The organism is Nocardia sp. NPDC055321 (assembly GCF_053645575.1).
On the sequence record NZ_JBSHMS010000010.1, the window covers coordinates 184229 to 241899 of the forward strand.

A 57671-nucleotide genomic window follows, 5' to 3' on the forward strand; every position below is an offset into this window, starting at 1 on the left:
GACCCAGTGGCCGGCGGCGTCGATGACCCGGCCGCACCCGGTCTCGTCCAGGCCGCTGCCGATATCGGCGACCCGGCCGTCACGGATGCCGATATCTCGCACGGCCGACGGCGCGCCGGTGCCGTCGAACCAGCGCCCGCCCTTGATGAGGATGTCGTACACGGTCTTTCACTCCCCCACCGACAGCTCGCGGCGCAGCACCTTGCCGGTCGCGTTGCGCGGCAACGCGTCCGAGGTGACCAGCCAGCGCGCGGGCACCTTGAAATAGGCCAGGCGCTGGGCCACGTGGTCCCGGAGTTCGTCCACGGTCACCGCGTCCGGATCGGCCACCACCACGACGGCGGCCACCTCCTGCCCGAGATCCTCGTGCGGGATGCCGATCACGGCGGATTCCTGAACCAGCGGATGCTCGTCCAGGGCGTTCTCGATCTCGGTGGGATAGACGTTCTCGCCGCCGCGCAGGATCAGATCCGAACGCCGCCCGGCCATTTGCAGCCTGCCCTCGGACAGGAAGCCGAAGTCGCCCGTGCGCAGCCAGCGGTTCTCGTCGATGCTCGCGCCGGTGGCGACGTCGTCGTTCCAGTAGCCGAGCATGACGTACGCGCTGCGGATGCAGATCTCGCCCTCGACACCGTCGGGAACCACCCTGCCCTCGGGATCGCGAATCTCCACCGCCACACCGATGATGGGCCGGCCGACCGTCTCCGGCCGCGCCGCCAGCTCGGGCGGCGTGGCCACCGTCGCGGCGGTGCCGCTCTCGGTGCAGCCGTAGCTGGTGGTCAGGGCCACCTGCGCCACGGGCAGGCGCTCGCGCAGGCGGGCCTGCAGGGCGGGCGAGGACGGCGCGGCGTTGAGCGAGAACGCCGCGAGCGAGGTGAGGTCGTACCGCTCCAGGTCCGCGTCCAGCAGGCGGCTGGCCATGGTGGGCACCGCGCCCCAGTTGGTGATGCGCTCGGATTCGATGAGCCCGAGCACCCGATCGGCCTCGAAGGACCCGGTCTGGAAGATGACGGCGTCGCCCGTGCGCAGGCGCGGGATCACCAGGTTGTGCAGGCTCGCGATGTGGAACAGCGGCGAGGTGGTCAGGAAACGGCGGCTGGTGGGCGAACCGTCCCACGGCAGGCCGCGGAAACCGGCCGCCAGGGCGTCGGTGAAACGGTGATAGTCGCTGACCGCCACCATGTTCCGGTGCGAGTGCACCACGCCCTTGGGACGTCCGGTGGTGCCGCTGGTGTACAGGATGCAGGCCGGATCGTCCTCGCCCACGGCGATTTCCGGCAGTGCGCCGGCGAATTCGGCGACCAGCGCGGGCAGATCGGTCTCCATGGTGAGCACCGGGATGCTCGCACCGCTCTCGGCGAGCAGCGCGGCCCGCTTGGCGTCGGCGATCACCACCTTCGGCTCGGTGTGCGCGAGGCCGTAGGTGATCTCCTGCGGCGCCCACCAGGCGTTGTAGCCGACCGGGATCGCGCCCAGGCGCTGTGCGGCCCAGAAGGTCAGCACCCATTCGGGGGTGTTGGCCGCCAGAATGCCGATCCGATCACCCCTGCCGACGCTGTAGCGATCGGCCAGGGCGGCGGCCAGCGCGCCCGCCGCCGCGTGATGCTCGGCGAAGGTCACCCGGGTGTCTCCGGAGACCAGGTAGTCACGGTCGCCCAGCGCCCGCGAATCGTCGAGCACCTCGAGCAGGGAGCGGCGGCGATTCCGGAACACCGGGATGGTCGCGCCGAGCACCGGCTCGGCGGTCATCTCGAACGGCCCGCCCGGTCCGGTGAGCTTCGCGGCGATCTGGGCCGCGAGTGCTTGGAGGTCAACGGCTTGCGTCATGGATCAATCCTCGGGTGGTAAGGGCGGAACTCAGCGGAAGGTGGCGTTCAGGTAGGCGTCGGCGCGGTCGGAGCCGATCAGGCCGGTGGCCATGCGATTCATGGCGTAGGCGAAGGTGATCCGGCGATCGAGGTCGTTGACGACCATCGCCCCGCCCAGACCGCCCCACCAGCACACGCGGCCGTCGGGCACCGTCGGCGCGGTCTGCGCCTGCGGCAGGCCGTAACCGATGCCGAACCGCAGCGGCAGCATGATCGCCAGGTCGATCCCGTCGGACTGCTGCTCGAAGATCAGGTCGATCGTCTTGGGCGACAGGAACTTACGCCCGCTCAGCTCGCCGCCGTTGCTGATGATCGACTGCACCCGGGCGATCGAGCGCGCGTTGCCGTGGCCGTTGACCGCGGTCTCCGCGGCCCGCCAGGCCGGGGTCCCGCATTCGGCGAAGTCGAGCAGGGGCTGGAACAGCGTCTTGAACATGACGCTGTCCTGCGGCAGCAGCGACTGATCGAACTCCGGCAGGTCCGGCGGGATCAGGGTGGCGATGCGGTCGAAATGCTCGGGGCCGGTGCCGATGTGGAAGTCCGCGCCGAGCGGTCCGGCCAATTCCTCGGCGAAGAACCTGCCGAAGCTGCGTCCGGTGATGCGCTGGATCAGCGCGCCGATCAGGTGCCCGTAGTTCATGGCGTGGTAGCCCGAGGCCGTGCCCGGCTCCCACCACGGTTCCTGGGCTGCCAGCCGGTCGGCGGCGGCCTCGTGGTCGTAGATGTCGGCGAGCTCGATCGGCGCCTCCCAGCCGGACACCCCGGAGGTGTGCGCGAGCAGCTGCCGTACTTCGATGTCGCCCTTGCCCTTGGCCGCGAACTCCGGCCAGTAGTGCGCCACCTTCTGGTACACGTCCAGCTCACCGCGATCCACCAGCACCAGCGCGCACAGCGCCGCCATGGTCTTGGTGATGGAGAAGGAGTTCACCAGCGTGTCCGCGCCCCAGCGCACGGTCCGCTCCGGATCCGCCCAGCCGCCCCACAGATCCACGACCGGTTCGCCGTCGGCCACCACGCACACCGAGGCGCCCAGCTCCGCGCCGGACTCCACCTGTTCGGCGAAAGCCTCTCGCAGAGCAGCGAATTCGTCGGAGCAATAACCCGAGATGTTGGTCATTTCCGTACCCTCTCAGACCTGCGCCGCGGCGCGCGCCGGAACCGGCAGGGCGAATCCCGTCGCGGCGGCGCGCTTGGCGCCGCGCGCCATCTCGCGCTCCAATTCCCGGACGTAGGGCTCGAATTCGGTCTGGATGGTGTGGCGCGGCGAATCGTAGTAGCGCCCGCTGCGGGCCTGCTCGTTCATGCGGATGGCCTCGTGCATCTCCACGTCCGAGGGCAGGTGGTAGTTGCCCGTGAGGTAGGCGGCGATGAGTTTGGACTGCTGCTCGGCGAAGTTCACCAGCGTCGGCATCGGCTGCGCCAGACCGAGATAGAACAGATTGTCGACCCCGGGCTTGATCATGTGCCGGTACAGCGGGATCCGGTTGCGGGAGTCGGGCACCAGGTCCGGGTCGGCGAAGAACGGGAAGGAGATGTGATAGCCGGTGGCGCAGACGATCACGTCCACCTCCTCCACGCTGCCGTCCGCGAAGTGCACGCGGTCGCCGTCCAGGCGGGTGATGGCGGGCTTGAAGTCGATGTCACCGCAGCCGGCCCGGTGCAGGAATTCCTCACTGGCGGACGGATGCGCCTCGAACGGCAGGTGATCGGGCTTGGGCAGGCCGTAATCCTCCATGTTGCCGCGGTTCTTGACCACGAACCGCTGCTTGAGCTTGAGGCCCAGCTTGGGCGGCATCCACGACGGCATCGACGACTTGTCGCCCACCTTGCCGTTCACGTACTTGGGCAGCACCCACACCCCGCGCCGGGCGGACAGGAAGAACTTCGAGGCGATGAACCGCTGCGACAGTTCGCTGGCGATGTCGAGCCCCGAGTTGCCCATGCCGACCACGACGATGCGCTTGCCGCGCATGTCGACCGGATCGAACGGGTCGTTGTAGGCGTGCGAGTGCATCAGGACGCCGTCGAATTCGCCCGGATACTCCGGCAGCCGGGGATCCCAGTGGTGACCGTTGCAGACCAGCAGCACGTCGTAGGTCTCGGTGCGGCCGGTGTCGGTGGTGATCACCCACAGGCCCGCGGCATCACGCTTGGCGCCGATCACCTTGGTGCCGAAGATGATTCGGTCCCGGATGCCGAAGTGGTCGACGTAGTCCCGGAAGTACCGGTGCAGCTGGGAATGATGCGGGAAGTCCGGCCATTCCTCGGGCGCCGGGTAGTCCTCGAAGGCCAGCCGGAACTTCGAGGTGTCGATGTGCAGGCTCTGGTAGCAGGCCGACATGCCGTTCGGATTCTTGAAGTACCAGTTCCCGCCGACCTCGTCGGAGGCCTCGTAGCAATCGAACGGGATGCCGTACTCGGCGAGACGCTTGGCGGCGGTGATGCCGGACGGGCCCGCGCCGATCACGCAGACCCTGGGCAACTCTCGGGAAATCAATGAACTCTCCTGCTTCGGCTTTTCCGGAATTGGGTCACAATCCCCTGCCGGACGTGATGTGACACACACGCTAGCAGTCACTAGACATAGTGTCTAGTGAATCAACAAACGTCTACTATCAGGGGCGTGACCCGGACAGACGTAGACTCGAGCAGCGGAAAGAGCCATCGCACCGACGGCTTTCGCTCCCCCTACCAAGGCGGCCAAGCACCCATGCAGACCGAACCGGCGACCGGCGAGATGACCACCACCCGGCGGACCTCGCTGCGCGACGAGCAGAAGCGGCTCACCCGCACCCGGCTCATCGAAGCCGCGAAGGGGTTGTTCACGACCCAGGGGTACGCGCCGATCCGGGTGGACGACATCGCCGCGGCGGTCGGCTGCAGCCGGGCCACCTTCTATCTGCACTTCACCGGGAAGTCCGATGTGCTGCGCGCGATCGCCGAACAGGGCGCGCTGCCGAGCGTGCAGTACTTCTACGAGGACCTCGACCACGTGCTGGAATCGGGCTCGCGCACCGAGTTCGCGGCCTGGATGCGGCGCTCCATCGACTGGTTCCAGGAGTACAAGGACCTGCTGCCCGCCTGGGACGAGGCCACGGCCCTGGAGCCGGAGTTCCGGGAGGTGGCGCGCGAGGGCATTCTCGCGGTGCCCAACGTCATGACCGCGTATCTCTCACGCTGGCCGCAGGATCGCCAGGACGAGGCGCGGCTGCGGATCGAACTGCTGGTGGCTCAGCTCGAACGGTTCTTCACGCGCTGGGCCATGCAGGGCACCATCGACGTCTCCGCGGACGAGGCGGCGACCGTGCTCACCGACATCTGGTACCCGGCACTGCAGACCCCGGAGCTTCCGCAGGGTCCGGCAAATTCGCAGCGAGACTAGTTCGGCAAGAATGTGATTCGGGCTTGTTTCAATTCCCAGAATGCGCGGAGGGCCACGATGAGGCCGGCCGAATTCACGCGATAGGTGAACACGCCGTCCACCTCCACGGCCCGGCCGTCGCGCTCGCTGCGAATGACGCCCACGAAAGCGACCTCGTCGCCGCAGGCATAGGAATCGACCATGCGGAAGTCGATCACACTGCGCGCGATGGCCATGTCCCAGAAGGCCGCGATGGCCTCGGGCCCGGCGTGGCCCTCACCCACCGGATCGTAGGGCGAGACCCCGATCGGATCCTCGACCCGCGCCTCGGGCGCGAACAGCGCCAGCCACGCGGCCCGGTCACGGACGCGCACCGCGGCCTGGGAAGCGAGTCCGGCACGGCGGGCAGGGTGTTCGACCGACATACGGCCATCCTGGCCGGACCGGGGCGGATGCGGGCGCACCCGGCCCGCTCAGCGAGACCGTACGGGCCCGCGACACGACTCGGGCCGGTCACCACGAATGGTGACCGGCCCGAATACGCGAGCGCCGAACGCGACCGAGATCAGTGGGTGTACGCGGCCGAACCGGAGTAGCCGAAGCCGGCCATCGGGCTGTTCGCGGTCGCCGGATCATTGGCCAGGGTCTGACCGCTGCAATCCGCGTCGGTGAGACCGGTGATCTTGCAGGCGGCCAGCGGATCGAAGGGATCCACGGCGGGAGCGGCCGCGGCGGGGGCGAAGGACCCCGCGGCACAACCGACGATCAAACCTGCTGTCACAACGAGCTTTTTCACCAGGGAGCCTCCGAGCGTTATCGAATTTACCTTTCGCACAGTGCCACGGCACCGCGGAAAGCACCAAACACTCGGAGCTTCCGGTGATTCGCTCAGGCCGCGCGAACGGTGGTCAACTGATCCGCACCGGCAAGGTAGCGATCGATCAGCAAACGGACGATGGCGGGATGGACACCGATGGGTTCGGCGACCCCGTCCGCGCCGGCCTGATGCAGCCGCTCGTGGAACAGTCCGTGCGCGAGCAGGTACGAGGCGATGAAGACCCGCCGCGCGCCCGCGGCGCGCAACTCGGCCACCACCTCGGGCACCCGGGGCTCGCCGGTGGCGATGTACGCCAGCCGGACCGGCGCCCCGATCTGCTCGGCGAGCAGCCCCGCCGCGCGCCGGACATCCTGGCGCGCACGGGCATCGGAGGATCCGGCGGCGGCCAGCACCACCGCGTCACCGGGCCGCCAGCCCGCCGCGCGCAGGCGCATGCGCATGACCGCGGCCAGCGCCGGGTCCGGGCCCATCGCCGGGGTGACCGCGACCGCGTCGTGCTCGCTCGCCGCCACCTCGCGCGGAACATCCTGGTAGACGTGGTATCCCGAGGCCAAGAAGGCCGGAACCACCACGGCGGGAACCGATCCCAGATCGCCGAGCACCTCGGCCGGCGAAGGCCCGAGCACGTCGACGAAGGCCGTGCGCACCAGCGACTCGCGCGCCGGCGCCGATGCCGCCCCGAATGCGGCACCGGACGCCTGCGCGCCGAGTTCGAGCGCGACCGCCTCGGCGAGCGCGGCGATCATCTGCACACCCCGGGTGCTCCTGGTGCCGTGTGCGACCAGCACCAGGGCCGGGGCGGTCACCACGCCCCCGCAACCGGAGCGGGCCGCGTGGCCCGCACCGGAACGCCGGAACCGCTCACCGGCGGGGCCGGGTGCACCGGGCGCGCGGCGCCGGTCACCGGGGGCTCGGCCGGGCGCGCGGGAACACCGCGGGCGGGCAGATCCTGCCGGGCGAAATTCGAGGTGCGCGGCGGAAACGGCTGTCGCGCCGCGGAAGTCGCGGGCGGAGCCGGAGCCACCGGGCGCGTGTTGTCGATGCATTCGGCCGGATCGAGCGCGAGCCGGTAGCCGCGCTTGACCACGGTCTGAATGGCCTTGGGCGTACCGAGACCGGCACGCAGCCGGGCGATGGCGGTCTCCACCGCGTGGGTGTCGTCCCCGCCGCCGGGCAGCGCCGCCAGCAGATCCTCACGCGAGACCACGCGGCCGGGCTGGCGGGCCAGCGAGCGCATGAGGGCCATGGGCGCGGGCGCGAGCTGGCGGACCTGCCCGTCCACCACCACGCACGCGCCGCGCACGCTCAGAATGTGTCCCGCGGCCTGAATACGGTTGGCGCGCCGGGGCAGTTCCTCGGCCACGTGCCGGGCGAGCGCGCCCAGCCGGGCCCGGCCCGGCATGGAGGTCGAAACGCCCAGCTCCTCCAGCGGCGCCGCGGTGATCGGGCCGACGCAGGCCGCCAGCACCCGCCCGCGCAGCGCGTGCAGCACCGGCTCGAGCAGCCCGGTTTCCTTGGCGCGCATCAGCAGTGAGGCCACCGCGGGCGCGCTGGTGAAGGTCACGCAGTCGATGCCCGCGGTGACGATGGCCTCGATGAGGCGGTCCATGGGGGTGCGATCCTGCGGCGGTGTCCAGCGGTAGACCGGCACCGGCACGACATCGGCTCCGGCACAGCGCAATACCTCGCAGAAGTCCGGAACCGGCTCCCATTCGGTGGTCGCGCCGTGCAGCTGCACCGCGATCCGCACGCCCTCGACGCCCTGGGCCAGCAGGTGATCGAGCACCTCGGCGGAGGACTCCGAGGCGGGTGACCATTCCTCGCGCAGTTCGGCGGCGCGGATCGCGCCCTTGGCCTTGGGGCCGCGGGCGAGCATGCGGGTCGAGGCGAGGGTCGTGCGCAGTTCTTCGGCCAGGCCCCAGCCCTCGGCGGCCTCCATCCAGCCGCGGAAGCCGATGCCGGTGGTGGCGACGGTGATCTGCGGCGGATCGGCCACCAGCTGACGCGTGACGCGTTCGAGTTCGGTGTCGTCGGCCAGGGGAATGATGCGAATGGCCGGCGCGGTCACGATGGTGGCGCCGCGGCGAGCGAGCAGGGTGCCGAGCTCATCGGCCCGGCGCGCCGCGGTGATCCCGATCGTGAAACCGGCCAGCGGGGTACCCGCGTCGAGCTCGGTCATGCCGTACCCCCGGTGGTGTCCGGGGCGCCGGGAAACTCCAACGGCGAATTCGACAGTGCGACAACACCGTCCACCACGCGGACGCCGTATACCGGCAGTGCCACGCCGTCATCGTCCAGGCAGCGCCCGTCGATCAGCGAGAACGCCTGCTTGAGCAGCGGGGACGCCACGACGGGCACCCCGCCACGATCACCGACGATGCCGCGCGACATCACCGCAGCCCGCCCGAACGGATCGATATTGCCCACGGCGTACAGGGTTCCGTCCGCCAGCAGGAACAGGGCGGCTTGCTGGCCGCCCTTCAGCAACACCGCCACGCCGCGGCCGGGAATGAGGTAATCCAATCGGCAAGCCGGGGTCCAGCCGGTAACGCTGGTCGCGGTGCCTGGTGTGTCGATCACGGTCATCGGTAACTCTCCTCCGAACGTCCTGACCTATTGGTACCGACGTCCTGTTTCCATGCGGTTAAGCGGTCATTTCCCCGACGTGGCGACCCGAACGGCTTCGTCACAGTTCCCGGCCGGGACCGACGTGGTCCACGGCCGGGGCACTTGCGCACGCGGTGCCGGGCGGGTCGCCCGGCTGCGTCAGGGAGCCGGCGTAACCGGTACGGCGGGCAGGCCCAGCAGCACCGGGACCTTGCGCTCGCCGCTGTCGTCGAAGCCGATGGTCGGGTCGGACTCCTGCGGGGCGTTGACGAAGGACACGAAGCGCGAGAGCTTGCCCTCGTCCTCGAGCACGGCCGCCCACTCGTCCCGGTAGCCCGCCACGTGGCGTTCCATGGCCTCTTCCAGATCCGCGGCGATACCCAGGCTGTCGTCGCAGACCACGGCCTTGAGGTAGTCCATGCCGCCCTCGAGGGCCTCCTGCCAGGGTGCGGTGCGCTGCAGGCGGTCGGCGGTGCGGATGTAGAACATGAGGTAGCGGTCGATGTAGCTGATCAGGGTCTCGTCGTCGAGGTCACCGGCCAGCAGCACCGCGTGCTTGGGGGTCAGGCCGCCGTTGCCGCCCACGTACAGGTTCCAGCCGTGCTCGGTGGCGATGACGCCGACATCCTTGCCGCGGGCCTCGGCGCATTCGCGCGCGCAGCCCGAGACTGCCAGCTTGATCTTGTGCGGGGAACGCAAACCGCGGTAACGCTTTTCGAGCAGCACGGCCATGCCGACCGAATCCTGCTGACCGTAGCGGCACCAGGTGGAACCGACGCAGGACTTCACCGTGCGCAGCGACTTGCCGTACGCGTGACCCGATTCCATGCCCACGTCGACCAGGCGCTGCCAGATCTGCGGCAGCTGCTCCACGCGGGCGCCGAACAGGTCGATGCGCTGACCGCCGGTGACCTTGACGTACAGGTCGAAGTCCTTGGCGATCTGGCCGATGGTGATCAGCTGATCGGCGGTCACCTCACCGCCGGGCATGCGCGGCACCACCGAGTAGGTGCCGTTCTTCTGCAGGTTCGCCAGGAAGTGATCGTTGGTGTCCTGCAGCGCCGCCTGCTCGCCGTCGAGGATGTGCTCGCTCGAGGTCGAGGCCAGGATGGAGGCCACGGTCGGCTTGCAGATGTCGCAGCCGGATCCGGTGCCGTGCTTGGCGATCAGACCCGAGAAGGTGCGGATGCCGGTGGACTGCACGATGTGGAACAGCTCGGCGCGCGACTGCGAGAAGTGCTCGCACAGCGCCTTGGACTGCTCCACGCCCGACTGCTCGAGGAGCTTCTTGAGCATGGGAACGCAACCGCCGCAGGAGGTTCCGGCGTTGGTGCAGCTCTTGAGCGCCGGCACGTCGCAGGCGCCCTCGGCGATCGCGCCGCAGATCGAGCCCTTGGAGACGTTGTTGCAGGAGCAGATCTGCGCGTCGTCCGGCAGCGCGTCCGCGCCCAGTTCCGCGCCGGCGGGCGAGATCAGCGCCGCGGGCTCGGCCGGCAGCGGGCGGCCGACCAGCGGGCGCAGCGCCGAGTACTGGGTCGCGTCGCCGACCAGGATGCCGCCGAGCAGGGTCTTGGCGTCATCGGAGACGACGAGCTTGGCGTAGGTGCCCTTGGCGGCGTCGTGCAGCACCACCGAGAGCGCGCCCTCGGTCTTGGCGTGCGCGTCACCGAAGCTGGCCACGTCCACGCCGAGCAGCTTGAGCTTGGTGGACAGATCCGCGCCCGGGAACTCGCCCGCGCCGCCGAGCAGGCGGTCCGCGACCACCTCGGCGGTGCTGTAGCCCGGGGCGACCAGGCCGTAGCAGACACCCTCGATGGCCGCGACCTCGCCGATGGCGTAGATGTTCGGGTCCGAGGTACGCAGCCCCAGGTCGGTGATGATGCCGCCGCGCGGCCCGACCTCGATATCGGCGGTGCGGGCGATCTCGTCACGGGGACGGATGCCCGCGGCGAACACCACCATGGCGGCGCTGAGCTTCGACTCGTCCGAGAAGGTGACCTCGAGTCGCTCGGACAGCGGTGCGTCCGGGCGGGATTCGATGGCCGAGGTGCCGACGCCGGTGTGCACGACCAGGCCCAGCTCGGTGACCAGCTGCTCCAGGATCGCGCCGCCGCCCTCGTCCACCTGGGCGGGCATCAGCCAGTTGTTGTACTCGACCACGTGCGGGGTCATGCCGAGCAGGCGCAGCGCGTTGGCCGCCTCCAGGCCCAGCAGACCGCCGCCGACGACCACGCCGACCGCGCCCGGGCCGGCCGCCTCGGCGGTGGCGCGGATGCCGTCCAGATCCTCGAGGGTGCGGTAGACGAAGCACTGCTCGGCCTCGTGGCCCGGCACCGGCGGCACCCAGGCGTACGAACCGGTGGCCAGCACCAGGGCGTCGTAGCCGATGATGTCCCCGGCCGAGGTGGTGACCTTGCGGGCGGCCTTGTCGATGGTGTCGGCCTTGCAGCCCAGACGCACCTCGACCAGGTCGTCACCCGGGTAGTCGTTGCCGGCCAGCGCCAGCGCCGAGCTCTCCCACACCCCGACGTAGGAGGACAGGCCCACCCGGTCGTAGGCGGCGAGCGGCTCTTCGCTCAGCACGATGACCTGCCAGGCGTTCGCCTCGTCGCGGGAGCGCAGCGCCTCCACGAACCGGTGTCCCACCATTCCGTGGCCGACGACAACCGCGGTCTTACGTTCGACTGTGTTCGTCATGACAGTCCTTTCGAGATGGGGAACGGGTCAGGCCCGGGCCGAGGAGGTGGACGGTGCGGATTCGGCCTCGAGCACGAAGGCTTCGGCCTCGACCACGACATCGGGGTCGGAAGACGGTGCGCGCAGGCTCGGACGGCGGACGAAGACCGTCCAGCAGACCGCGGCGCAGACCACGTAGAAGGCCATGAACACCCAGAAGGCGGTGGTGGCCGAGGCGGTGGCGGAGTACGAGGAGCGCAGCACCAGGTTGATGCCCACGCCGCCGAGCGCGCCGATGGCGCCGACGAAGCCGATGAGCGCGCCCGAGCAGTTCTGCGCCCACGCCGCGCGATCCGCCGAATCACCTTGCATGCTGCGGGATTTCGCCTCGAACACGGAAGGGATGATCTTGGTGACCGCGCCGTTGGCGAGGCCGGAGATGACGAACAGCGCGACGAAGCCGATGATCATGGCGGTCAGCACGCCGCCGGTCGGGCGGCCCGCGTTGTCCCCGATGGTGCTGGCCGTCGCGACCAGGACGGTCGCCGCGGTCATGCAGCCGAACATGTACAGCGCCACCCGGCTGCCGCCGATGCGGTCGGCCCACTTGCCGCCGTACGGGCGGGCCAGCGAACCCAGCAGCGGGCCGATGAAGGCGATCGAGGCGGCGTGCAGCACGGCGTCGGCGGCAGTGGCGCCACCGGCCTTGAAGTTGATCTGCAGCACCTGGCCGAAGGCGAAGCTGTAACCGATGAACGAACCGAAGGTGCCGATGTACAGGAAGGCGATGGCCCAGGACTGCGGCACCTTGAGCGCGGTGATCATGAAGGACAGATCGGCCTTCTGATTCTTGACGTTGTCCATGTTCAGCGCCGCGCCCAGCGCCGCGATGATGATGAGCACCAGGTAGATGCCGCACACGATCGAGGCGTGGCCGTAGGCGTTGCCCATGGTGGCGATGACCGCGAGGCCGATCAGCTGGATCACCGGGACGCCGATGTTGCCGCCGCCAGCGTTCATGCCCAGCGCCCAGCCCTTGAGCCGCTGCGGGAAAAAGACGTTGATGTTGGACATCGACGAGGAGAAGTTGCCGCCACCCAGGCCCGCGAAGGCCGCGATGATCAGGAACGTCGTGTACGAGGTGTCCGGGCGGTTGATGAAGAACAGCGTCAGCAACACCGGGATCAGCAGCGCCAGCGCGCTGACGATGGTCCAGTTGCGGCCGCCGAACTTGGCGGTCGCCACGGTGTACGGAATCCGCATGACGCCGCCGACCAGGGTCGGCACCGCGGCCAGGAAGAACTTGCCCGGGGTGTCGATGTGGAACACGTCGGCGGGCATGAACAGCACCATGACCGACCAGATGGTCCAGACCGAGAAACCGATGTGCTCGGCGAAGACCGACCAGATCAGATTGCGGCGCGCGATGTCCTTACCACCGGCTTCCCAGGCGTCGATGTCCTCGGCGTCCCAGTGCTCGATGTCGCGATTACGCGTCAGCGTCTTCAAAGCGGCCCTCCTGAAATCTGGATGACTTCAAGGTAGGAAACCGGTATTGCCGCAATGCTGCGCGAAATGACCGTTAAATCAACGGTTGCTCACGATTACCCGGATATCGGCGTGAGAAGAATGGGTTTGTTTCCACCGTGTGACACAAGGGTTTCCGGGTGTCACCAAACGCCCAACTACGTCACCACGACCCGTGAGGTGTAAGCGCCGCCACATAGCATGCGCGCTACCTCACGGGTCGGCAACTCGAAACGTGAAATCAGTGCCAGGTGTCCTCGAGCAGGCTCGGCTTGCACGCCACCCAGGCGCCGCCCAGCAACACCAGCACCGCCACCGCCAGGAAGGCGAACGGGACCAGCCAACCGTGAGTCATCGAATGCAGGACGCCGAAAACCAGCGGTCCCAGGCATGCCACGGTGTAGCCGACGCCCTGGGTGAAGCCCGAGAGCGCGGCCGAACCGGCCGAGGTGCGGGTGCGCAAGTTGATCAGCGTCAGCGCCATGGGGAAGGTCGAGGGACCCAGGCCCAGCAGCACCACCCAGACCAGCGGCGCCGCCATGGGCGCGATCAGCAGACCCGCGAAACCGGCGAAAAAGCTGATGGCGCAGCCGATCACGACCGGGAACGGATTGCGCATCCGGCCGACCACGATCGGCGCGGTGAGCGCGGCGACCAGGCCGATCAGCGCGAAGACGCCGACCATGCTGCCGCCGAAGGAGGCGCTGGCCCCGGCGTCGGAGAAGATCGTCGGCATCCAGGTGAACATGGAATAGGTGATGAGCGAGGTCATGCCGAACATGAGCGCCATGCCCCACGCGAGCGGCGAGCGCCACACCTTGCCGGTGCTCTCGAAGGGCTCCGGCGGCAGTTCGGTGCTGTCCGCGCGCGCGTGATCGCGGCGGATGCGCAGGACGCCCAGCCACGGCAGCACCGCGGCGAAGGCCAGAATCGACCACAGCCCCAACGAGATTCGCCAGCCGTGCGCCTGGGCCACGGGCACCGCGATCAGCGCGGGCACGACGGTGCCCAACTGGACCATGACGATGTAGAGGGAGCTGAGCAGCGCCAGCCGGTCGGAGAAGTAGCGCTTCACCAGCGGCGGGATCACCACGTTGCCGATGCCCATACCGGTCAGCGCGAGCGCGGAGAAGGCCAGCAGCTCCCAGGTCGCGGGCACGATCGCGCGGATCAGACTGCCCAGGCCGGTCATGACCATGGCGAGCAGGACCGTGCGCTCGAGCCCGAAGCGGCGGGTCAGCAGCGGGGTCAGCAGGCCCGCGAGCGCGAACATCGCGGTCGGGAGCATGCCGAAGACGCCGACGACGGCGGTCGAGTACCCCATGGAGTCGCCGATTTGCGCGGCCAGCGGGGTGAAGGCGGTGACCGCGACGCGCAGGGTGAGCGCGGACATGATGATCGCGGCGAGTACCAGCAGCCTGCCCTCGAGCAGCGAACGCTTGCGCGCGGCGGGCGCCGGGGCGCGGCCCGACGGGTCGACGAGCGCCCGCTGCGGATCGGCAGCGGCGGGAGCCCGGTCGCGGGACGTCGAGGTATTCAGCGTCGCAGTCACCACGAAATCATAGGATGACCCGATGATGTGATGCAAAGAATGTGAGGCACGGTACGCTGTCCCACGTGCAACCAGTCCGGCGCACGAGCCTCATCGCCCAGGTGACAGAGCAGCTTCGTGCCGAAATCCGTTCCGGCCGTTGGCCCGTCGGCTCGCGTATCCCCACCGAGCCCGAGCTCACCGAGCTCACCGGGACCGGCCGCAACACCGTGCGCGAGGCCGTCCAGGCGCTCGTGCACGCCGGCATGGTCGAGCGCCGCCAGGGCTCGGGCACCTACGTGATCTCCACCTCCACCCTCGGCGGGGCGCTCACCGAGTACTTCGCCGATGCCCAGCAGCGCGACATCCTCGAACTGCGCCAGGCCCTGGACACCACCGCCGCCGCCCTGGCCGCGCGCCGCCGCGACGCCGGCGACATCGCCAATCTGCAACAGCTGCTGGAAGAACGCCGGATCGCCTGGGACGACGATCTCGAGACCGCCATCGAGGCGGACGTGCAACTGCACCGCGCGATCGTGGTCGCCAGCCACAACGCGGTGTACCTCGAGTTCTACGACTCGCTGCTGCCGGTGATCGAGGCCGGGATCCGCTCCCGCTCGGAGAAGGCGGGCGAGGCGTACCACGCCGAGCACATCGAACTGGTGGAAGCCGTCATCGCGGGCGACCCGGAACGCGCGGCCCGCGCCGCGGACTGCTTCCTGGGCTCCCTCATCGCCGAATATCCGGACGCGCGCTGAATCGCACGGGTAACCGAAAGGTCACCACCGTGATTCTCCGGACGTGAGCCGGAATTGCCCTCGACGTCACCGAAAGCGACGTCGTCGTAATCGACGCTTCGTACGGTTGTTGCGACCGCAGGGACCGCTCCCGGAAACACATTCCACTCCGGGAGATCACGATGAGGGCGGTCGTCGGTGCGAGAGGAACGCAGCTCATGACAACCGTAGAGGCTCCGGAAAAGACCTTCGTGCATCAGCAGCGCGGACGGTGGATCGACCATTGGGAACCCGACAATAAGGATTTTTGGGAAAACGGGGGAAAACAGACCGCTCGTAAAAATCTGATCTTCTCGGTTTTCGCGGAAAATCTCGGATTCAGCATTTGGGTCATCTGGGGCAGCATTGTCACCGCCATGGGAGCGGCCGGCTTCGCCTTCCTGGAAGGGCTCGGCAAGGGCAACCCCACCGCGGTGGCCAACGCCCTGCTGCTGACCTCCACACCCACCCTGGTGGGCGCGGCCCTGCGCATTCCGTACACCTTCGCCATCCCGAAATTCGGCGGCCGGGCCTTCTCCGCCTTCAGCGCGGCCATGCTGCTGGTGCCCGCGCTGGGCATCATCTACTTCATCAATCAGCCGAGCACGCCCATGTGGGTGTTCATGGTGCTCGCGGCGATCGCCGGTGTCGGCGGCGGTAACTTCTCCTCGTCGATGGCGAACATCAACTTCTTCTTCCCCGAAGGGAAAAAGGGTGCGGCCCTGGGCATCAACGCCGCGGGCGGCAATCTCGGCGTGGCCCAGACCCAGCTGATCGTGCCGCTGATCATCACCCTCGGCACGCACATCATGGCCAAGGACGCCGCGGGCTACCGGTTCGGCATCACCCTCGCAGTTCTGGTCTGGATCCCGTTCATCCTGTTCGCCATCTTCGGCGCGCTGCGCTACATGGACTCCCTCACCGGCGCCAAGGCCGACGGCAAGTCCTACCGGGCGGCGCTGACCAACCGGCACACCTGGGTCATGTCGGTGCTCTACATCGGCACCTTCGGCTCCTTCATCGGCTTCTCCTTCGCCTTCCCCACCCTGCTCAAGGCCAACTTCCCGGATCTGGCCAAGATCGGCTGGATGAGCACCATCGGCAACCTCGCCTTCCTGGGCGCACTGGTCGGCTCGATGAGCCGCCCGTTCGGCGGCTGGATCTCGGACAAGGTCGGCGGCGCGAAGATGACCCTGTACGTCTTCCTCGGCATGTCCGCGGCCACGCTGCTCATCATGGCGGCGCTGGCGGCCAAGAGCTTCCCGCTGTACCTGATCGCATTCCTGCTGCTGTTCGTGCTCACCGGCATCGGCAACGGCTCCACCTACCGCATGATCCCGTCCATCTTCAGCGCCGAGGCCAAGCGCTACGCCTCCGAGCACGGCCAGGACGCCGCCGAGGCCCTCATCTCGGCCAAGCGGCAGGCCGGCGCGGCCATCGGCGTCATCGGCGCGGTGGGCGCCTCGGGCGGCTGGATCGTGCAGCAGGCGCTGCGCCTGTCGAACATCAACTTCGGCAGCATGAACCCGGCCTTCTCGCTCTACGCCGTCGTCTTCCTCGCCATGGCCGCGGGCACCTGGTGGTTCTACCTGCGCTCCAGCTTCGCGGTGGATCGCGTGCCCTCGCTCGCCTACGCCAACGTGTAGGCCCCCGACCCCGGCCGCAGGGAACTCCCGCCCGCTGCGCGCCCGGATCCGATGTCCTCCGGCGATCCCGGAGGACATCGACAACGACTGTCGCGCCGAGCTTCTCACTCGGCGCGACAGTTCTTTTGTTGTCGCCCTTAGAGAATCAAGCGGATCATGTCCGCGGTACGGGCCAGGCCCGGGAACGCCTCCGGGGTGGAACGCGGGTGCAGCGCGTGCACCGCGAGCCGGAACATCACCGCGCGCACCAGCATCTGCGGCCACTCCGGCAATCCGGCCCAGCGCTCGAGCAAGCCGTCGTCCGCCCCGCCCCAGGACAGCGCGTCCACCACGATCACCGCCGCCGCCCACGGCGCGGGCCGCCAGTACGGGGTGATGTCGGTGAGCCCGGGCGCGAAACCGCCGGAGAACAGGACGGTGCCGAACAGATCGCCGTGCACCAGCTGCGGCGGCGTGGACACCGGCTTGCGCAGGGTCGACAGCTGGGTGATGACGTGCAGGCTGCGGTCACCGTCCGGTGACGTGGCCGGCAGCAGCCCGCCGAGTTTGAGGGTCCGCAACGGAACCGTTTCCCAGGCGGCGCGATCGGCCGCCGCGAACACATCGACATCCACCCACGGCGCCACCGGGGCCACGGCCAGAAAGCGCGGGCGCTCCAGGCGTTCGGTGACCTGATGTAATCGGAGCGAGAGCGAGACCACCTCGTCGTGACGGGGTTCGGGCACACCCTCGAGATAGGTGTCCGCGCGCCAGCCGGACACCACGTAGCGCCCGTCCGTCGCCCGCACCGGGCGCGCCAGGCGCAACCCGTCCACCCGCAACGTCTCGCGCACCTTGGCCGACCACGCGGCCCGCGCGTGATCGGTCACCGGGCTCAGCACCACATCCCCGCAGCGCCAGCCGCCGTCCCAGTTCCCCAGCGGAACCGGGCCGACTTCGCGCAACCCGAAGGTGGCGCGCACGTGCTCCGGAGGTTCCACAGCAGTCATGGTCACGGGCGTAACTTACCGCTCCGGCGGCGTTGCGCGTCTTAAGCGACGGGCGCAGGTATCACAGAGTGTCGCCGCAGACGCGCCGTCAGAACCGGACATCGGAGTGTTGGGGACAACCGATTCGGCCACCCGCGACCACGATTCGCGGGTGACCGGAACGAATCAGTAGACCGGCAGGCTGGGATCGATCTGGTTGGCCCAGGCGATGATTCCGCCCTGCAGATGCGTGGCGTCGGCGAAACCGGCCTGCTTGAGCGCCGCGAGCGCCTCGGCCGAGCGGATACCGGTCTTGCAGTGCAGCACGATCGGGCGATTCTGCGGCAACTCGGCCAGCGCCTCACCGGTCAGGATGCGGTCCTTGGGAATCAGGGTCGCGCCGTCGATGCGCACGATGTCCCATTCCACCGGCTCGCGGACGTCGATGAGGGCCACGTCCTTGCCCGCGTCCAGCATGTCCTTGAGCTCGCGCGCGGTGATGGTCGAGCCGATGGCCGCGGCCTGCCCCTCCTCGGACACCACGCCGCAGAACGCGTCGTAGTCGATGAGCTCGGTGATGGGCTGCCGCTGCGGGTCCCGGCGCAGCTTGATGGTCCGGTAGGTCATGTCCAGTGCGTCGTACACCATGAGCCGGCCCAGCAAGGGATCACCGATGCCGGTGAGCAGCTTGATCGCCTCGGTCACCATGATCGAGCCGATGGAGGCGCACAGCACGCCCAGCACGCCGCCCTCGGCGCAGGAGGGGACCATGCCCGGCGGCGGGGCCTCGGGGTACAGATCGCGGTAGTTGATGCCGCGACCATCGGGGGCGTCCTCCCAGAAGACCGAGACCTGACCCTCGAAACGGTAGATCGAACCCCAGACGTACGGCTTGTGCGCCAGCACCGCGGCGTCGTTGACCAGATAGCGGGTCGCGAAATTATCGGTGCCGTCCACGATCAGGTCGTAGCGCGAGAACAGCTCGATGGCGTTCTCCGGCTCGAGCCGAATCTTGTGCAACTCCACGGTGATTCCGGAATTGATCTCCAGAATGGAATCGCGCGCGCTGTCGGCCTTGGACCGGCCGATATCGGATTCGCCGTGAATGATCTGGCGCTGCAGATTGGACGCGTCCACCTCGTCGAATTCGACGATGCCGAGCGTGCCGACACCCGCGGCCGCCAGGTACAGCAGGGCCGGTGAACCCAGCCCGCCCGCGCCGATGACCAGCACCCGGGCGTTCTTCAGGCGTTTCTGACCGTCCACCCCGAGATCGGGAATGATCAGGTGGCGGCTGTAGCGGGCGACCTCGTCCCGGGTCAGCTCCGCGGCCGGCTCCACCAGGGGCGGCAGGGAGGGATGCGATGCTGTCACGTCTGCGGACTCCTCAATCGAATGCGCCGGGTACTCGCGGCTCAGAGGTGCAACACCACGGGCCCGAGCGTTCTTCCCTCCGGAATACCCGGACCGTGTGATTCACACAGCCTAGGCAGCCTCAGCCGCGCGGGTACGGCCAGGGGTTGAACCGGCACTTCTTGCCGTCCATCGGGACCACACCGTCCGGATCCAGCACCGCGATGTCGTTGTTCCGGGTGCCGAAGGTCTGCTGCATCATGACCGGCGCCAGCCCGCCGTCCACCTCGCACGGCTGATGCTCGTGGTAGCCGATCGCGTGCCCGACCTCGTGATTGATCTGGTACTGCCGGTACGAGCCGATATCGCCGTCGTAGGACAGCGCACCGCGCACCCAGCGCGCCTCGGACAACAGCACGCGGCCCAAATCGGCGTTGTAGCAAGAGGAATCGATGGGAATGTCGAATCCGCAGGCGGTGCGGGTGGTTTGCCGCGAGGTCAGCGAGATGCGGAAATCGGGGTCACCGCCGTCGACGCGGCGGAAGCCGAAACGTGAATCCTGGGTCCAGCTCTTGGGATTGGCCAGCGTGGCGTCCACCATCTTGCCGACCGAGTCGTCACCGCCGAAACCCGAAGTGTCGATACCGTTCTCGATCTCCACGGTGTAGGTGAACACGTGCTCGGAGCCGGTGCCGATCTGGGCCGTCGTGCCCGGGACCATATGCCAGATCCCGGCGCCGGTCTCGGTGAAGGGGCCGCCGCCCGGCACCGAGCCGGTGGGCAGGTCACCGGCGAACTTGCCGTCCGCCTTGGGCGGTGCGCCGTAGATGCCGGTCTTGTCGGCGTGCTCGCTCAGCCGGCCGAAACCCGGTACGCCGGCGACACTTTCACCACCGCCGCGCCACGCGTCGACACCGACCAGCACCGTCACCACCAGCAGCACCGGTAGCGCGTACGCCCGCCAGCCGTAGGTGGAGACGAAGCGGCCGAACAGGCTCTGCTTCTTGGTTTCGCGCTCGGGGCGCTCGCGGGTCGCCTCGGGCAGCGCGGTGGGATCCCAGCTCGCGCGCAGCGGCTGATACGGCTGGGGCGGGCGGTCGCCGGCGGGGCCGGGAATGGCCGAGCCGTCGGCGTGCAGGCCCGCGGGCGGGACGGCGTCACCGGAGCTGTAGAGACCGAGCGGGTCGTAGACGGGGCCGACGGGTCTGCCCTTGCGCTTGGCGAGATTCTTCGGGCCCGCTCCGGCGGCGTCTCTCGGGCTCGCTCCGCCGGTGGCTCTCGGGCCCGCTCCGCCGATGGCGCGCGGCGCACCGATCTGCACGGGACGGCGTGAATCGCGCCCGCCGGAGTTACTGCCCCCTTGGTCGGTCACCATAAAAGACTCTCACAGCTCGGGCCCGCGCACGCGGGGGCCGTACAACCTGCCCGCGACGGCGCGCGGAAGGGATGTGCCGGGCAGCGGCGAGCCGCGGACTTTGCTGCGAGATATCTCACGAGTGCGGAGATCGAACTCACAAATTCGGGCATCGGGTCCACACTTGTGACCGGCCTCGCATAATCGAGGCGGTAGCGGACCCTCCGGAACACGGAGCGCGCCAACATCCAGCACACCAATATTCGGAACCTGGATCGGCATCGGGGCCCCGAGCGAGTATCGTTCGGGAGATACCCGGTGACCATCCTTTCCGCCGGGAATCGACTGGGAGATCGGAAAATGACAGACCTCGTGGACCGGATGACCGCACGCATGTCATCCGAGGCCATGGCGCCCAGCAAGCGCGGCACCCGCCTGCCCCGAGAGGCACGGCGCGCTCAGCTACTTGCCGCGGCCGGCGAGGTCTTCGTGATGCGGGGCTACCACGCCTCGGGCATGGACGAAATCTCGCAATGCGCCGGCGTCAGCAAGCCCGTGCTCTACCAACACTTTTCGAGCAAGCTCGAGTTGTATTTGGCGGTGCTGCAGAACTACGTCGACGCCCTGGTGTCGAGCGTGCGCCAGGCGCTGCGCTCCACCACCGACAACAAGCAGCGCGTCCGCGCGGCCGTCCAGGCGTACTTCGACTTCGTCGACCACGAGACCCAGGGTTTCCGGCTGGTCTTCGAATCCGATCTGACCAACGAGCCGCAGGTCCAGCGCCGGGTCGAGCAGGCCACCGAGGCGTGCGTCGACGCGGTCTTCGACCTGGTCGCCCACGACTCCGGCCTGGACCCGTACCGCGCCCGCGTGCTGGCCGTCGGCCTGGTCGGCGCCAGCCAGTTCAGCGCGCGCTACTGGCTCGAGGCCGATCGGCCGATCCCCAAGGACGAAGCGGTCGACACCACCGTCTCGCTCTGCTGGGGCGGCCTCTCGCACGTGCCGCTGCACCCCATCGATTCGTAGATCGACCCAAAGAAATTGCCCCGCCGCGGAATCCGCGACGGGGCAATTCTCGTTTCGGTGAACTACACCGCGGCGAAGCCCACGCGACCCGCGGACGGGGCGCCGATCTCGACGTAGGCGACCTTGGCGGCCTGGATCAGGTACTTGCGGCCCTTCTCGTCGGAGAGCGACACGACGCCGGCCTCACCCTGCAGCGCACCGGTGACCAGCGCCTCCACCTCGGCGGGGGTCTGCGCGCTGTTGATGATCAGCTCACGCGGGCTATCCGAAATACCGATCTTGACCTCCACGGCCAACCTCCGAACCTAGAGTCCTGTGCTGTCTTCGCCAAGGCTAGTGCAGGGCCCGGCACGGGCGGCAGTGAGCGCCCTCCGCTCTGAGCGAACTCCGATGCCCCGGCGCGAACCCGGCGCCTCAGCCGAGGCCGAGGACGCGCATGCGCTCGGCGTGCGAGTCCTGCATGTGCTCGAAGAGGGTGGCGATGCCGTTCAGGTCGCCGGTCGCGGTGAGCACCAGTTCGGTGAGCTCGTCGCGCTGGGCCATGACGTACTGGGCCTGGGTGATGGCCTCGCCCAGCAGGCGACGGCCCCAGAGGGTGAGCCGGTCGCGCTCGGAGCGGTTCTGCGCCACCGCACGTCGCACTTCCTCGATCACGAATTCCGAGTGGGAGGTCTCGGCGAGCACGTCACGCACGACGTCGGCGACCTCGGGAGCCAGGGCGCCGGCGATCTCGGTGTAGAAGTCGGCGGCGATGCCGTCGCCGACGTAGAACTTGACCATCGACTCCAGCCAGGTGGAGGGGTCGGTGGAGGCGTGATAGGCGTCCAGGGCGCGCACGAACGGGGCCATGGCGTCGAAGACGTCCTGGTTCCGGGCGGCCAGCGCGTTCTCGAGCGTGGAGAAATGCTCCATCTCGTTGGCGGCCATCTTGGCGACGGCGACCTTGCCGCGCAGCGAGGGTGACAGTTTGGCCTCTTCGGCCAGGCGGTAGAAAGCGGAGATCTCACCGTAGGCGAGAACCGCGAAAAGGTCGGCGACCCCGGGGTGGGTGGCGGCGATCAGGCCGTCGGCGGAATCCGACGGCGCGCCCAGCGCAGTTGACGAGTTTGCTCCCATGACCCCACCCTAGCCCGCTTCGATGAACCGCCCGGCCTACTCCTGGTCGCTCAGGAACTTGTCCAGGTAGGTCCAGGTGGTGTCGCGCGCGGTGAGAATGCCGAGGTGGGAACCCGGAGCGGTCTCGTAGCGCACGTCCGGCGAACCGGTGAGCGTGACGGTGCCGTGTCGCACCGCCGCGGCGGCGGTGATGACATCGTTCGGGCCGCCGACCAACAGAACCGGAACGTTCACCGCGGCCAGTTCGATGCGGCGCTCGCCGAAACGCACCACGCCCTTGCCGATATCGTTGTTGAGCATGAACCGGCCCCAGAGCTGGTTGTAGAAACGGCCGGGATAGCCGGGCAGCGAATTCTGGAAACGGTCGATGGTCGCCATCCGCTCGAGGGTCGCGGTATCGGCGAGATTGCTCGCAATGAAGAAGGGGCGCTTGAGTTCTCGGTCCCAGGCGGTGGCGCGGTAGGCGATGCGGGTCAGCTGCGCGGAGACGCCGCCGGTGGCGCGGATCGCGGCGGTGGCGGTGCGGCCGCCGTCCAGGCGGGCCAGGGAACGCAGCTCGCGCACGCCGATCATGTGGTCGTAGCTCAGCGGCGCGCCGACGGCGGTGACCGAGCGAATCGGCAGAGTCGTGTCGGCGGCGGCGGTCAGCAGCGCGAGCACGCCGCCCAGGGACCAGCCCACCAGATCCACGGCCTTGCCGCCGCGATCGGCGGAGACCTGGCGGATCGACTCCGGCAGGATGTCGTCGATCCAGTCCTCGAAGCCCATGCGGCGGTCCTCGAAGGTGATGTCGCCGTAGTCGACCAGGTACGGCGCCCGGCCGCTGTCGCGCAGGAACGCGGCCATGCTCTGCTCGGGGCTCAGATCGAAACAGAAGGCGGGCGCGGCCAGCGGCGGCACCAGCAGCACGGCCGGATCCTGTGCTCCCGCACCGTTGTAGCGGCGCAGCTCGCGGTGCGGCGCGACGGACAGCACCGTCGACGGGGTAGGTTCGGGCGAACCGATGCCGGTGCCGAACGTCAGGGCCCACGCGTTGCGCGCGGCGGTGCTCACGGTGTCTGCCAAGCTCACCCGCACAACTTCGCACATAGTGCTACACGTTGTAACAGGTATGTGAGGAATCCAACTTGTCCAGCGGGGTTGGCATCCGGCGTTCCAGCGCCGATTCCGGTGCGCCGCAAGCGGTGCCGCGACCGCGGGAGCCGACGCCGCGGCCGGGGAATACGCGGCCGTCATCGCCGCCGATGCAAATCGCACCGGCAATTGTGGTGGCGGGAAAAAGAGCCAAGACCGTATCACGCTACAATCTCCGCAGACAACGGAAAGATCGCTCGAACGAGTTTGCCGGATACCCCGTGAACCGGCACTCGAGCAGGCAGTTGTTGTCCACGGAAAATGTGCGCGCACTCCGATCCGCAACATTGTCCGCCGCGCCAGGTCGATGCCGGACCGAACACCGGTTAGGCATCCCGCAGCGGCGAGACAGACGAACGGATCAAGTGGTCGTCGCGGACCGACCGGTCCGCCCCACACCTCGTGCGCGCGAGACGCGATAAAACGAGGAAGGCACGAACCCTGAGCAAGATCACCGTAGAGCAGGAACCCGGAGTGGCCGACACGCTGCTGACCGCGGAGCTCGACGAAACCCATACCGCTCCCACCTTCGCCGAACTGGGCGTCAATCCCGACATCGTGCGCTCGCTCGCCGATATCGGCATCGAACGCACCTTCGCGATCCAGGAGCTGACCCTGCCGCTCGCGCTCGCCGGTGAGGATCTCATCGGCCAGGCCCGCACCGGCATGGGCAAGACCTTCGGCTTCGGCGTTCCACTGCTGGACCGGGTCGCCTCGCACACCTCGGGCACCATTCCGCTCGACGGCACCCCGCGCGCGCTGATCATCGTGCCGACGCGCGAGCTGTGCGTGCAGGTCACCGAGGATCTGGAGAACGCCAGCAAGTACGTCAAGAGCCAGGACGGCACGCCGCTGCGGGTGCACGCCATCTACGGCGGCCGGCCCTACGACACCCAGATCGCCGCGCTGCGCGCCGGCGTGGACGTCGTGGTCGGCACCCCCGGGCGACTGCTGGACCTGGCCGAGCAGAACCATCTCATCCTGGGCAAGGTCCAGGTGCTGGTGCTCGACGAGGCCGACGAAATGCTCGACCTGGGCTTCCTGCCCGACATCGAGCGCGTGCTGAACATGGTCCCGGACCAGCGGCAGACGATGCTGTTCTCGGCGACCATGCCGGGCCCGATCATCACCCTGGCGCGCACATTCCTGAACCGGCCCACCCACATTCGGGCCGAGGAGCCGCACGACTCCACCATCACCGACCGCATCACGCAGTTCGCGTACCGGGCGCACGCGCTGGACAAGAGCGAGCTCATCGCCCGCATCCTGCAGGCCGAGAGCCGCGGCGCGACCATGATTTTCGCGCGCACCAAGCGCACCGCGCAGAAGGTCGCCGACGATCTGGGCGAGCGCGGGTTCTCCGTGGGCGCCGTGCACGGCGACCTCAACCAGGTGCAGCGCGAGAAGGCGCTCAAGAAGTTCCGCGAGGGCAAGATCGACGTGCTCGTCGCCACCGATGTCGCCGCGCGCGGTATCGACATCGACGACGTCACGCACGTGGTGAACTACCAGTGCCCCGAGGACGAGAAGACCTACGTGCACCGCATCGGCCGTACCGGCCGCGCGGGGCGGACCGGTGTCGCGGTCACGCTCATCGACTGGGATGAGTTGCGGCGCTGGGCTTCCATCGACGCCGCGCTGAAGCTCGGCATCCCCGAGCCGGTCGAGACGTACTCGCGCTCAGCGCACCTGTACGAGGAGCTCGGCATCCCCGCCGGGTCGACCGGCATCGTCCGCAAGAGCGCGCCCGCCCGGGAGCGCGACGACGACGCGGTCGTGGTGGAACGCGAAAGCCGTTCCCCGCGTAGCCGTAATCGCAAGCGCACGCGCGGCGGGCAGGCCAGCGCGGCGACCGAGGTCGCCGCAACCGACATCAAGATCGCTCCGGAATCGGCTGCGCCGGAAGGTAACTCGGCGGTGTCCGAGGAAGGTTCGGACAAGCCGGGCCGTCGCCGCCGTCGCCGCCGGGGTCGGGGTGGATCCGATAACGGTTCCGCCGCAACGACTTCGGTGACCGAGAGCGCTTCCGAAGGGTGGGTCGGCGAGGCCGTCGCACTGGATTCGGCCGAGGGCGAGACCGCCGCGCAGGGCGAGGCCGGGCGCGACGAGTCCGGGCGCACCGAACCGGTCCGTGAGGGCCGCAACCGGCGCCGGAACCGCAACCGGCGCAACCGGGGCGGCAACGGCGGGGCCGAGGGTTCGGCAGCGTCGGCCGGGGACGTGACGGTCGAGACCGTCGACGCCGCGAGCGGCGATGCGGTTGCCCCGGCGGCACGCGTGTCCGAGTCCACCGACGCCACGAGCAGCGGCGCGGTCGTCGCCCCGGCGGCGCGCGTCTTCGAGACCACCTCGGACACCGACGGCACAGGTGAATCCCCCCGCCGTACCCGCAACCGCCGTGGTCGCGGCGGCGCGAACGGGTCCGATGTCGCCACTGGCTCCGGTGACAACGGTTCCGCCGCACATGGTTTCGACGCTGTCGCCACCAACGGCAACGGCAACGGCGCCACGAACGGCAGTGCTGCCGCGAACGGCAACGGCACGGCCGTCAACGGCTTCACCACCGCGATTCCGGCCGTCGAGTTCTCGGCGGCGCCCACCGCCTCGGCCCCCGCGGCCGAAAGCACCGCGGGCGCAACCGGTCTCGGTGTGTCCGAGTCGTCGGCCACCGGCGATGACACCGTCGCGACGTCCGGGAAGGGCACCGCTCGCACCCGCACCCGCGGCCGCCGCTCGGGCGACTCCACGAAGTCGGCGACCACGGACGCCGTGAGCGCCGCCTCCGAGTCGACCGCCGGCAACGTCGCGGACACCTCGTCCACGACCGCCACGGCAACCGCCGCGATCGTGAATGATGGTGCCGCACAGGCCATCACCTCGCCCACGGCGACCGCCCCGGCCACCGAGGCTCCCGCCAAGGCCACCGGCCGCCGGCGCGCCAGCCGCCCGGCCCAGGCTCCGGGCGAGGTAGTGGTGGAGACGGCAGTCGCCGCACCGGTCGAATCCGCGCCCGCCCCGGCCGCTCCCGTCCGGGCCACCGGCCGCAGACGAGCCACCAAGGCCGCGGGCAGCGCGACCGAAGGCTCGATCGTCGTGGTCGAGACCGCCACCGCACCGGCGAGCACCGCTCCGGCTGCCGCCACCGTGGAAGCGGCTCCGGCCGCGAACGCGGAGTCGGCTCCGGCCGCCGAGGTGTCGGCACCGGCTGCGTCCCCCGAGGCTCCGGCCACCACGCGCCGCAAGGCGGTCAAGGCAGCCGCGGCTCCGGCCGCTGCGGCCGAAACCGCTTCCGCCACCGCGGAAGTCACCGAGGCCAAGGCTCCGGCCCGCAAGCGCGCGGCGAAGGCGACCACGAGCACGTCCGAGGTAGCCCCGGCGGAAACCACCCCGGCCAAGGCCACTCGGGCAACGAAGGCCACCGCCGCGGCCGCCAAGGCGACCCGTGCGCGCAAGGCGGCTCCCGCCGCCGAGGCGTCGGCGGAGACCGTCGCGGCTCCGGTCGAGACCACATCGGCCGCAAAGACCGCCACCGCAGCCCGAGGCAGGACCGCCAAGGCTGCCCCGGTGGTCTCGGAAACACCGTCGGTGGAACCCACCGCGGCCAAGGCCACGCGGGCAACGAAAGCCGCAGCGGCGCCCGCGAAAGCGGCCGTCGCCACCAAGGCTGCTCCGGCAGTAGCGGAGGCTGCCCCGGCGAAGGCCACGCGCACCAAGCGCGCCGCCGCACCCGCCGAGGCCACATCCACGACGGCCACGGCCGCCGAGGTGACGGCACCGGTGAAGGCGACCCGCACCCGCAAGGCAGCTACCACTGCTGTCGAGCCCGCGGCAACCGAAACCCCCGTGCCCGCCAAGGCGACTCGGGCCACCAAGTCCGCGCGCACGACCGAGGCGGCCACCACCGCCGAGGTAACGGCACCGGTGAAGGCGACTCGCGCTCGCAAGGCGGCTGCCGCCGCCGAGCCCGCGGTGTCCGCGCCCGCCAAGGCAGCACGGTCCACTAAGGCCGCCGCTCCCGCCAAGGCGACCCGCGCAACCAAGGCCACGGCCCCGGCGGTCGAGGCCCCGGCCAAGACCACCCGTGCCAAGAAGTCCGCCGAGGTCGCGGAACCGGCCGCCAAGCGCACTCGCGCCGCGAAGAGCACCGAGCCGGTAGCCGAAATCCCGGTCAAGGCAACGCGGGCGAAGAAGGCCCCGGCCGCCGAGCCGGCCAAGGCGACCAGGGCGAAGAAGACCGCCGAGGTCGTCGAGCCCCCCGCCAAGGCGACTCGTGCGACCAAGTCCAAGGTCGCCGAAACCCCGGCCAAGGCGACGCGCGCCAAGAAGGCCCCGGCCGCCGAGGCAGCCGAGCCCGTCAAGGCGAAGGCCAAGAAGGCCGCCGCCGAGCCGGCCAAGGCCACCCGGGGCAAGAAGGCCGCCGAGGCGCCCGAACCGCCGAAGGCGAAGAAGACCGCCAAGAAGGCCGAGGCCCCCGCCCCTGCCAAGGGCCGCACCCGCAAGGCCGCCGCCGAAGTAGCCTGACCGCACAACCCCTGAACCGTTCGGCCGGGCTGTCCCCACAGCCCGGCCGAACGCGTATCTACGCCACCCCGAACAACTTCCGATGCGGTCCGTGGCTGTCGCACGGTGCCGAACCAGCCGAGGCCACCCGCATCGAGCAAGCGGCCAAGCCCCCGAAGCCCGCCAAGCCGCCCCTGGAAAGAAGACCGCCGAACCCACAAGGCGGCGAAAGTGCGAATTGCGGTTGACCCTGCGGGGTCGCGAGTACGCCGCACCTCGAGCACACCCGCCGGGGCAACACATCTCCGCGCTGCTGCTCGGCCAGCGCTCACAGACGCCGGCCCTCGACCTGACCACGCTCAACCGGATGTCGCCGAACTCGTCTGAAGCACCGTGACTTTCGGCGGATGCCAGGGATACGGGCGCTTGTCCGTCTGCACCGGACGACCAGGTTGGGAGCATGGGTGACTTGCGGATCTCCGCGGCGGTGCACGCCACGGCCGAGCTCGCGGCCGAGGTGGACGGGCTTGTCCGGCAGCTCTCTTCGGCCGCCGCGCCGGTCACCGTCGACGGGCTCGCCGCGCTCATCTCGGCCGAATCCACGACGCTGCTCCTCGCGACCGACGAGCACGTCGTCGGCATGCTCACCCTGGTCATCTACGCGATCCCGACCGGGATGCGCGCTCGCATCGAGGATGTCGTCGTCTCCGAAACGGCTCGTGGGAAGGGAGTCGCGTTCGAGCTCACCAGCGCGGCGGTCGAACTCGCCCGTGCGGCCGGAGCCCGCACGGTCGACCTCACGTCCAGGCCCTCGCGCGAGTCCGCGAACCGGCTCTACCAGCGGGCGGGGTTCAGTCGGCGCGACTCCCTCGTCTACCGCCGCACACTGTCGACCACCACGCCGCCGACACTCGGGTAGTGACACCACCCGCTCCCGGGTTCGGGAGCCGCGGGCGGAGCACGCGGATCAGACGGGGGCGGTGGTGCGCGCGAGTTCGGGGGACGGTGCCGGAAGGGGGGTGGGGGTGGGGGTTTCGGTCCAGCCGGGTGGGCCGAAGACGTAGGTCAGGCGGGCCCGCCAGGTACGGGCGGTGCGGACGTCGTGGACCAGGTCCAGGAGCTCGGTGTAGTTCACCTTCAGGGGGTTGTCGGTGTTGATGTCCTTCGTCAGGCCGTAGCGGATCGGCTCGGTCTCGGCGGCGAAGGTGCCGAACAGGCGATCCCAGACTATGAAGACGCCGCCGTAGTTCTTGTCCAGGTAGGGCTGGTTGGAGCCGTGGTGGACGCGATGGTGGGCGGGGGTGTTGAACACGAACTCCAGGGGGCGGGGCAGGGTCCGGACCCGTTGGGTGTGGATCGGGAACTGGTAGAGCAGGCCGATGCTCTGCAGGGCGAAGATCATCCACACCGGCAGGCCGATCAGGGCCGCGGGCACCCAGGCCAGGCCGCGCAGCTGCTGGGCGACCGGATGCGCCCACGGCAACCGGATGGCGGTCGAGAAATTGAAGAACCGGCTCGAGTGATGCACGCTGTGCGAGGTCCACAGCAGCCGGATCCGATGATCGGCGCGATGGGCCCAGTAGTAGCAGAAATCGGTGACCACCAGCCCGAGCAGCCAGACCCACCAGGTCCCCGCCGCCAGGCTCCACGGCGTGAGCGCGGCGGCCACCACCACCGCCGAGAACGGAAGCAGCTGCGCCAGAACGGGTTTGGACACGCGACTGAGTGCGAAGGTCACGATGTTGGACGCGGTGTCGCGCCCGGAGATGCCGTTGGCCGGCCGATCGGGATCACGGCGATCGGCGATCCACTCGATCAGCATGAGCACCGCGAACGCGGGCAGCGCGTAGATGAAGGTGTCTTTGTCCATGCTGGCTCCGATCGAGAACTCCCGCCGGCGGCGGCACACTCGACGCTACCGATCACGACGCCCCGAATCGTCGCGCCCGCGGGGGATCGCGCATCCCCCGCGCGGGGGACCGGCCCGGCCGGGAGTAGCGTCCGCACGAGGTGACCGGCGAGACGGACGAGGGTGATACCGACGTGGATGTGACCAGGTCACTGACCCGGCAGTCGCTGGTGGTGGCACTGGTGGCGGCGGTGGTCGACACCGCGCAACTCGCGTTGAGCGGGGCGTTCGGCGCCGCGCCCGCGATCGCCTGGCCGCTGGCCGCCGCGGTGATCGCCGCGGACCTGGCACTGGCCGCCGCACCCGCCGCCCGCGCCGTGGTCACGGTGGCCGCCGCACAGGCCGCGATCCAGGTCGCGACGGCGGTCTTCGCCGATCACTACGCCATCCCCGCCCGCGTGCCCGACGTGGGCTTCCTGGTCGCGGGCTATCGCGCCGGCGCCTGGCTCGGCGGGTTCACCTCGATCGGCACGGTGGCCCTGCTCGCCGTCGGCGGAGCCGTGGCGAACCTGCTGGCGGGCGGAATCCTCGCGCGCGACTGGCGCCTGTTCCCGCTGGCGGCGGCGGGCGGCGTGGTGCCGTGGCTGGTCGGCCGCTACACCACCGCGCGCGGCGCGTACATCGCCGAACTCGAACAGCGCGAACGACTCCGGCAGGCAGACCAGCTGGCCGCCCTCGATCGCGCCCTGGTGGACGAGCGCGCCGCCATCGCCCGCGACCTGCACGACGTGATCACCCATCACGTGAGCGCCATCGGCATGCACGCCGGAGCCGCGCGAATAGCCCTGTCCCACACCGACGACACCGCCGCGGCGGGATCGCTGTCCGCGGTGGAGACCAGCTCGCGCGCGGCGATGGTCGATCTGCGGCGGCAACTGGACCTGCTGCACGGCCGCGACGACGGGCAGCGCCGCCCCGGCCTGGTCGATATCGGCGAGCTGCTGGAGCGCGTCCGGGCGACGGGTTCGATCGTGCGACTGGACATCACCGGCGAGCCGCCGGTGCTGCCGCAGTCACTGGACGTCATGCTCTATCGCGTGGTCCAGGAGATGCTCACCAACGCGCTGCGGCACGGCCGGGATCCGGTGGATCTGGAGATCCGCTACCACCCCACCCGCGTCGAGCTGCGCGAAGCCAATCCCGTCGCCGCACACACCGAGACAACCCCGCGAGAGCACCCCCGGCGCGGTCTCGACGGCATCCGCCGCCGGGTCGAATTGTTCGGCGGCACAGTCCGTTCCGGCGTGGACGACACCGGCGCGAACTGGGAGATCCTGGTCTCGGTCCCGATCGGCGCGGCATGAACATCCGCGTCCTGATCGCCGACGATCACACCATGTTCCGCTCCGGCCTGCGCGCGGTGGTCGACGCCCACCCCGACCTCGAATGCGTGGCCGAGGTCGGCGACGGCCGCGCCGCCATCGAGGCCGCCGCCCGCCTGCGCCCGGACGTGGCCATCCTCGACGTGCGGATGCCCAAACTCGACGGGCTCGCCGCCACCGAGGCCATCGTGGCCGCCGGCGGCACCCGGGTGCTCGTGCTCACGACCTACGACAGCGAGGACGGCCTGCACCGCGCCCTGACCGCCGGGGCCAGCGGCTTCCTGCTGAAAAGCCTTGCGCCCGAAGAGCTGGTCGCGGCGATCCGCGTCGCGATGCGCGGCGACGCCGTCATCGATCCGTCCATGACCCGGCGGCTGGCCGCCCGCCTGGTCCAGGGCCTGGCGCCGCCGGCGCTGCCGCCCGAACTGGCGAATCTCACCGCCCGCGAGCGCGAGGTGCTGTTCCTGCTGGCGGACGCGCGCAGCAACGCCGAGATCGCGACGGACCTGGGCGTCGGCGAGGAGACCGTCAAGACCCACGTCTCGCGCATCCTGGCCAAACTGGGAGTCCGGGACCGCATCCACGCGGTCGTGTACGCGCACCGCCACGGTCTCGTCCACCCCGCCGCTCCCCCGGACTGAGCCCGCCCGCCCGGTCCACCCGGACCCGCGCCGGGGCACGACCCGGCACGCGATCGATGCCGCCCCGCGGATCGGATAGTCTCGCTGTCGTGCTCGCACCCGAGCGGCGAACGCGCGCCGATATCCTGACCGCCGTGGCGATCGCGGCCGTGGTGGCGCTCGCGGCGGGTGTCGTGTGGTGGAACAGCGACGCCCGCGCCACCGAATCGGTGGTGGCCGACCAGACCCTGTCCCCGCCGCCCACCCCGGAGAAACTCCCCGGCGCCATGCGCGAGGCGTGGCAGGCCGCGGACGGCGCGGCCGAGCGGGCCATCGCCGTCGGCGGGGTGGCGGTGACCGCCGCGGGCGACACCGTGCTCGGGCGCAATCCCGCTACGGGCGAACAGGTCTGGAAGTACCAGCGCGATATCCCGTTGTGCGCGGTCGAATCCCAGTTCGGGACCGTGATCGCCACCTACCGCGACGATCGCGGATGTTCGGAGACCACGCTGCTCAACGCCGAGACCGGCGCGCGACTGAGCGCGCGTTCCAGCTACATGGACGACGAGGTGCAACTGTCCGTCGACGGCACCCACACCCTGGCGCTGGGCGCGAACCGGCTGGAGATGTGGCGTTCGGACCTGGTGCGCACCCTGGAATACGGCTACGTGGACGCGCCCGTGAACCCGCGCACCCAGCCCCGCCAGGGCTGCGCGCTGCTGTCCGCGGCCTCGGGATCGAGCCGCCTCGCGGTCCTGGAACGCTGCCCCCGGGAGACCTCGGACCGGCTCACCGTCCTCAATCCCGCGCCCAAGGACAGCACCACCCCCGAGGAACACAGCTCACACATTCTCACCGAGCCCGGCGCCGCGGTCGGCGGCGCGCGCGTGATCGCGGTGTCCGACAGCCGGGTCGCGGTATACCTGCCCGGAACCGAGTCCACCGCACCGCAATTGGCGATCTACGATGTGTCGGGCAATCTCGTTGCCACCCATCAGCTTTCGGCTCCGCTCGGCGCGGACGCCTTCGTCTCGCGGGTGGGCGCCAACTACTTCCTGTTCACCGGGGAGAACCTCGTCGCCCTCAACGGCTCGACGCTGGAACCGCTCTGGGGCATCACCCAGGTCCTGGGCACCCCCACCCTGCTCTCGGGCAAGCTGCTGGTCCCGGTCCGCGACGGCCTCGCCGCCCTCGATCCCGTCACCGGCGCGCAGACGCAGCGAATCTCGGTGCAGCGCAGCGATTACCACGACGAGCCGATTTCGCTGATGGCGATCGGCCCGACCGTGCTGGAACGCCGCGGCGACACCCTCGTCGCCCTGGCCGCGAGCTGATCCCGCCCGGGCGCGCACGCCCGGGCCCCGGCGGTGTGGCGAACACCCGCCTCCCGGCTAAGCGAGCGGGCGGGCGCCATCCGGCATGATCGAGTTCATGTCAGCGCACGATTATCGATTGGTACTGCTGCGTCACGGCGAAACGGAGTGGTCGGCCGCGCGCCGCCACACCGGTCGCACCGATATTCCGCTGACGCCCACGGGCGAGGAACAGGCGCTGGCGGCGGGCAAGCTCCTCGAGGACCTGCGCCTGCGCGATCCCCTGGTGCTGAGCAGCCCGCGCCAACGGGCCACGCGCACAGCCGAATTGGCCGGCCTCACCGACGTGCGCATCGACGACGACCTGGCCGAGTGGGATTACGGCGCCTACGAGGGCCTGACCACGGTGGAGATCCAGCGCACCGTGCCGGACTGGACCGTGTGGACCGCCGCCGTGCCCGAGGGCGAGACCGCCGAACAGGTCGGCCGGCGCGCGGACCGCGTCCTGGACTCGGTGCTGCCGGAACTGACCCGGCGCGACGTCGTGCTGGTCGGGCACGGCCACTTCTCCCGCGTGCTGATCGCCCGCTGGGCGGAGTTCGGGGTGATCGAAGGCCGCAGATTCTTCCTGTCCACCGCCGCGATCACCGTGCTCGGGCACGACTACCACGCGCGAACGATCCTCGCGCACAACCTGACTCCCTACCGCTGAAAGGGGCCGCCGTGATCCGCCGTGCCACACCCGCCGATATTCCGGCTCTGGTGGGACTCGTCTACGACCTGGCCGAGTACGAGAAGGCGCGCCCGGAGTGCACGCTCACCGAGGAGCAGCTCGAGACCGCGCTGTTCGGCCCCTCCCCCGCCGTGTTCGCCCACGTCGCCGAGGGGCCGGGCGAGACCGGGGTGGTCGGGTGCGCGATCTGGTTCCTGAACTTCTCCACCTGGGACGGCGTGCACGGGATCTACCTGGAGGATCTCTACGTCAAACCGGAGACCCGGGGCCTGGGCCTGGGCCGCGACCTGCTGGCCGCGCTCGCGCGCGAGGCGGTGGATCGGGGCTACAGCCGGGTGGCGTGGTCGGTGCTGGAGTGGAACAAGCCGTCCATCGACTTCTACGAGTCGATCGGTGCGGATCTGCAGAGCGAGTGGCAGGGGTACCGGCTCGCGGGCCCGGCCCTGGCGCGCCTGGCCGAGCACGCGGCGCACTGACCCGATCGCGGTCCGGTTCCGGATTCGACGCACACGATCGGATCAAGGTCAAGCGGGGGAACCGGGCCGGATCGGCCGCCTCGAGATTGCCGGGAGATCGCTACAGCGGGCCGAAACCGGCGTACCTGCCGCAACTACATGGACGGACGACCAAAATCGCCCTCCGGCGTATTCAGCGGGGTTTACGACCCCGCCGGCGGTGGTTACCGATCGGCAACCACCGCATCGCCCCGGCGCCTAGTCCTCGATGTCGTAGCCGGCGGCCATCCACCGGCTCGAGGCCGGCGCCATCAGGAGCCCCAGGCCCACGATCGCGGAGATGCCCAGCGGGATGCCGTACCCCGGCTGATGCGAGGTCAGCATGTACCAGGCGGGCGGCAGCAGCAGTAGCTGCGCGATGACGGCGATCGACCGCCCCCAGCGCTTTCCACGCAGCAGGCCCAGGCCCGCGGCCAGGACCGCGCCCGCCAGCACGAACAGCCACGCGGCGGTCGCGTACCCGTTCACGACGTGCTGATCCGCGCCGGTCGCCGCGCGCAGGACCAGCACCAGCGCCACGATCACCCCCAGCGCGCCCTGCACCGACGCCAGCGCACCGGCCGCCCGCACCGTCCCGGGGACGACCGAAACGTCCGCGTCCACACCGTTCTCCTCAGCCACGCCCCAAGACTACGACCGTGCGTAGTGCTGCGCTCGGTCGCCTCCGCCACGACCGGCCCGCTCACCACCGGTGCGACCCCGCGCCGCACTCGCCCACCGGTCCCATCCGGAACCGGGCGGGCCCCGAACAAGGAGTGGCGCCCGCGAATGCCGGGTTGCGGGTCGGGCCGAGCGGGGCAACGGGCAAGATGGACGCCGTGCGGACGCTGCTGATCGTGAATCCCAATGCCACCTCGACCACCCCGGCAACTCGCGATCTGCTCGCACACGCGTTGGAATCTCGCACCCAGCTCACCGTCGCACACACCGAACACCGTGGTCACGCCGCCGAACTCGCGCGCTGGGCGGCCGACAACCGCATGGACCTGATCGTCGTGCACGGCGGCGACGGCACGGTGAACGAGACCATCAACGGCTTTCTCCCGCTGCCCGGCAGCACCCCGCGCGAGTGGTTGCCGCGCCTGGGCGTGATCCCCGGCGGTTCGGCCAACGTGTTCGCGCGCTCGCTCGGGATCGAGCCCGATCCGGTGACCGCCACCAACCAGCTCATCGATCTGCTCGCGCTGGACACCGACCGCCGCATCGGCCTCGGCGTCGCCGACGATCGCTGGTTCACCTTCAGCGCGGGCGTCGGCCTGGACGCGGACGTGTGCGAGGCCATCGATGCCAAGCGCGCCAACGGCAAAGCCGCCACCCCGGCCCGCTACCTGCGCACCACCGTCAACCAGTTCTTCCGCGCCCAGCGCCGCGAACCCCGAGTGCGCCTGGTGATTCCAGGTCACGAACCGGTCACGAAGGTGCACTACGCGTTCGTGACCAACACCAGTCCCTGGACCTACCTCGACAGCACGCCCGTGGTGACGAACCCGGGCACCTCCTTCGAGTCGGGTCTCGGAGTGTTTGCCATGCGAACCATGGGAGTCTTGCCTACACTGTTGATCGCCAGAGAGTTGCTGGCGAGCAATGGAAATCCCAAGGGACACAATTTGTTCCGGGCGGACGACGTGCCGAGCGTGCGCGTCGAGGTCGACGAACCCATCGGGTTGCAAATCGATGGCGACTTCATTGGTCGGCGCAACATGGTGAATTTCACAGCCGTCCCGGATATCCTCGATGTGGTCGCGCCGAAGCCGTAGTCGGCTGGACTCACCTGAGAAACCTTGCGGTTGTGCTGCGAAAACCCGCTAGACCGAGTACAAATGATCCGGCAGGCCCGTCTTGTAGGGGCCTTACAGCGTGAGCTTCCCCACGGTGCACCAAGTATCTATTGACATCTACGGTGTTCGTGAAAGCATTCACAAGCAACCGTGCGGAAACATTCGAGTCGCACAAGTGAACGGACCACAAACCCCGAGGGGCAGAGCCATGTGCATGCCCTAGCAAAGGAGCAGAGGAATGGACTGGCGCCACAAGGCCATCTGTCGCGACGAGGATCCCGAACTGTTTTTCCCGGTGGGTAACAGTGGTCCTGCGCTCGCGCAGATTGCCGATGCCAAGCTGGTCTGCGCTCGCTGCCCTGTCACCGCCGATTGCCTGTCCTGGGCCCTGAAGTCCGGGCAGGACGCCGGTGTATGGGGTGGGATGAGCGAGGACGAGCGTCGCGCTCTCAAGCGTCGCAACGCGCGCACCCGCACCCGCAGCGTCGTCTAGCCGGTACTCGACCGGCACGACGACAACCTGGCGTTTTGGCCCAGCCCAACGGCCAAGACGCAATTCGGCCCGGCACCACCACAGGTGCCGGGCTTCAGTGTGTAAGGACCGGGTTCACACCCCCGATAACGATCGGGCCGCAAACACGAGCGCCCGCGATTGTTGTACACAAGAACAATTCCCGCTCATTGGAATCGCCCTTATCCAAGAATGGCGGGAGGGTCCCGCCTCGAATGTGGCGAGACCCTCACAGGTTTATCTCAGGAATGGTGCGCCTGTTCGGTTTTGTCGGCGTCCGTTTCGCGTTGTTCAGCGCGCCGAACGCCGCCCGAGCGGTACCCGCAGGACAGCGTCGGTGCCGATGTCCGCGCCGGGGTGCAGGCCGATCGAACCGCCGAGTTCGGCCGTGACCAGAGTGCGGACGATTTGCAGGCCCAGCCGGTCCGAAGCCTCCAGGCTGAACCCGTCCGGCAGCCCCCGGCCGTCGTCGCTGATGATGACGTCCAGCCAGCGCGCCGAACGCTCGGAACGGATGGTGACGGTACCGTTCTCGCCCGAATCGAAGGCGTGCTCGATCGCGTTCTGCACCAGCTCGGTGAGCACCATGACCAGCGGCGTCGCCCGTTCCGCGGAGAACACGCCCAGCGAGCCGGCGCGCCGGACCTTGATCCGCGCGGTGTGCACGGTCGCCACGTCGGCCATTATCGGCAGCAGGCGGTCCACCACCTCGTCGAGATCGACTTCCTCGTCAACCGACATCGACAACATTTCGTGTACCGAGGCGATGGAGGTCACCCGGCGCACCGACTCGGTCAGCGCCAGGCGCGCCTCCTCGTTCTCGGTGCGGCGGGCCTGCAGGCGCAGCAGCGCGGCCACGGTCTGCAGGTTGTTCTTCACCCGATGGTGGATCTCACGAATCGTCGCGTCCTTGGACAGCAGCGCGCGGTCGCGGCGCTTGACCTCGGTGACATCGCGGACCAGCACGGCCGCGCCGGCGAGTTCACCGTGCGGGCGCAGCACCAGCGTGCGCAGCAGGACCGTGGCCCCGCGCGCCTCGACTTCCATTCTGCGCCCGGCCTTTCCGGCGAGCGCGGCCTGGATGTCGCCGACCACCTCCTGCGCGTCGAAGGGGTCGGTGATGAGCGAGCGGGTGGTCAGCGCCAGGTCCTGGCCGACCAGATCGTTCTGCAAACCCATGCGGTGGTAGGCCGAAAGCGCGTTGGGGCTGGCGTAATCCACGATGCCGTCGGTGTCGAGCCGGATGAAACCGTCGCCCGCGCGCGGGCTCGAGTGCGAACCGGTGCGATCCTCGAGCGCGGGGAAGGTACCGTCGGCGACCATCTGGCACAGGTCGTCGGCGCAGGACATGTACGCGATCTCCAAGCTGGAGCGCATCTTTCGGCGTTGCACGTCGGTGTCGCGGCCGAGAATCGCTATCACGTCGTCGCCGACGCGAACCGGGATGGCCTCGCGGATCGCGGCCACCGGGTGCGGGTGGTAGACCCCGGCGACCTCCCCATCGGAGTCGACGCGATCGATCTCACCGGTGAGCAGCGCCTGGAAAATCTGTGCGAAGGCCTCTTTACTGGCCAGCGATCCGACCAGGTCCTCCGGGTGCACGGTGGGCGCGGTGGTCGGGCGGCACTGGGCGACGCACACCACGTCCGCGCCGTCGGTGATCGGGCCGGTCCCGACCCACAGGTGCAGGTCCGCGAAGGACAGGTCGGCCAGCAACTGCCAGTCCCCCACCACCCGCTGCAGATGATCGACGGCCGCACCCGGTAGATCGGTGTGCTCGGCCAGTAGATCGCTCAGTGTCGACATTCCACCCACGCTCCTCTGCTCCCACAACAGAGCAATCCTCGCATGACGACGCCGGGAACCGTGCCCCAGCGGAGGCGAGCGACGAGGCCCGAACCGGCCGGAGCGGGGGCAGAAAACTTAGCTGATGACGGCGATCAGGTCGTCCTTCTGGATCACGTCGCCGGGCTTCACGTTGATCGAGGTCACCGTCCCGTCGGACTCGGCCACCACCGGAATCTCCATCTTCATCGACTCCAGGATGACCAGGGTGTCACCTTCGCTCACCTGATCGCCCACCGCGGCGACGATCTGGTAGACGGTCGACACCATCTCCGCGAGCACTTCCTCGGCCATGACACCTCTTCGTTTCCGTGGACCTGTATCCGCTGAAGGTACACCCAACCACACATGAAAGAATGAGCCGAACAGAAGGGAGAATACCTATGGGTAAGCGTGGACGTAAGAAGCGCGGCCGGAAGAAGAACGCAGCCAACCACGGCAAGCGGCCGAACGCCTGAGCTGGTGTTATAGCTCCAAATGCACTGAGCGGCACGACTTCCGAGGAAGGGTGCCGCTCATGCTTTTCCCGGGGGTCGTCAGGCGCCGGGTTCGATCTTGGTCTCGACCTGCGTGAAGGTCGTCCGGATCTCCATCGTCAGGCGCGCGCGCAGGGACTCGGGGGCGCGCTCGCCGCCGCACTTGCGGTTCAGCAGCGACTTGAGCTTCTCTTCCAGCCCGTACGCCTCGATGCACGGCGAGCAGCGGTTGATGTGTTCCTGCAGACGGGCTTTCGCCGTCTCGTCACACTCGTTGTCCAGCAGCAGCCAGACATCGGCGAGGACCGACGTGCAGTCCATGTCCATGTCGTCGCTCACTGGTTTACCTCCTGACGCGTGCCATTGCCCGAACGATTGAAGCCGCGCTCGCGGGCCACGTCGGCGAGCAGCCCCTTGAGCTGCTTGCGGCCGCGGTGCAGGCGGGACATGACGGTTCCGATCGGGGTTCCCATGATGTCGGCGATTTCCTTGTAGGGGAAGCCCTCCACGTCGGCGTAGTACACCGCCATCCGGAATTCCTCGGGCAGCTCCTGCAGGGCGCGCTTGATGTCGTCGTCGGGCAGCGCCTCCAGGGCCTCCATCTCGGCCGAGCGCAACCCCTGGGAGGTGTGTTCGGCGGTGGCGGCGAGCTGCCAGTCGGTGATCTCGTCGGTCGGATACTGCGCGGGCTGGCGCTGCTTCTTCCGGTACGAGTTGATGTAGGTGTTCGTCAGGATGCGGTACAGCCAGGCGCGCAGGTTGGTGCCCTCGCGGAAGGAGCGGAAGCCCTGGTACGCCTTCGCGAAGGTCTCCTGCACCAGATCCTCGGCATCGGCCGGGTTGCGCGTCATGCGCAGCGCGGCGCCGTACAGCTGATCCAGCATCGGCAGCGCGTCGCGTTCGAAACGCCGCCCCAGTTCCTCGGCGCTCTCGCTGCTGCGCGCACCGGTCTCATCGGCCTCGCCGGCGGCCGCGTCGTCGTTCTCGACCGCTAGGTCCCCGCCCCCGTCGACGGTCTCGGCTGATTCCGAGTCGTCATCGGGCAGGCGATCGACCACCATGTCGTCGTCGCTCACGCTATTCCCTTCGATCGCCGTAGCAGTTGAATCTACCGCGAGCGGGATACGGGCCGGGAACCCGGCGGGGGGCGCGACGTCGGTGAGGATGTCGAACAGTTCGATCCGCACCGGGTCTTCGACCAAGACGGTCACCGACTCCTCCTAAGTGAACGATGGCGGCGCGGACCGGGGCTGACCGATGCGTGCGCCGTGCGGATGATCTCTCCGCGATACGCGTATGGCGTGCAACAGGGTCGGCGGCCGGCATGTTCCCGGGGTAATGAAATCCGCTATCGGGCCGAGGTGGGGGCTGTCTAGGGTGAGCGCATGGCAGCTGCTTCGACCCCCGCGATCAAGGTGCTGGTGCAGGCCCGCGCCGAGCATCGGGTGCACGCGTACACCCACGATCCGCGCAGCGACTCCTACGGCGCCGAGGCCGTCGACGCGCTCGCCGAGCAGCTCGGGCTGGTACCCGGGCAGATCTTCAAGACCCTGGTGATCGATCTCGGGGCCGGCGGGCTGGCGGTGGCGGTGCTGCCGGTGCCGACCTCGCTCTCGCTCAAGGCCGCGGCGGCGGCGCTCGGCGGCGGCAAGGCGGTCATGGCCGACAAGACCCGTGCCGAACGCACGACCGGCTATGTGCTGGGCGGTATTTCACCGCTCGGGCAGAAGAAGCGGCTGCCGACGGTGATCGACGAATCGGCGCTGGGCTTCGACCGGGTGCTGTGCAGCGCGGGCAAGCGCGGGCTGGAGATCGAGGTCGCGCCCGCCGATCTGGTGACGCTCACCGGCGCGGTGACCGCGGACATTGCGGTGCGCTGAAATTCGGGGGTAACCCCCTGAGCTGCGGTGATGCCGCGGCGAGCGAGTGAGTCCGGCCACGTGCCGGGGAATATCCGGAAAGAAACTTGCCTTTAGACAACTATCTGCACATACTTGCATCTTGCAACTAGTTGATCCATGCAAGAAGTTTCCGGATACAAGGAGGTGGCATGGCCGCCGACCCCGCGACCACCGGCTGCGTCGTCACCGACGACCTGGCCGACACCGTCGCGCACCAGATCATTCGCCTCGGCCGGCTACGTGATCGCACCAACGCGCAGATCGCCGCCGCCACCAACGGCGAGGTCGAACCGGCCGCGTTCGCCATCCTGTTCCAGCTGATCCACCACGGGCCCATGCGCTCGGGCGCGCTGGCCGAAGCCCTGTTCTCCGACGCCTCCACCATCAGCAGGCAGGCGGCCAACCTGGTCAAGCGCGGCTTCCTGGAGCGGCGCGCGGACAACACGGACGGGCGCGTGAGCGTCCTGGCCGTCACCGAGACCGGGCGCGCGGTCGCCGCGGAGATCCGCACCCGGCGCAACGAGTCCCTGCAGCTCATCATGAGCGACTGGACCCCGGACGAGCGCACGAGCTTCGCCACCCTGCTGAGCCGTTTCGTCGACGACTACGAGCTCAGCCGCTCCGCCATCCTGGCCGCCCTCTACCCGAAGGCCGACCCCACACTTCACCCGAAAACCGATTCCGCAGAGAGCAATTCGTGACGACAACAACGCAGAACGAAGCATCACCGGCCGGGTTCACGCACAAGCAGATCATGGTCGTGCTCAGCGGCCTGCTGCTGGGCATGCTGCTGGGCGCGCTCGACCAGACGATCGTGTCGACCTCCATCCGCACCATTGCCGATGACCTGCAGGGTTATTCGATGCAGGCGTGGGTCACCACGGCGTACCTGATCACCGCGACCCTCTCCACCCCGCTGTACGGCAAGCTCTCGGACATGTACGGCCGCAAGCCGTTCTACCTGGCGGCCATCATCATCTTCGTGCTCGGGTCGCTGCTGTGCACGTTCTCCCAGTCCATGTACGAACTGGCCGCCTTCCGCGCGTTCCAGGGACTGGGCGCGGGCGGTCTGATGTCGCTGGCGCTGACGATCCTCGGCGATATGGTCGGCCCGCGCGAGCGCGCCCGCTACCAGGGCTACTTCCTGGCGGTCTTCGGCACCTCCAGCGTGGCCGGACCGGTGCTGGGCGGCGTGCTGGCCGGGCAGAGCGAGATCCTCGGCATCTCCGGCTGGCGCTGGGTGTTCCTGGTGAACGTGCCGCTCGGCATCATCGCGCTGGCGGTGGTCGCCAAGGTGCTCAACCTGCCGAAGGTGCCCCGGCCCAAGGTCGCGGTCGACTGGTTCGGCGTGCTGACCATGGCCATCGGCCTGGTGCCGCTGCTGGTGGTGGCCGAGCAGGGTCGCGAATGGGGTTGGAGCAGTACGAATTCGATCATCTGCTACGCGCTGGGCGTGTTCGGCCTGCTCGGGTTCATCGCGGTCGAGGCCAAACTCGGTGACGCCGCGCTGATTCCGCTGCGCATGTTCAAGAACTCGACCTTCGCCATCGGCGTCGGCATCTCGATCGTGGTGGGCGCGGCCATGTTCGGCGGCATGACCATGATCCCGCAGTACCTGCAGGTGGTGCGCGGATCCAGCCCGACGCTGGCGGGTATGCAGATGCTGCCGTTGGTGGTCGGCATGATGGTGGCCTCGATCGTGGCCGGTCAGACCATCTCCCGGACCGGGCGCTACCGGGTGTTCCCGCCGCTGGGCGCGGGCTTGCTGGTGCTGGGCCTGTTCCTGCTGCACTTCGTCACCGCCGACACCGCCCTGGGCGTGACCATGGCGTTCATGCTGATCGTCGGCCTGGGCCTGGGCAACCTCATGCAGCCGCTGACCCTGGCCATCCAGAACGCGCTGCCGCCCAAGGACATGGGCGTGTCCACGGCCGCGGCGACGTTCTTCCGGCAGATCGGCGGCACCCTGGGCGTCGCGGTGTTCCTGTCGATCATGTTCGCCCAGGTCGGTCCGAACATCAGCACCGAACTGCGTTCCGCGGCAACCGATCCGGCCTTCCAGTCCGCGATCGTGCAGGGCACGCACAGCGACAACGCGGCCGAGGCCGCGCTGGCCACCGGGCTCGCGACACAGAATCCCGAGGCCGCGGCCAAGGTGCTCGACGACAGCTCGGTGATCCAGCAGCTGAGCCCGACGCTGGCGCATCCGTTCAAGGTCGGCTTCGCCAACGCCATGGACACCGTGTTCCTGGCCGCGGCCGGGGTCGCGCTGCTCGCGCTGATCCTGGTGCTGTTCTGGAAGGAGGTGCCGCTGCGCACCGCGGGCGGCATCCAGGCGGCGCAGCAGGAGAAGGAGAAGGTGGACGAGGCCGCGGCCTCGATCATCCCGTGACGACCGGCGGGGCCGGCCCCGCCGCCTGACACGCACGCGTCCGGTCGCGATTCCACGAGTCGCGGCCGGATGTGTGCGTTACTTGTCTGTACATGCGTTATCCGTCTCGCAAGGTTCGTTCGACCCCGAGGATGTGATGCGGTTATGTCTCCCCAACGGCGTTTTCGCCTAGGTGTTGTCGCTGTGTCCGGTGTCCTGCTCATGACCGCGGGCTCGGGAGCGCTGACCGTCGCCACCGCGACGGCCGCGCCCGCGGGCGTGGTCCAGGTGCAGAATCCGAGCTTCCCCAACCCGGGAATGCCCGGGCCGCAACAGCAGCAGCCCAAGGACAAGAACACCGAGAAGGCCGAGAGTCTGGGCGGCGGTGTGGCGAACAAGGTCATCGACACGGTCGCCGGGCTGGTGAAGTGCGGGCTGAACTTCGCACTGCCGACGGTGAAGTGCACCATCTGATTCATCGGCGCGAACACCGGTGACCGTGCGGGCCGGGCTCAGATCAGGCTGATCTGCTGCCCGGCCCGTTCGTCGATCTCGTCCAGTAGCTCGGGGCCGTTGTTCTTCACGCTGTTCACCAGCATCGGCACCGGGCGGATGAGAATGTTCGAGACCGCCGCGGCGGCAGGGGTGTCCAGGAGTTCCTCGGGGGCGGGGTGATCGGGATCGAGCCAGGCGTCCCAGTGCTCGCGCGGCATGGGCAGCGGCATGCGGTCGTGAACCTTGGTCAGCTCCCCCACCGCGTCGGTGGTCAGGATCGTGCAGGACAGCAGGGTCCGCGCGGCGTCGCCCTGATCGCGATCGCGCCACACCGACCAGAGCCCGGCCATGTAGAGGCGGCCGCCGTCGGCCTCGGACATGAAGAACGGCTGTTTGACGGCCTTACCGGTGCCGCCGGGTTCGGTGACCCACTCGTACCAGCCGTCCATGGGCACCAGGCAGCGGCGTTTCTTGACCGCGTCGCGGAAGGACGCGGTGGTGGCGGCCTTGTCGGCGCGGGCGTTGAACAGCGGTTTGCCCTTGACCGGCACGCCCGGTTCGGCGGTTTTGGTCCAGGGCGGGATCAGGCCCCAGCGCATGGCGCGCACGCGCAGGGTGGCCGGGTCCTCCGGATGGTCGCGATCGTGCCGCTGTACCACCGTGAGCACCTGATTCGTGGGGGCCACGTTGTAGTTCGGATCGAAGCCGGTATCCCCGGTCTCGTCCAGCGCGTCGAGTTCGACGGCGAGCGTGGCGGGATTCGTGGTTGTCGCATACCTTCCACACATAGGCTTCATCGTGCCACCGAACTCCGACACAATCATCTGATGGCAATTGACTTCAGTTCGGAGGTATGAGACGTTCGTCGCATCAACCTCTCGTAAAGGGACGTCGCCACACATGTCTGCTACCGACACCGCCGCCTCGATCGATCGAGACGCCACGCTCACCTCCGTCAATCCCGCCACCGGCGACGTGCTCGCCACCTATCCGGTCGCTGACGAGGACGCCGTGCGCGCGGCCGTCGCCAAGGCCCGCACCGCCGCCCTCACCTGGGGCGCGCTCAACTACAGCGAGCGCAAGAAGCACCTGCTGCGCTGGAGCTCGCAGCTGGTCGCCAAGTCCGATGAACTCAGCGAGCTGATCCACGCCGAGAACGGCAAGCCGCTCGACGACGCCTTCCTCGAGCTGATGCTCGCCCTCGAGCACATCAAGTGGGCAGCCTCCAACGCCGAGAAGGTGCTCAAGCCCAAGAAGATCGCGCCCGGCGCGCTGATGGCCAACTTCTCCGCGACCCTGGAGCAGCGCCCGCTCGGCGTCGTCGGCATCATCGGGCCCTGGAACTACCCGGTCTACACCCCCAACGGCTCCATCGCCTACGCCCTCGCGGCGGGCAACACCGTGGTGTTCAAGCCGAGCGAATACTCCACGGGCATCGGCAATTTCGTCGCCAAGTGCTTCGCCGAGGCGAACCCGGAGCTGCCGGACGGGGTGTTCATCACCATTAACGGCTACGGCGCCACCGGCGCGGCGCTGGTGCGCTCGGGCGTCAACAAGGTCGCCTTCACCGGGTCCGCCGCGACCGGTAAGAAGATCATGGCCGCGGCCTCGGACACCCTGACCCCGGTGCTGCTCGAATGCGGCGGCAAGGACGCGGTCATCGTGGCCGCCGACGCCGACATCAAGGCCGCCGCCGACGCCGTGGCCTGGGGCGCGACCGCCAACAGCGGCCAGACCTGCGCGGGCGTCGAGCGCGTGTACGTCGACAAGTCGATCGCCGACGAGTTCGTCGCCGAGGTCAAGCGCATCCTCACCGACATCAAGCCGGGTTCGGACGCGGGCGCCTCGTACGGCCCGATGACCATGCCCAGCCAGATCGACATCGTGCGCCGGCACATCGAGGACGCGCTCAAGAACGGCGGCACGGCCGTGCTCGGCGGCGTCGACTCGATCAAGGGCCCGTACATCGAGCCGGTCATCATCGTGGACGCCGACGAGTCCTCGGCCGCGGTGTGCGAGGAGACCTTCGGGCCGACCGTCACCATCCGCACCGTCAACGGCGTGGACGAGGCCGTGAAGCTGGCCAACGACAGCACCTTCAGCCTCGGCTCCTCGGTGTACTCCAAGAAGAACGGCCTGGACATCGCCCGCCGGTTGAAGGCGGGCGCCACCTCGGTCAACTCGGTGCTGGCCTTCGCCGCCATCTCCGGCCTGCCCTTCGGCGGCAGCGGGGATTCCGGCATCGGGCGCATCCACGGCGCGCCGGGCCTGCTGGAGTTCACCAGCCCGCACTCGATCGCGGTGCAGCGCTTCGCGATTCCGGGCATGGCGCTGCTGTCGTACTCGCGGACCGACTCGACCATGAGGCTGCTGCGCAAGATCGTGCCGCTGCTGCACGGGCGCAACAAGTAGGAAGTCCGGTTCCGGCATCGGAACTCACGCCCGGTCCGTCGAGTGCGACGGACCGGGCGTTTCGGTTTCCCGGGCGAGTGCTCGGGGCCGCACCACGCGTGCATGGATCCAACGGCTCCCAGCCGGGCGCTGAAGTCTCGGAGAGGCGGGATTGCGGGCGTATTGACCGGAATGGGGGCGTGCGGCCTCGGGACCCCACCATCGTTTGGGAGGATGGGGGCGTGACTTTCTGGCCCGCGCCCCACGTCCACACGTCCGTCAACGCGACAGTGACCCTGCCCGGGTCCAAATCGATCACCAACCGGGCGCTCATCCTGGCCGCCCTGGCCGATGGGCCGTCCACCATCAGCGGCGCGCTGCGCAGCCGGGACACCAACCTCATGATCGACGCGTTGCGGGCGATGGGCACCACCATCGAGGGCGAGGGCGACACGGTCACGGTCACCCCGCCGAAGGAGTTCACCAGCGCGGTCGTGGACTGCGGGCTCGCCGGGACCGTCATGCGGTTCCTGCCGCCGGTCGCGGCGCTGGCCACCGGCGACGTCGCCTTCGACGGTGACGCGCAGGCGCGGGTGCGGCCGCTGGGCACCATCCTGCAGGCGCTGCGCGGCCTCGGACTCGACATCGACGGGGACGCACTGCCTTTCGTCGTGCACGGCACGGGATCGCTGCGCGGCGGGCCGATCACGATCGACGCCTCGGGCTCCTCGCAGTTCGTGTCCGGGCTGCTGCTGTCGGCGGCGCGCTTCGAACAGGGTGTGACCGTGCATCATTCGGGCGGATCGCTGCCGTCCATGCCGCACATCGAGATGACCGTGCAGATGCTGCGCGAGGCCGACGTGCGGGTGGACGCGCCCGAGGATCCGCGCCGGACCCAGAGCTGGACGGTGCACCCGGGGCCGATCCGGGCCGTGGATTGGGACGTCGAACCCGATCTGTCCAATGCCACGCCGTTCCTGGCGGCGGCCGCCGTCACCGGCGGTGAGGTGAGCATTCCGCACTGGCCGCGCTACACCACCCAGCCCGGCGACGTGATCCGCGAGATCCTGGTGCGCATGGGCGCGGAGGCGCGGATCTTCGACGGCGTGCTCACCGTGCGCGGGCCCGAGCGGCTCGCGGGCATCGACATCGACCTGCACGACGTGGGCGAGCTGACCCCGACCGTCGCGGCGCTGGCGGCGCTGGCCGACTCCCCGTCCCGGCTGCGCGGCATCGCGCACCTGCGCGGGCACGAAACCGACCGGCTCGCAGCGCTTTCCACCGAGATCAACCGGCTCGGCGGCAAGGTCACCGAGACCGACGACGGGCTCGTCATCGATCCCACCCCGCTCAACGCCGGGCAGTGGCACTCCTACGCCGACCATCGCATGGCCACCGCGGGCGCGATCCTCGGACTCGTGGTGCCCGGGGTGGAGATCGAGGACATCGGCACCACCGCCAAGACGCTGCCCGATTTCGTCGCCCTCTGGGAAGGCATGCTCGGCGGGACCGGGGCAGTCCGCTGAGGCGCCGGGAGTACGACGAGTCCGATGTCCGGATCCGTCCGGGCAAGAGCTCACGTCCCCGGACCAAGACCCGTCCCCAGCATCTGGACGCGGAGCCGGCCATGGTCGTCTCCGTGGACCGGGGGCGCTGGGGGTGCGTCCTCGACGACGATCCCGATCGCCGCATCGTGGCCATGCGCGCCCGTGAACTGGGGCGCACGCCCATCGTGGTCGGGGATCAGGTGGATCTGGTCGGGGATCTGTCCGGTAAGCCGGACACCCTGGCCCGCATCATCCGGGTCTCCGACCGGCGAACGGTGTTGCGGCGCACCGCCGATGACACCGACCCGTTCGAGCGGATAGTCGTCGCCAACGCCGAACAGCTCTTCATCGTGGTGGCGCTGGCCGACCCGCCGCCGCGCACCGGGTTCGTCGAACGCGCCATGGTCGCGGCGTATGTCGGTGGGCTGCAACCGATTCTGTGCCTGACCAAACGCGATCTGGCCGCCGAGTCCGAGTTCGCGGCCGCCTTCGAGGATTTGGATCTGACGATCGTCTACGGCGGTATCGAGGAACCCCTCGAGCCGGTGCTGGACCTGCTCGACGACCGCCTGACCGCGCTGATCGGGCACTCCGGGGTCGGCAAGTCGACGCTGGTGAATCGCCTTGTCCCCGAAGCCGATCGGGCGGTGGGCGTGGTCTCCGGCGTGGGCAAGGGCCGCCACACCTCCACCCAGTCCGTGGCCCTGCCCCTGGAGTCCGGCGGCTGGGTGATCGACACCCCCGGCATCCGCTCCTTCGGCCTGGCCCACATCACCCCCGACGACGTGATCGGCGCCTTCTCCGACCTGGCCGACGCGATCGAGGACTGCCCCCGCGGCTGCACCCACCTCGGCCCGCCCGCCGACCCCGAGTGCGCCCTCGACACTCTCCCCGGCAAGGAGGCGCGCGTGGCCGCGATCCGCCTCCTCCTCACCGCCCTGAACACCAACGACCCCTGGTTCAAGGGGCAGGGGACGAGCGTGAGCTGAAACCCTACTCGCGCGTTGCCTATTCATAACCGGAGCGCCCTAGGAGGCGGGAACGGGCCCGATCCGACGGGCCTTCTCCCGCAGCGAATTCTGTGTCCGCGACCGGAAACACCGGACTCGGCTGTGCGTATATGCAGTTGAACCATCGGCCGATCCGAATCCTCCGTGGCACGTTCCTAGATCATCTGCTGGTCTCACACCGCCATGGCTCGGAGTAGCGATATTGTTGCGCAGCTTGATCTATAGAAGGAATTCGTCGTCATGACCAACCCGCACGTGCCACAGCAGCCGTGGCCCGGCCATCAGCAGCCTCCGCAGTACCCGCAGGGGCCGAACCCGCCCCAGTATCCGATGCCGGCCGGTTACGCCGGTGCGCCCAATCAGCCCGGCGGGTACTACCCGCCGCGACCTCCCCAGAAGTCGAACACCGGCAAAATCCTCCTGATCATTTTCGCGGTGCTCGTCGTACTGTGCGGTATCGGAGGAATTCTCAGCGACGGCGGTGACAAGAAGGCCGACAAGGCTCCGGCTCCCACCACGAGCGTCGCACCGGAAGGCGCGCCCGCCGCAGTGAATCCACCGACCTCGGTCGAGGTCGCGACCCCCGGTCTCAACACTCCTGTCCGCGACGGCAAGTTCGAGTTCGTCGTCACCGGGGTGCAAGCCGGTGTGAAGACCATCGGCGACAACCCCTATCTGCAGAAGACCGCGCAGGGGGCCTACCTGATCGTGTCGATCACGATCACCAACATCGCGGATGTGCCCAAGTCCTTCTCCCCCGGCAACCAGCACGTTTTCGACGATCAGAATCGCAAGTTCGGCAATGACAGTGCCGCCGCGATCAACCTGCAGGCAGACACCAGCCTGTACGCGGAGATCAACCCCGGCAACACGATTACCGCCCAGGTCGTGTTCGACATGCCCGTCGGAGCGGTGCCCGATCGGATCGAATTGCACGACTCGATGTTCTCCGGCGGCACGGACGTCGCGCTGCGGTAGGCCAGGCGTCGGGATCCGGCGGGAGCAGTACGGACCGGGAATGGCACGGATGGCCGCGGTCGCCCCGGCTGCCGATCGCGGATACGCCTTCCACGCTCGGCAAACACGGCCGACGGCCCGCAACCGACTGCATCGCACCATCGTGACCACCCACGATCCTCTGGACCACGGGCTGTCGAACACGACCATCTACCGGGCGGGCAAATCTCGTACGGCGTAAGGGGTGCGCGAAATCGTGCGAATGGTTAGCCTGCCGAGGTGGAACACCATGAGCGGAGTGAGTTCTCGCCGCTACTCGACCCGGAACTGGGGGCAGGGGCGCCGGTCACGCCGGAGGTTCGGGTCGGGCGGAACGACGACAGTCAGGCATTGCCGGAATGTGTCCGGTGCGGGAACCCGGCGGGGTTGTACCTGCGGGCGGTGTGGCTGTCGATGCGGGCGGTCTTGGAGGGAGAGACCGACGTGGACAGCCATATCAACGTGAACTCGTGCGGGGCGTGTGCCGGGAGTGTGGCGGGGATGATCCTGGTCAACTGGGACCCCCGGCACTGGGGTGAGTCGCTGAAGATCGACGACTGAGCGGTTGGGCGAATCGCGACCTGCGGGGCGCGGTGCCCGACATCGTTCGCCCGGAACACGGGCGGATCAGTTCGGGGGAATCAGGCGTAGGCCGTTGTCGAAGTCGATGCGGGCCAGCTCGCCTCGGGCCGTCAAGCCGAGTTTGGCGAAGACTCGGGACAGGTGGTGGCCTACCGTCCGGGGGGACAGCAGCAGATCCACGCCTATCTCGCGGTTCGTCATGCCCTGGGCGGCCATGCGGGCCACGCGGAACTCCTGGGCGGTCAGGACGGGGGCGGAGCCGCGATCGGGGGTGGGGGTGCGGCGGCCGGTCAGGTCCAATTCCTGGCGGGCGCGGTCGGCCCAGGGGGTGGCGGACATGCGCTCGAAGGACTCCAGGGCGGTGCGGAGCTGTTCGGCGGCGTCGGCGCGGCGGCGGACGCGGCGCAGCCAGGCGCCGTAGAGCAGGTGGGTGCGGGCCTGATTCAGATCGTGGCGGGTGCGGCGCACGGCGAGGGCGCGGCGGAAGTAGTGGTCGGCGCGCTCCTCGTCGGTGCTGATCAGGGCGCGGCAGGCGTAGGCAGAAGCCACCGCCCAGTCCGCGCGCGAGCGGACCGCCCAGGAGCGGACGGTGGTGTAGTGCTCGGCCGCCTCGGCGGGGCGGCCGACGCGGGTCGCGGCCTCGACCATGTCCATGGCGGCCAGGCGCGCATAGGTGGGGTGGCGGGCGTCGTGGCCGGGCTGGGCCAGCGCGCGCAGGCGCAGGTAGGCGGTCTCGGGGTCGCCGACGCTCAGGGCGTGGAAGCCGAGATGCCAATGCGCGGAGGCGATCAGCGCGTGCGCGCGGCGCGGGCGCGCCAAAGCCAGGGCGCGGTCCAGGCTTTCCAGCGCGAGGTCCGAATCCCCGCGCATCGCCGCGATTTTCGCGTGCAGATTCCAGCACTGGGCCAGGACGTTGCCGGTGCCGGTGGCGCGGGCCAGCTCGAACGCCTCGGTGAGCGATTCCTGCGCGGCGGCCACCCGGCCGTTGGCGAACTGCACGATGGCCAGCTGCGGCAGCAGATGCACCGCCGCCGCGCGCTCACCGCTCTCCCGCAGTTGCGCGACCCGGCGCGTGAACGGCTCGACGGCACGATCGGCCTTGCCCCACAACAGCACCAGCGGCGCGGGCGGGAGCTGGCGCACCGCGGCCGGGGTGATCTCGGCGTGCAGGCGCCCGCCGAACTCGAGATCCCGGGTCCGCACCGGCGCGGGATCGGCCAGCGCCGCCGCCCAATTCGCGCGATCGGCCAATTCCCGCAGCCCGGTGGAGGTTTCGCCGTCCAGCAGGGCGGCGTCGCGCAGCAGCAGGGCGCCGGCGCGTTCGGGTTCGCCCGCCACGAACTCGAGCAGTCCGGCGAGCCCGCCGCTGGCCGCGGCCGCGCGGTCGGCGCCGATCCATTCGGTGGCGCGGTCGAGCAGTCGCCGCGCGGACTCGATATCGCCTCCGGCCCAACTGAATCGGGCGGCGGCGGCCAGCCTCGTGCTCGCGTGCACCGGGTCCGGGGTGATCGCGGCGGCCCGGCGCAGCATGGCCGCGGCGGTGAGCACGCCGCCGCGCACCTGTTCGGCGCCGTGCGTGAGCGCGAGGGCGAGCTGCTCGTCGGGCCGCCGCAGCGCCGCCGCCCGATGGCAGACGCGCTGGTCCAGCTCACCCGGCGCGGTCAGGGCCCCCGCCAGGGCCAGATGCGCCGCCCGCCGCCGCTCCGGCGTGGCCGCGTCGTGCACGGCCATCCCCAGCAGCGGCGTCCCCAGCCGCACCCGCCCGTCCCCCACCGCCAGCACCCCCGCCGATTCCGCCGCCTCCCAGGCGCTCTCGTCGATCCCGAGCTCCCGCGCGGCGTCGAGCAGCACCCGCAACACCCCGCGCTCCTCGACAACAGCCAGCAGTAACAGCTCGCGCACGCCCGCGTCGAGCCCCGAGATCCGGTCCCGATAGGCCCCCCGCAACCGCTCCCCCACCGGCACGGGCCCGAACGCGGACCCCCCGAATTCCTCGGCCCCGACCGGCAATTCCCGTAACGCCAGCGGGTTCCCGCCCGCGACCGCCAGCACCCGCTCGACCCGCAACGCGGGCAACGCCCCGTGCCGCTCCTCGATCAGCTCCCGAGCCGCTCGGTCGTCGAGCCCCCCGAGCACCAGTGCGGGCAGCCGATACCACCCCGCCACCACGGATCGCGGATCCCCGGCGGCCACCCGCCGGTCCGCCACCACGGCGAACGAATCGACCCGCTGGACATCGCTTTCCACGGCAGGAACGGCATCCGATGCGTCGAACACACCGGACTCCTCTCCCCCCGGCTCGGCAGGCTGGACGCCCTCGACCGCCAGGCCACTCGCAGACCCAGCAACCGAATCGACCGCTGGCACATCCGCTTCCGCGGGCAGACCGGCCTCCGACCTGGCGTCAGTGCCGAGGCGTACACCGACCTCACGACCCTCGTTGTCCGCGGGCCGGCCGTCGGCCGAGCGCCACTCATCGCCCGGTATTTCCGAAGCTTCCGGCAACGCCTTCACTGCGCCGGGAGGCCGCGACGCCGCCGTCCACGCATCGTCGAACTCACGAACCGCACGAGCGGCAGCCCGGTCTCCCACACTGTCGCTTGCCGAATCAGCCAGTGGTCCGGCCGATTTCGCGGGCAGGCCGGACCGTGAGATGACGGGGGCGCCGGGACCCGCGCCGAACTCACGTCTCGCGTGTCCGGCAGGCCAGGCGGTATCGGCAGTGGACACCTTGTCGTCGCCCGCGGTTGCCGACGTTCCCGCCGGCGCGCTCGCCGCGCCGGGCAGACGCGAACCCGTCGGCTGCGGATCGTCGAACCTCCGACTCGCGGGAGCGGCGGGGTGGTTGCCCGGACGCGCGGCTGACGAATCCGGCGAGGGTGCAGGCGCTTCCGGCGGCAGGCAGCACAGGAGCAGGACGGGGAGATTGGTCGCGCGGCGGACGGCGAAGTGGAGGGCCTGCGCGGTCTCGAGGTCCAGGAGGTGGGCGTCGTCCACCGCGAGCAGGAGCGGGGCTTCGGCGGCCAGGGTCGTGAACAGGGTCAGCAGGGCCGCGCCGAGGGTGAATCCGGGGGGCGAATCCCGGTGTAGCGCAGGGGGCTGGGCGGGGCGCAGGGCCAGGGCCGATTCCAGGGCGGCGGCTTGAGGCTCGGGGAGGGTGGACAGGGGAGTGTGGACGGGGAGGAGGAGTTGGTGGAGGGCGGCGTGGGGCAGGGACGACTCCGCGGGATCGCCGGCGCACTCCAGGACGCGGAAACCGGTGGCGCGGCGGACGGCCGCGCGCAGCAGGGCGGACTTTCCCGTGCCGGGTTCACCGTGAATCGCCAGGGCGGCGCCGTGACCGGCGCGCGCGTCGGCGAGTAATTGGTCCAGCCGCACCAGCTCCGGGCCCCGCCCGCGTATCCCCGCCTCGTCGCGCACAATGCAATTTACCCCAGCTAATAAGCTGCAATCAAACCTCCAGGCCAACCGCCCTTGACGCTGTACCGCACATCACACGCCGATAACGAGCGACGAGCGAGCACCCGACCGATACGGCGACCGATGCCTGCCGCCCGCACCCCGCCTAGGCTCGTAACCAGCAGTAAAAGCAGCCGAGTCGGGGCGGCTTTTACCAGGAGGGGCCCGCTACCGAGCACAGGACCAGGGGAATCCGCGTCACCGCCGAACGCCACGGGCTTCGGCACCCACATCCGCGAGACAGCGCCCAACCAACGCAACACGCCGCAATGACGTGGGGCCAATTCGGCGTGCCCGAATTAATTAACGCCATTCACAGCAAACCGCGAGGTATTCATCACGGGTTGCCGAATTTCACGAATGCGTGCTAAATATTCAACGGCGACGGATTGCGTTCGCGGATTCGTGCGATGGTGCGGGTACACGGGCCGCGAACTCGGTCGATCGCCCCGCCGCCGGCGTGCACGCACCCCCGGCGGGCGGCAACGGCACGCGCGGATACCTCCAGGGGTTGGCCGGTATCCGCGCCCACGACTCCAGCTGGCGCTGGAAACACGAAGACGCCCCGGGTGTTTCACCCGGGGCGTCTTCCCTGTTCACTGGGGCCACTTCGCAGCCGCAGCGGCGCCGCACCCACCGAACGAAAAGCGCCCGGCCCCATCGGGACCGGGCGCTCGTCGATTCGAATCAGCGGCGGCGCTTGGACTTCGGCGCCTTGTCCAGCTTGCCCGCACCGCGGGCGGCCTCGCGGCGCTCACGGCGAGTGGAGGAATCGGCGGGACCGCCGTACTCCTGATCCTCGCTGTGCGCCACGGCCCGCCCGTCCTCGGCCGGACCGGAGTAGCTGAGCCCGCGCGGCGCGGACTCGTCGATCCCCTTGGCGCGCAAGGCGGCCGGGGCGCCGTTGGCGACCTGCGCCTGCTCCTGGGTGGGCAGCGGGCGGTTGCCGACCGGCGACTGCAGGCCCGCGCCGACCGAGACCCCGGCGGGCTGCGGCGCCTGCACCTCGACCTGGAGGTTGAACAGGAAGCCGACCGACTCCTCCTTCAGGCCCTCGAGCATCGCCGAGAACATGTCGAAGCCCTCGCGCTGGTACTCCACGAGCGGGTCGCGCTGGGCCATCGCGCGCAGGCCGATGCCCTCCTTGAGGTAGTCCATCTCGTACAGATGCTCACGCCACTTGCGGTCCAGCACCGAGAGCAGGATCTGCCGTTCGAGGTTGCGCATGCTGCCCGCACCGGCCAGCGAGTCGATCTCCGCGCCGCGGTTCTCGTACGCGGTGTGCGCGTCGTCGAGCACAGCGTCGAGCAGCTCGTCGCGGTCCAGCTCGCCCAGCTCGCCGTCGTCGCCGATCCCGGCCAGTTCCTTGTAGTCCAGGCTGATCGGGTACAGCGTCTTGAGCGCGGTCCACAGCTTGGCCAGGTCCCAGTCCTCGACGTAGCCCTCGGCGGTGGCGCCGTTGACGTAGGCGGTGATCACGTCGGTGATCATCTCCTGCACCTGGCCCTCCATATCCTCGCCTTCGAGGATGCGGGCGCGCTCGGCGTAGATCACCTTGCGCTGCTGGTTCATGACCTCGTCGTACTTGAGGACGTTCTTGCGGATCTCGAAGTTCTGCTGCTCGACCTGGGTCTGCGCCGACTTGATCGCGCGCGAGACCATCTTGGCCTCGATCGGGACGTCGTCGGGCAGGTTCAGCCTGGTCATGATCGACTCGAGCGCCGCGCCGTTGAAGCGCCGCATGAGCTCGTCACCCAGCGACAGGTAGAACCGGGACTCGCCCGGGTCGCCCTGACGTCCGGAGCGTCCACGCAGCTGGTTGTCGATACGCCGCGACTCGTGCCGCTCGGTGCCCAGCACGTACAGACCGCCGGCCTCGCGCACCTCCTCGGCATCGGCCTCGGTCTGCTCCTTGACCCTCTCGAGCGCGGGCAGCCAGGCCGCCTCGTACTCGGCCGGGGTCTCGACCGGATCCAGGCCCTGCTTGCGCAGCAGCAGGTCGGCGATGATGTCGGCGTTGCCGCCGAGCACGATGTCGGTACCGCGGCCGGCCATGTTCGTGGCGACGGTGACCGCGCCGGGCCGGCCGGCCTCGGCGACGATCTGCGCTTCCTGCTCGTGGAACTTGGCGTTCAGCACCGAGTGCGGGATGCCGCGCTTGGTGAGCTGCTTGGACAGGTACTCCGAGCGCTCGACCGAGGTGGTGCCGATCAGCACCGGCTGGCCCTTCTCGTGCCGCTCGGCGATGTCGTCGGCGACCGCGGAGTACTTGGCCTCCTCGGTCTTGTAGATCAGGTCGGCCTGATCCTTGCGGACCATCGCCCGGTTGGTGGGGATGGGCACCACGCCGAGGGTGTAGGTCTGGTGCAGCTCGGCCGCTTCGGTCTCGGCGGTACCGGTCATGCCGGACAGCTTGTCGTAGAGGCGGAAGTAGTTCTGCAGCGTGATCGTGGCCAGCGTCTGGTTCTCGGGCTGGATCTCCACGCCCTCCTTGGCCTCGATGGCCTGGTGCATGCCCTCGTTGTAGCGGCGGCCCACCAGGATTCGGCCGGTGAACTCGTCGACGATGATGACCTCGCCGTCGCGGACGATGTAGTCCTTGTCCTTCTGGAACAGCTCCTTGGCCTTGATGGCGTTGTTCAGGTAGCTGACCAGCGGCGAGTTGGCCGCCTCGTACAGGTTGTCGATGCCGAGCTGATCCTCGACGAACTCGACGCCCGCCTCGTGCACGCCGATGGTGCGCTTCTTGATGTCGACCTCGTAGTGCAGGTCCTTCTTCAGCAGCGGGGAGATCCGCGCGAATTCGGCGTACCACTTGGAGGAGGCGTCGGCCGGACCCGAGATGATCAACGGGGTACGCGCCTCGTCGATCAGGATCGAGTCGACCTCGTCGACGATGGCGAAGTTGTGCCCGCGCTGCACCAGATCGTCCAGCGAGTGGGTCATGTTGTCGCGCAGGTAGTCGAAGCCGAACTCGTTGTTCGTGCCGTAGGTGATGTCCGCGGCGTAGGCCACCCGGCGCTCGGCCGGGGTCATGCCACCGAGGATGACACCCACCTCGAGCCCGAGGAAGCGGTGCACGCGGCCCATCCACTCGGCGTCGCGCTTGGCGAGGTAGTCGTTGACGGTGACCACGTGCACGCCCTCGCCGCCGATGGCGTTGAGGTAGGCGGGCAGCACACAGGTCAGGGTCTTGCCCTCGCCGGTCTTCATCTCGGACACGTTGCCGATGTGCAGGGCGCCGCCGCCCATGATCTGCACCTTGTAGTGCTTCTGGTTCAGCACGCGCCAGGAGGCTTCGCGCGCGGTGGCGAACGCCTCGAGCAGCAGGTCGTCGAGGGATTCCCCGTCGGCGTAGCGCTCGCGGAACTCGGCGGTCTTGGCTTGCAGCTCGCCGTCGGACAGCGCCGTGAACTCCTCGTCCAAGGCGATGACCTCATCGGCCAGGTTCGCAAGCCGCTTGACCGTGCGACCTTCACCAATCCGTAGCAACCTCGAAAGCGTCAGCGCAGGCACGGGTCTTGTCAGTCCTCTGGTCGGTGGGCAGGCGGCCCCGCCTGGGCGGGAAACAGGTGCGCAGAGCGCAGCCACGACCCCATGGTAATGCGCAGTGCGT

Annotated in this window: 49 protein-coding genes and 1 pseudogene (1 of these 50 cut by a window edge); 23 read left to right on the top strand and 27 right to left on the bottom strand. The window is 69.2% G+C overall.

Annotated elements, in window-relative coordinates:
* The 4 genes in view from ACWIGI_RS18165 to ACWIGI_RS18180 are tightly spaced (at most 30 nt apart) and all read right to left on the bottom strand, a layout consistent with a single transcriptional unit that may run on beyond the window.
* Window positions 1-162, bottom strand: partial view of an N-acyl-D-amino-acid deacylase family protein gene (locus ACWIGI_RS18165; protein WP_454203555.1) — the beginning only. 1581 nt of this gene lie to the left of the window's left edge; 162 of the gene's 1743 nt are visible here — the first part of the coding sequence; it begins with the start codon at window positions 160-162; the stop codon falls past the left edge of the window.
* Between the two features lie 6 nt (window positions 163-168).
* The gene (locus ACWIGI_RS18170) at window positions 169-1827 is read right to left on the bottom strand and encodes a class I adenylate-forming enzyme family protein (protein ID WP_454203556.1); all 1659 of its coding nucleotides are present in this window, start codon (window positions 1825-1827) and stop codon (window positions 169-171) included.
* Window positions 1828-1857: 30 nt separating this feature from the next.
* Window positions 1858-2985 (bottom strand): serine hydrolase domain-containing protein, encoded by a 1128-nt coding sequence (locus ACWIGI_RS18175; RefSeq protein WP_454203557.1) that lies wholly within the window; start codon window positions 2983-2985, stop codon window positions 1858-1860.
* A gap of 12 nt (window positions 2986-2997) precedes the next feature.
* The gene (locus tag ACWIGI_RS18180; protein ID WP_454203558.1) at window positions 2998-4365 is read right to left on the bottom strand and encodes a flavin-containing monooxygenase; all 1368 of its coding nucleotides are present in this window, start codon (window positions 4363-4365) and stop codon (window positions 2998-3000) included.
* 213 nt (window positions 4366-4578) lie between these two features.
* Between ACWIGI_RS18180 and ACWIGI_RS18185 the strand changes: the two genes are divergently transcribed.
* On the top strand, window positions 4579-5250 hold the full coding sequence (locus ACWIGI_RS18185; protein ID WP_454203559.1) for a TetR/AcrR family transcriptional regulator: 672 nt from the start codon (window positions 4579-4581) through the stop codon (window positions 5248-5250).
* Here the strand turns inward: ACWIGI_RS18185 and ACWIGI_RS18190 are convergent.
* The 8 genes from ACWIGI_RS18190 to ACWIGI_RS18225 form a co-directional block, all read right to left on the bottom strand.
* Window positions 5247-5654, bottom strand: coding sequence for a nuclear transport factor 2 family protein (locus ACWIGI_RS18190; protein ID WP_454203560.1), 408 nt, complete (start codon window positions 5652-5654; stop codon window positions 5247-5249). The two genes, ACWIGI_RS18185 and ACWIGI_RS18190, sit on opposite strands and share 4 nt — an antisense overlap.
* Window positions 5655-5794: 140 nt before the next feature.
* Window positions 5795-6010, bottom strand: coding sequence for a hypothetical protein (locus tag ACWIGI_RS18195; RefSeq protein ID WP_454203561.1), 216 nt, complete (start codon window positions 6008-6010; stop codon window positions 5795-5797).
* Window positions 6011-6117: 107 nt separating this feature from the next.
* Window positions 6118-6873: a sirohydrochlorin chelatase gene (locus tag ACWIGI_RS18200; RefSeq protein ID WP_454203562.1), complete on the bottom strand. Its 756-nt coding sequence runs from the start codon at window positions 6871-6873 to the stop codon at window positions 6118-6120.
* Entirely contained in the window at window positions 6870-8246 is a 1377-nt protein-coding gene (locus tag ACWIGI_RS18205; RefSeq protein WP_454203563.1) for a uroporphyrinogen-III synthase, read from the bottom strand. Before ACWIGI_RS18205 ends, ACWIGI_RS18200 begins: the two co-directional genes overlap by 4 nt.
* Window positions 8243-8653, bottom strand: a complete 411-nt coding sequence (nirD, locus tag ACWIGI_RS18210) for a nitrite reductase small subunit NirD (protein WP_454203564.1) — start codon at window positions 8651-8653, stop codon at window positions 8243-8245. The genes ACWIGI_RS18205 and nirD overlap by 4 nt, the downstream gene beginning before the upstream one ends.
* A 180-nt stretch (window positions 8654-8833) precedes the next feature.
* Window positions 8834-11371: a nitrite reductase large subunit NirB gene (nirB, locus tag ACWIGI_RS18215; RefSeq protein ID WP_454203565.1), complete on the bottom strand. Its 2538-nt coding sequence runs from the start codon at window positions 11369-11371 to the stop codon at window positions 8834-8836.
* Window positions 11372-11398: 27 nt separating this feature from the next.
* Window positions 11399-12859 carry a nitrate/nitrite transporter gene (locus tag ACWIGI_RS18220; protein WP_454203566.1) on the bottom strand — a complete coding sequence of 487 codons (1461 nt, stop codon included), beginning with the start codon at window positions 12857-12859 and terminating at the stop codon, window positions 11399-11401.
* Between the two features lie 259 nt (window positions 12860-13118).
* Window positions 13119-14270 carry a CynX/NimT family MFS transporter gene (locus tag ACWIGI_RS18225; RefSeq protein ID WP_454203664.1) on the bottom strand — a complete coding sequence of 384 codons (1152 nt, stop codon included), beginning with the start codon at window positions 14268-14270 and terminating at the stop codon, window positions 13119-13121.
* A 224-nt stretch (window positions 14271-14494) separates the two neighbouring features.
* On the opposite strand from ACWIGI_RS18225, the gene ACWIGI_RS18230 reads away from it, so the two are divergent.
* Both ACWIGI_RS18230 and ACWIGI_RS18235 read left to right on the top strand, forming a co-directional pair.
* Window positions 14495-15166: a FadR/GntR family transcriptional regulator gene (locus ACWIGI_RS18230; RefSeq protein WP_454203567.1), complete on the top strand. Its 672-nt coding sequence runs from the start codon at window positions 14495-14497 to the stop codon at window positions 15164-15166.
* A 197-nt stretch (window positions 15167-15363) separates the two neighbouring features.
* Window positions 15364-16830, top strand: coding sequence for an MFS transporter (locus tag ACWIGI_RS18235; protein ID WP_454203568.1), 1467 nt, complete (start codon window positions 15364-15366; stop codon window positions 16828-16830).
* Window positions 16831-16967: 137 nt separating this feature from the next.
* On the opposite strand, the gene ACWIGI_RS18240 is transcribed toward ACWIGI_RS18235, so the two are convergent.
* The 3 genes from ACWIGI_RS18240 to ACWIGI_RS18250 all read right to left on the bottom strand — a co-directional run bounded on the left by ACWIGI_RS18240 (window position 16968) and on the right by ACWIGI_RS18250 (window position 20526).
* Window positions 16968-17819, bottom strand: coding sequence for a TIGR02569 family protein (locus ACWIGI_RS18240; RefSeq protein ID WP_454203665.1), 852 nt, complete (start codon window positions 17817-17819; stop codon window positions 16968-16970).
* A gap of 165 nt (window positions 17820-17984) precedes the next feature.
* Window positions 17985-19172: an adenylyltransferase/sulfurtransferase MoeZ gene (gene moeZ / locus ACWIGI_RS18245; protein ID WP_454203569.1), complete on the bottom strand. Its 1188-nt coding sequence runs from the start codon at window positions 19170-19172 to the stop codon at window positions 17985-17987.
* Window positions 19173-19293: 121 nt separating this feature from the next.
* Window positions 19294-20526 (bottom strand): DUF3152 domain-containing protein, encoded by a 1233-nt coding sequence (locus tag ACWIGI_RS18250; RefSeq protein ID WP_454203570.1) that lies wholly within the window; start codon window positions 20524-20526, stop codon window positions 19294-19296.
* Between the two features lie 339 nt (window positions 20527-20865).
* Between ACWIGI_RS18250 and ACWIGI_RS18255 the strand changes: the two genes are divergently transcribed.
* Window positions 20866-21531, top strand: a complete 666-nt coding sequence (locus ACWIGI_RS18255) for a TetR/AcrR family transcriptional regulator (RefSeq protein WP_454203571.1) — start codon at window positions 20866-20868, stop codon at window positions 21529-21531.
* A gap of 62 nt (window positions 21532-21593) precedes the next feature.
* Here the strand turns inward: ACWIGI_RS18255 and ACWIGI_RS18260 are convergent, their stop codons facing one another.
* The 3 genes from ACWIGI_RS18260 to ACWIGI_RS18270 all read right to left on the bottom strand — a co-directional run bounded on the left by ACWIGI_RS18260 (window position 21594) and on the right by ACWIGI_RS18270 (window position 23718).
* Entirely contained in the window at window positions 21594-21821 is a 228-nt protein-coding gene (locus ACWIGI_RS18260) for a DUF3107 domain-containing protein (RefSeq protein ID WP_454203572.1), read from the bottom strand.
* 124 nt (window positions 21822-21945) lie between these two features.
* Window positions 21946-22647, bottom strand: a complete 702-nt coding sequence (locus tag ACWIGI_RS18265) for a ferritin-like fold-containing protein (protein ID WP_454203573.1) — start codon at window positions 22645-22647, stop codon at window positions 21946-21948.
* A 36-nt stretch (window positions 22648-22683) separates the two neighbouring features.
* Window positions 22684-23718, bottom strand: coding sequence for an alpha/beta fold hydrolase (locus tag ACWIGI_RS18270; protein WP_454203574.1), 1035 nt, complete (start codon window positions 23716-23718; stop codon window positions 22684-22686).
* 504 nt (window positions 23719-24222) lie between these two features.
* Here ACWIGI_RS18270 and ACWIGI_RS18275 point away from each other — a divergent pair.
* A pseudogene (locus ACWIGI_RS18275) lies at window positions 24223-25809 on the top strand (DEAD/DEAH box helicase); the annotation flags it as partial.
* 2932 nt (window positions 25810-28741) lie between these two features.
* Window positions 28742-29200 (top strand): GNAT family N-acetyltransferase, encoded by a 459-nt coding sequence (locus ACWIGI_RS18280; protein WP_454203575.1) that lies wholly within the window; start codon window positions 28742-28744, stop codon window positions 29198-29200.
* Between the two features lie 48 nt (window positions 29201-29248).
* Here the strand turns inward: ACWIGI_RS18280 and ACWIGI_RS18285 are convergent, their stop codons facing one another.
* Entirely contained in the window at window positions 29249-30151 is a 903-nt protein-coding gene (locus ACWIGI_RS18285; RefSeq protein WP_454203576.1) for a sterol desaturase family protein, read from the bottom strand.
* A gap of 140 nt (window positions 30152-30291) precedes the next feature.
* On the opposite strand from ACWIGI_RS18285, the gene ACWIGI_RS18290 reads away from it, so the two are divergent.
* The 5 genes from ACWIGI_RS18290 (at window position 30292) to ACWIGI_RS18310 (ending at window position 34654) form a co-directional block, all read left to right on the top strand.
* Complete coding sequence (locus ACWIGI_RS18290; protein WP_454203577.1) at window positions 30292-31494, top strand: sensor histidine kinase; 1203 nt, start codon at window positions 30292-30294, stop codon at window positions 31492-31494.
* Complete coding sequence (locus ACWIGI_RS18295) at window positions 31491-32153, top strand: response regulator (protein ID WP_454203578.1); 663 nt, start codon at window positions 31491-31493, stop codon at window positions 32151-32153. Before ACWIGI_RS18290 ends, ACWIGI_RS18295 begins: the two co-directional genes overlap by 4 nt.
* Before the next feature lie 89 nt (window positions 32154-32242).
* Window positions 32243-33466 (top strand): Rv3212 family protein, encoded by a 1224-nt coding sequence (locus ACWIGI_RS18300; RefSeq protein ID WP_454203579.1) that lies wholly within the window; start codon window positions 32243-32245, stop codon window positions 33464-33466.
* Between the two features lie 97 nt (window positions 33467-33563).
* On the top strand, window positions 33564-34157 hold the full coding sequence (locus ACWIGI_RS18305) for an acid phosphatase (RefSeq protein WP_454203580.1): 594 nt from the start codon (window positions 33564-33566) through the stop codon (window positions 34155-34157).
* A gap of 11 nt (window positions 34158-34168) precedes the next feature.
* Window positions 34169-34654 (top strand): N-acetyltransferase family protein, encoded by a 486-nt coding sequence (locus tag ACWIGI_RS18310; protein ID WP_454203581.1) that lies wholly within the window; start codon window positions 34169-34171, stop codon window positions 34652-34654.
* Window positions 34655-34891: 237 nt separating this feature from the next.
* Here ACWIGI_RS18310 and ACWIGI_RS18315 read toward each other — a convergent pair whose 3' ends face one another.
* Window positions 34892-35314, bottom strand: coding sequence for a hypothetical protein (locus ACWIGI_RS18315; RefSeq protein ID WP_454203582.1), 423 nt, complete (start codon window positions 35312-35314; stop codon window positions 34892-34894).
* A 197-nt stretch (window positions 35315-35511) separates the two neighbouring features.
* Here ACWIGI_RS18315 and ACWIGI_RS18320 point away from each other — a divergent pair, with 197 nt between their 5' ends.
* Both ACWIGI_RS18320 and ACWIGI_RS18325 read left to right on the top strand, forming a co-directional pair.
* A complete protein-coding gene (locus ACWIGI_RS18320) occupies window positions 35512-36450 on the top strand; it encodes a diacylglycerol/lipid kinase family protein (protein ID WP_454203583.1) in 939 nt (312 codons plus the stop codon).
* Between the two features lie 259 nt (window positions 36451-36709).
* Entirely contained in the window at window positions 36710-36964 is a 255-nt protein-coding gene (locus ACWIGI_RS18325) for a WhiB family transcriptional regulator (protein WP_033087439.1), read from the top strand.
* A gap of 309 nt (window positions 36965-37273) precedes the next feature.
* On the opposite strand, the gene ACWIGI_RS18330 is transcribed toward ACWIGI_RS18325, so the two are convergent.
* Together ACWIGI_RS18330 and ACWIGI_RS18335 are read right to left on the bottom strand one after the other, a co-directional pair.
* Window positions 37274-38788, bottom strand: a complete 1515-nt coding sequence (locus ACWIGI_RS18330; RefSeq protein WP_454203584.1) for a sensor histidine kinase — start codon at window positions 38786-38788, stop codon at window positions 37274-37276.
* A gap of 117 nt (window positions 38789-38905) precedes the next feature.
* On the bottom strand, window positions 38906-39121 hold the full coding sequence (locus tag ACWIGI_RS18335) for a biotin/lipoyl-binding carrier protein (RefSeq protein ID WP_454203585.1): 216 nt from the start codon (window positions 39119-39121) through the stop codon (window positions 38906-38908).
* 89 nt (window positions 39122-39210) lie between these two features.
* Between ACWIGI_RS18335 and ACWIGI_RS18340 the strand changes: the two genes are divergently transcribed.
* Window positions 39211-39285: a 50S ribosomal protein bL37 gene (locus tag ACWIGI_RS18340; protein ID WP_153805149.1), complete on the top strand. Its 75-nt coding sequence runs from the start codon at window positions 39211-39213 to the stop codon at window positions 39283-39285.
* Between the two features lie 78 nt (window positions 39286-39363).
* Here the strand turns inward: ACWIGI_RS18340 and rsrA are convergent, their stop codons facing one another.
* Complete coding sequence (gene rsrA / locus ACWIGI_RS18345; RefSeq protein ID WP_354987376.1) at window positions 39364-39630, bottom strand: mycothiol system anti-sigma-R factor; 267 nt, start codon at window positions 39628-39630, stop codon at window positions 39364-39366.
* A gap of 8 nt (window positions 39631-39638) precedes the next feature.
* Window positions 39639-40514, bottom strand: coding sequence for a sigma-70 family RNA polymerase sigma factor (locus ACWIGI_RS18350; RefSeq protein ID WP_454203586.1), 876 nt, complete (start codon window positions 40512-40514; stop codon window positions 39639-39641).
* Between the two features lie 174 nt (window positions 40515-40688).
* Between ACWIGI_RS18350 and ybaK the strand changes: the two genes are divergently transcribed.
* From ybaK to ACWIGI_RS18370, 4 genes are all read left to right on the top strand, one after another.
* Window positions 40689-41183 (top strand): Cys-tRNA(Pro) deacylase, encoded by a 495-nt coding sequence (ybaK, locus tag ACWIGI_RS18355; protein WP_454203587.1) that lies wholly within the window; start codon window positions 40689-40691, stop codon window positions 41181-41183.
* A 170-nt stretch (window positions 41184-41353) separates the two neighbouring features.
* Window positions 41354-41905 carry a MarR family winged helix-turn-helix transcriptional regulator gene (locus ACWIGI_RS18360; RefSeq protein ID WP_454203588.1) on the top strand — a complete coding sequence of 184 codons (552 nt, stop codon included), beginning with the start codon at window positions 41354-41356 and terminating at the stop codon, window positions 41903-41905.
* Complete coding sequence (locus tag ACWIGI_RS18365) at window positions 41902-43596, top strand: MDR family MFS transporter (RefSeq protein ID WP_454203589.1); 1695 nt, start codon at window positions 41902-41904, stop codon at window positions 43594-43596. Before ACWIGI_RS18360 ends, ACWIGI_RS18365 begins: the two co-directional genes overlap by 4 nt.
* Before the next feature lie 183 nt (window positions 43597-43779).
* Complete coding sequence (locus ACWIGI_RS18370; protein ID WP_454203590.1) at window positions 43780-44049, top strand: hypothetical protein; 270 nt, start codon at window positions 43780-43782, stop codon at window positions 44047-44049.
* 38 nt (window positions 44050-44087) lie between these two features.
* On the opposite strand, the gene ACWIGI_RS18375 is transcribed toward ACWIGI_RS18370, so the two are convergent.
* Window positions 44088-44858 (bottom strand): SOS response-associated peptidase, encoded by a 771-nt coding sequence (locus ACWIGI_RS18375; RefSeq protein ID WP_454203591.1) that lies wholly within the window; start codon window positions 44856-44858, stop codon window positions 44088-44090.
* Window positions 44859-44970: 112 nt separating this feature from the next.
* Here ACWIGI_RS18375 and ACWIGI_RS18380 point away from each other — a divergent pair, with 112 nt between their 5' ends.
* From ACWIGI_RS18380 to ACWIGI_RS18400, 5 genes are all read left to right on the top strand, one after another.
* Complete coding sequence (locus ACWIGI_RS18380) at window positions 44971-46482, top strand: aldehyde dehydrogenase family protein (protein ID WP_454203592.1); 1512 nt, start codon at window positions 44971-44973, stop codon at window positions 46480-46482.
* 221 nt (window positions 46483-46703) lie between these two features.
* A complete protein-coding gene (aroA, locus tag ACWIGI_RS18385; RefSeq protein ID WP_454203593.1) occupies window positions 46704-47987 on the top strand; it encodes a 3-phosphoshikimate 1-carboxyvinyltransferase in 1284 nt (427 codons plus the stop codon).
* Window positions 47948-48997 carry a ribosome small subunit-dependent GTPase A gene (gene rsgA / locus ACWIGI_RS18390; protein ID WP_454203666.1) on the top strand — a complete coding sequence of 350 codons (1050 nt, stop codon included), beginning with the start codon at window positions 47948-47950 and terminating at the stop codon, window positions 48995-48997. Before aroA ends, rsgA begins: the two co-directional genes overlap by 40 nt.
* 261 nt (window positions 48998-49258) lie before the next feature.
* Window positions 49259-49996, top strand: a complete 738-nt coding sequence (locus ACWIGI_RS18395) for a DUF4352 domain-containing protein (RefSeq protein ID WP_454203594.1) — start codon at window positions 49259-49261, stop codon at window positions 49994-49996.
* 258 nt (window positions 49997-50254) lie between these two features.
* On the top strand, window positions 50255-50575 hold the full coding sequence (locus ACWIGI_RS18400) for a hypothetical protein (protein WP_454203595.1): 321 nt from the start codon (window positions 50255-50257) through the stop codon (window positions 50573-50575).
* Between the two features lie 66 nt (window positions 50576-50641).
* On the opposite strand, the gene ACWIGI_RS18405 is transcribed toward ACWIGI_RS18400, so the two are convergent.
* Together ACWIGI_RS18405 and secA are read right to left on the bottom strand one after the other, a co-directional pair.
* Window positions 50642-54016, bottom strand: coding sequence for an AAA family ATPase (locus tag ACWIGI_RS18405; RefSeq protein ID WP_454203596.1), 3375 nt, complete (start codon window positions 54014-54016; stop codon window positions 50642-50644).
* Between the two features lie 726 nt (window positions 54017-54742).
* Entirely contained in the window at window positions 54743-57571 is a 2829-nt protein-coding gene (gene secA, locus ACWIGI_RS18410; protein ID WP_454203597.1) for a preprotein translocase subunit SecA, read from the bottom strand.
* Window positions 57572-57671: the final 100 nt, after the last annotated feature.

What these genes read in the sequence shown, in the direction of transcription:
- rsrA (WP_354987376.1), bottom strand. Translation starts at nt 39,630, where the DNA reads ATGGACATGGACTGCACGTCGGTCCTCGCCGATGTCTGGCTGCTGCTG.
- ACWIGI_RS18235 (WP_454203568.1), top strand. Translation starts at nt 15,364, where the DNA reads ATGACAACCGTAGAGGCTCCGGAAAAGACCTTCGTGCATCAGCAGCGC.
- ACWIGI_RS18185 (WP_454203559.1), top strand. Translation starts at nt 4,579, where the DNA reads ATGCAGACCGAACCGGCGACCGGCGAGATGACCACCACCCGGCGGACC.
- ACWIGI_RS18295 (WP_454203578.1), top strand. Translation starts at nt 31,491, where the DNA reads ATGAACATCCGCGTCCTGATCGCCGACGATCACACCATGTTCCGCTCC.
- ACWIGI_RS18170 (WP_454203556.1), bottom strand. Translation starts at nt 1,827, where the DNA reads ATGACGCAAGCCGTTGACCTCCAAGCACTCGCGGCCCAGATCGCCGCG.
- ACWIGI_RS18375 (WP_454203591.1), bottom strand. Translation starts at nt 44,858, where the DNA reads ATGTGTGGAAGGTATGCGACAACCACGAATCCCGCCACGCTCGCCGTC.
- ACWIGI_RS18255 (WP_454203571.1), top strand. Translation starts at nt 20,866, where the DNA reads ATGACAGACCTCGTGGACCGGATGACCGCACGCATGTCATCCGAGGCC.
- ACWIGI_RS18325 (WP_033087439.1), top strand. Translation starts at nt 36,710, where the DNA reads ATGGACTGGCGCCACAAGGCCATCTGTCGCGACGAGGATCCCGAACTG.
- ACWIGI_RS18175 (WP_454203557.1), bottom strand. Translation starts at nt 2,985, where the DNA reads ATGACCAACATCTCGGGTTATTGCTCCGACGAATTCGCTGCTCTGCGA.
- ACWIGI_RS18205 (WP_454203563.1), bottom strand. Translation starts at nt 8,246, where the DNA reads ATGACCGAGCTCGACGCGGGTACCCCGCTGGCCGGTTTCACGATCGGG.
- nirB (WP_454203565.1), bottom strand. Translation starts at nt 11,371, where the DNA reads ATGACGAACACAGTCGAACGTAAGACCGCGGTTGTCGTCGGCCACGGA.
- ACWIGI_RS18285 (WP_454203576.1), bottom strand. Translation starts at nt 30,151, where the DNA reads ATGGACAAAGACACCTTCATCTACGCGCTGCCCGCGTTCGCGGTGCTC.
- ACWIGI_RS18225 (WP_454203664.1), bottom strand. Translation starts at nt 14,270, where the DNA reads ATGTCCGCGCTCACCCTGCGCGTCGCGGTCACCGCCTTCACCCCGCTG.
- ACWIGI_RS18250 (WP_454203570.1), bottom strand. Translation starts at nt 20,526, where the DNA reads ATGGTGACCGACCAAGGGGGCAGTAACTCCGGCGGGCGCGATTCACGC.
- ACWIGI_RS18395 (WP_454203594.1), top strand. Translation starts at nt 49,259, where the DNA reads ATGACCAACCCGCACGTGCCACAGCAGCCGTGGCCCGGCCATCAGCAG.
- ACWIGI_RS18265 (WP_454203573.1), bottom strand. Translation starts at nt 22,647, where the DNA reads ATGGGAGCAAACTCGTCAACTGCGCTGGGCGCGCCGTCGGATTCCGCC.
- ACWIGI_RS18335 (WP_454203585.1), bottom strand. Translation starts at nt 39,121, where the DNA reads ATGGCCGAGGAAGTGCTCGCGGAGATGGTGTCGACCGTCTACCAGATC.
- ybaK (WP_454203587.1), top strand. Translation starts at nt 40,689, where the DNA reads ATGGCAGCTGCTTCGACCCCCGCGATCAAGGTGCTGGTGCAGGCCCGC.
- ACWIGI_RS18305 (WP_454203580.1), top strand. Translation starts at nt 33,564, where the DNA reads ATGTCAGCGCACGATTATCGATTGGTACTGCTGCGTCACGGCGAAACG.
- ACWIGI_RS18330 (WP_454203584.1), bottom strand. Translation starts at nt 38,788, where the DNA reads ATGTCGACACTGAGCGATCTACTGGCCGAGCACACCGATCTACCGGGT.
- ACWIGI_RS18380 (WP_454203592.1), top strand. Translation starts at nt 44,971, where the DNA reads ATGTCTGCTACCGACACCGCCGCCTCGATCGATCGAGACGCCACGCTC.
- ACWIGI_RS18360 (WP_454203588.1), top strand. Translation starts at nt 41,354, where the DNA reads ATGGCCGCCGACCCCGCGACCACCGGCTGCGTCGTCACCGACGACCTG.
- ACWIGI_RS18280 (WP_454203575.1), top strand. Translation starts at nt 28,742, where the DNA reads ATGGGTGACTTGCGGATCTCCGCGGCGGTGCACGCCACGGCCGAGCTC.
- ACWIGI_RS18190 (WP_454203560.1), bottom strand. Translation starts at nt 5,654, where the DNA reads ATGTCGGTCGAACACCCTGCCCGCCGTGCCGGACTCGCTTCCCAGGCC.
- ACWIGI_RS18240 (WP_454203665.1), bottom strand. Translation starts at nt 17,819, where the DNA reads ATGACTGCTGTGGAACCTCCGGAGCACGTGCGCGCCACCTTCGGGTTG.
- nirD (WP_454203564.1), bottom strand. Translation starts at nt 8,653, where the DNA reads ATGACCGTGATCGACACACCAGGCACCGCGACCAGCGTTACCGGCTGG.